Annotated in this window: 52 protein-coding genes, 8 tRNA genes and 1 riboswitch (1 of these 61 running past the window's edge); of the genes, 29 read left to right on the top strand and 31 right to left on the bottom strand. The window is 62.0% G+C overall.

What is annotated here, in order from left to right:
* The 6 genes from glgA to AB5Y59_RS20265 all read left to right on the top strand — a co-directional run.
* A protein-coding gene (glgA, locus tag AB5Y59_RS20290; protein WP_119197279.1) for a glycogen synthase GlgA crosses the window boundary here: on the top strand, nt 1-529 show its final stretch. The gene continues 932 nt to the left of window position 1, outside the view; 529 of the gene's 1,461 nt are visible here — the last part of the coding sequence; its start codon lies beyond the left edge, outside the window; its stop codon occupies nt 527-529.
* Nucleotides 530-645: 116 nt separating this feature from the next.
* A tRNA-Leu gene (locus tag AB5Y59_RS20285) sits at nt 646-731 on the top strand.
* Nucleotides 732-786: 55 nt separating this feature from the next.
* Nucleotides 787-872 (top strand) — tRNA-Leu (locus AB5Y59_RS20280).
* Between the two features lie 45 nt (nt 873-917).
* A tRNA-Leu gene (locus AB5Y59_RS20275) sits at nt 918-1,003 on the top strand.
* Nucleotides 1,004-1,074: 71 nt separating this feature from the next.
* Nucleotides 1,075-1,160, top strand: a tRNA-Leu gene (locus tag AB5Y59_RS20270).
* A 100-nt stretch (nt 1,161-1,260) separates the two neighbouring features.
* Nucleotides 1,261-1,533: a late competence development ComFB family protein gene (locus AB5Y59_RS20265; RefSeq protein WP_029314828.1), complete on the top strand. Its 273-nt coding sequence runs from the start codon at nt 1,261-1,263 to the stop codon at nt 1,531-1,533.
* Here the strand turns inward: AB5Y59_RS20265 and AB5Y59_RS20260 are convergent.
* Complete coding sequence (locus AB5Y59_RS20260; protein WP_043152850.1) at nt 1,530-1,739, bottom strand: hypothetical protein; 210 nt, start codon at nt 1,737-1,739, stop codon at nt 1,530-1,532. The two genes, AB5Y59_RS20265 and AB5Y59_RS20260, sit on opposite strands and share 4 nt — an antisense overlap.
* A gap of 300 nt (nt 1,740-2,039) precedes the next feature.
* Here AB5Y59_RS20260 and nhaC point away from each other — a divergent pair, with 300 nt between their 5' ends.
* From nhaC to AB5Y59_RS20225, 7 genes are all read left to right on the top strand, one after another.
* Nucleotides 2,040-3,449 (top strand): Na+/H+ antiporter NhaC, encoded by a 1,410-nt coding sequence (nhaC, locus tag AB5Y59_RS20255; RefSeq protein WP_368212565.1) that lies wholly within the window; start codon nt 2,040-2,042, stop codon nt 3,447-3,449.
* Nucleotides 3,450-3,554: 105 nt separating this feature from the next.
* On the top strand, nt 3,555-4,478 hold the full coding sequence (locus AB5Y59_RS20250; protein WP_045522096.1) for a LysR family transcriptional regulator: 924 nt from the start codon (nt 3,555-3,557) through the stop codon (nt 4,476-4,478).
* A gap of 196 nt (nt 4,479-4,674) precedes the next feature.
* On the top strand, nt 4,675-5,820 hold the full coding sequence (locus tag AB5Y59_RS20245) for an ABC transporter substrate-binding protein (protein ID WP_368212564.1): 1,146 nt from the start codon (nt 4,675-4,677) through the stop codon (nt 5,818-5,820).
* Nucleotides 5,821-5,885: 65 nt separating this feature from the next.
* Nucleotides 5,886-6,899: an ABC transporter ATP-binding protein gene (locus tag AB5Y59_RS20240; protein WP_368212563.1), complete on the top strand. Its 1,014-nt coding sequence runs from the start codon at nt 5,886-5,888 to the stop codon at nt 6,897-6,899.
* Nucleotides 6,896-7,864, top strand: a complete 969-nt coding sequence (locus AB5Y59_RS20235) for an ABC transporter permease (RefSeq protein ID WP_045522103.1) — start codon at nt 6,896-6,898, stop codon at nt 7,862-7,864. Before AB5Y59_RS20240 ends, AB5Y59_RS20235 begins: the two co-directional genes overlap by 4 nt.
* Before the next feature lie 7 nt (nt 7,865-7,871).
* A complete protein-coding gene (locus AB5Y59_RS20230; RefSeq protein ID WP_045522104.1) occupies nt 7,872-8,687 on the top strand; it encodes an ABC transporter permease in 816 nt (271 codons plus the stop codon).
* Nucleotides 8,688-8,716: 29 nt separating this feature from the next.
* Nucleotides 8,717-10,147 carry a gamma-aminobutyraldehyde dehydrogenase gene (locus AB5Y59_RS20225; RefSeq protein WP_368212562.1) on the top strand — a complete coding sequence of 477 codons (1,431 nt, stop codon included), beginning with the start codon at nt 8,717-8,719 and terminating at the stop codon, nt 10,145-10,147.
* A gap of 122 nt (nt 10,148-10,269) precedes the next feature.
* Here AB5Y59_RS20225 and cyoE read toward each other — a convergent pair whose 3' ends face one another.
* From cyoE to AB5Y59_RS20205, 4 genes are read right to left on the bottom strand one after another with little or no spacing between them, the layout of a single operon-like run.
* Nucleotides 10,270-11,175, bottom strand: a complete 906-nt coding sequence (gene cyoE, locus AB5Y59_RS20220; protein WP_368212561.1) for a heme o synthase — start codon at nt 11,173-11,175, stop codon at nt 10,270-10,272.
* A complete protein-coding gene (locus tag AB5Y59_RS20215) occupies nt 11,172-12,182 on the bottom strand; it encodes a heme A synthase (RefSeq protein WP_368212560.1) in 1,011 nt (336 codons plus the stop codon). Before AB5Y59_RS20215 ends, cyoE begins: the two co-directional genes overlap by 4 nt.
* Before the next feature lie 59 nt (nt 12,183-12,241).
* Entirely contained in the window at nt 12,242-12,724 is a 483-nt protein-coding gene (locus AB5Y59_RS20210) for a hypothetical protein (RefSeq protein WP_104452225.1), read from the bottom strand.
* Entirely contained in the window at nt 12,721-13,383 is a 663-nt protein-coding gene (locus tag AB5Y59_RS20205; protein ID WP_082189151.1) for an SURF1 family protein, read from the bottom strand. The genes AB5Y59_RS20210 and AB5Y59_RS20205 overlap by 4 nt, the downstream gene beginning before the upstream one ends.
* A gap of 81 nt (nt 13,384-13,464) precedes the next feature.
* On the opposite strand from AB5Y59_RS20205, the gene AB5Y59_RS20200 reads away from it, so the two are divergent.
* On the top strand, nt 13,465-13,671 hold the full coding sequence (locus AB5Y59_RS20200; protein ID WP_139736452.1) for a DUF2909 family protein: 207 nt from the start codon (nt 13,465-13,467) through the stop codon (nt 13,669-13,671).
* 8 nt (nt 13,672-13,679) lie between these two features.
* On the opposite strand, the gene AB5Y59_RS20195 is transcribed toward AB5Y59_RS20200, so the two are convergent.
* The 6 genes from AB5Y59_RS20195 to AB5Y59_RS20170 form a co-directional block, all read right to left on the bottom strand.
* Entirely contained in the window at nt 13,680-14,561 is an 882-nt protein-coding gene (locus AB5Y59_RS20195) for a cytochrome c oxidase subunit 3 (RefSeq protein WP_124243755.1), read from the bottom strand.
* A 2-nt stretch (nt 14,562-14,563) separates the two neighbouring features.
* Nucleotides 14,564-15,118, bottom strand: a complete 555-nt coding sequence (locus AB5Y59_RS20190; protein WP_368212559.1) for a cytochrome c oxidase assembly protein — start codon at nt 15,116-15,118, stop codon at nt 14,564-14,566.
* Nucleotides 15,119-15,127: 9 nt separating this feature from the next.
* Nucleotides 15,128-16,726: a cytochrome c oxidase subunit I gene (gene ctaD / locus AB5Y59_RS20185; RefSeq protein ID WP_368212558.1), complete on the bottom strand. Its 1,599-nt coding sequence runs from the start codon at nt 16,724-16,726 to the stop codon at nt 15,128-15,130.
* A gap of 9 nt (nt 16,727-16,735) precedes the next feature.
* Nucleotides 16,736-17,866 (bottom strand): cytochrome c oxidase subunit II, encoded by a 1,131-nt coding sequence (gene coxB, locus AB5Y59_RS20180; protein WP_223917946.1) that lies wholly within the window; start codon nt 17,864-17,866, stop codon nt 16,736-16,738.
* Between the two features lie 368 nt (nt 17,867-18,234).
* Nucleotides 18,235-20,307 carry a tRNA(Met) cytidine acetyltransferase TmcA gene (locus AB5Y59_RS20175; RefSeq protein ID WP_368212557.1) on the bottom strand — a complete coding sequence of 691 codons (2,073 nt, stop codon included), beginning with the start codon at nt 20,305-20,307 and terminating at the stop codon, nt 18,235-18,237.
* Nucleotides 20,304-20,618, bottom strand: coding sequence for an HlyU family transcriptional regulator (locus AB5Y59_RS20170; protein WP_041211748.1), 315 nt, complete (start codon nt 20,616-20,618; stop codon nt 20,304-20,306). The genes AB5Y59_RS20175 and AB5Y59_RS20170 overlap by 4 nt, the downstream gene beginning before the upstream one ends.
* A 138-nt stretch (nt 20,619-20,756) precedes the next feature.
* On the opposite strand from AB5Y59_RS20170, the gene AB5Y59_RS20165 reads away from it, so the two are divergent.
* From AB5Y59_RS20165 to AB5Y59_RS20155, 3 genes are all read left to right on the top strand, one after another.
* Nucleotides 20,757-20,963 (top strand): bacterioferritin-associated ferredoxin, encoded by a 207-nt coding sequence (locus tag AB5Y59_RS20165; RefSeq protein ID WP_268451430.1) that lies wholly within the window; start codon nt 20,757-20,759, stop codon nt 20,961-20,963.
* A 131-nt stretch (nt 20,964-21,094) separates the two neighbouring features.
* Nucleotides 21,095-21,574: a bacterioferritin gene (bfr, locus tag AB5Y59_RS20160; protein ID WP_268451429.1), complete on the top strand. Its 480-nt coding sequence runs from the start codon at nt 21,095-21,097 to the stop codon at nt 21,572-21,574.
* A 250-nt stretch (nt 21,575-21,824) separates the two neighbouring features.
* Nucleotides 21,825-22,283, top strand: coding sequence for a methylglyoxal synthase (locus AB5Y59_RS20155; protein ID WP_041211864.1), 459 nt, complete (start codon nt 21,825-21,827; stop codon nt 22,281-22,283).
* Between the two features lie 67 nt (nt 22,284-22,350).
* Here AB5Y59_RS20155 and AB5Y59_RS20150 read toward each other — a convergent pair whose 3' ends face one another.
* Entirely contained in the window at nt 22,351-22,938 is a 588-nt protein-coding gene (locus AB5Y59_RS20150) for a superinfection exclusion B family protein (protein ID WP_041213974.1), read from the bottom strand.
* Between the two features lie 190 nt (nt 22,939-23,128).
* Nucleotides 23,129-23,235: riboswitch (yybP-ykoY riboswitch) on the top strand.
* Nucleotides 23,236-23,324: 89 nt separating this feature from the next.
* Between AB5Y59_RS20150 and AB5Y59_RS20145 the strand changes: the two genes are divergently transcribed.
* On the top strand, nt 23,325-24,311 hold the full coding sequence (locus tag AB5Y59_RS20145) for a sodium:calcium antiporter (protein WP_069651958.1): 987 nt from the start codon (nt 23,325-23,327) through the stop codon (nt 24,309-24,311).
* 94 nt (nt 24,312-24,405) lie between these two features.
* On the opposite strand, the gene ansB is transcribed toward AB5Y59_RS20145, so the two are convergent.
* The 3 genes from ansB to AB5Y59_RS20130 all read right to left on the bottom strand — a co-directional run bounded on the left by ansB (nt 24,406) and on the right by AB5Y59_RS20130 (nt 26,850).
* On the bottom strand, nt 24,406-25,464 hold the full coding sequence (gene ansB, locus AB5Y59_RS20140; RefSeq protein WP_048208529.1) for an L-asparaginase 2: 1,059 nt from the start codon (nt 25,462-25,464) through the stop codon (nt 24,406-24,408).
* Between the two features lie 129 nt (nt 25,465-25,593).
* Nucleotides 25,594-25,788 carry a heavy-metal-associated domain-containing protein gene (locus tag AB5Y59_RS20135; protein WP_113069029.1) on the bottom strand — a complete coding sequence of 65 codons (195 nt, stop codon included), beginning with the start codon at nt 25,786-25,788 and terminating at the stop codon, nt 25,594-25,596.
* A 111-nt stretch (nt 25,789-25,899) separates the two neighbouring features.
* Nucleotides 25,900-26,850 (bottom strand): AEC family transporter, encoded by a 951-nt coding sequence (locus tag AB5Y59_RS20130; protein WP_201888119.1) that lies wholly within the window; start codon nt 26,848-26,850, stop codon nt 25,900-25,902.
* A 134-nt stretch (nt 26,851-26,984) separates the two neighbouring features.
* On the opposite strand from AB5Y59_RS20130, the gene treR reads away from it, so the two are divergent.
* The 4 genes from treR (at nt 26,985) to AB5Y59_RS20110 (ending at nt 31,923) form a co-directional block, all read left to right on the top strand.
* A complete protein-coding gene (gene treR, locus AB5Y59_RS20125) occupies nt 26,985-27,932 on the top strand; it encodes a trehalose operon repressor TreR (RefSeq protein WP_069651963.1) in 948 nt (315 codons plus the stop codon).
* A gap of 186 nt (nt 27,933-28,118) precedes the next feature.
* A complete protein-coding gene (gene treB, locus AB5Y59_RS20120; protein ID WP_039039721.1) occupies nt 28,119-29,549 on the top strand; it encodes a PTS trehalose transporter subunit IIBC in 1,431 nt (476 codons plus the stop codon).
* 89 nt (nt 29,550-29,638) lie between these two features.
* Nucleotides 29,639-31,303: an alpha,alpha-phosphotrehalase gene (gene treC / locus AB5Y59_RS20115; RefSeq protein ID WP_263308353.1), complete on the top strand. Its 1,665-nt coding sequence runs from the start codon at nt 29,639-29,641 to the stop codon at nt 31,301-31,303.
* A complete protein-coding gene (locus AB5Y59_RS20110) occupies nt 31,303-31,923 on the top strand; it encodes a sugar O-acetyltransferase (protein WP_368212556.1) in 621 nt (206 codons plus the stop codon). Before treC ends, AB5Y59_RS20110 begins: the two co-directional genes overlap by 1 nt.
* Nucleotides 31,924-32,010: 87 nt before the next feature.
* Here AB5Y59_RS20110 and AB5Y59_RS20105 read toward each other — a convergent pair whose 3' ends face one another.
* On the bottom strand, nt 32,011-32,469 hold the full coding sequence (locus AB5Y59_RS20105) for an Lrp/AsnC family transcriptional regulator (protein WP_368212555.1): 459 nt from the start codon (nt 32,467-32,469) through the stop codon (nt 32,011-32,013).
* A 96-nt stretch (nt 32,470-32,565) separates the two neighbouring features.
* Here AB5Y59_RS20105 and AB5Y59_RS20100 point away from each other — a divergent pair, with 96 nt between their 5' ends.
* Nucleotides 32,566-33,441 carry a DMT family transporter gene (locus AB5Y59_RS20100; RefSeq protein ID WP_124814035.1) on the top strand — a complete coding sequence of 292 codons (876 nt, stop codon included), beginning with the start codon at nt 32,566-32,568 and terminating at the stop codon, nt 33,439-33,441.
* A gap of 53 nt (nt 33,442-33,494) precedes the next feature.
* On the opposite strand, the gene AB5Y59_RS20095 is transcribed toward AB5Y59_RS20100, so the two are convergent.
* Nucleotides 33,495-34,988 carry a histidine-type phosphatase gene (locus AB5Y59_RS20095; RefSeq protein ID WP_368212554.1) on the bottom strand — a complete coding sequence of 498 codons (1,494 nt, stop codon included), beginning with the start codon at nt 34,986-34,988 and terminating at the stop codon, nt 33,495-33,497.
* A gap of 383 nt (nt 34,989-35,371) precedes the next feature.
* Here AB5Y59_RS20095 and AB5Y59_RS20090 point away from each other — a divergent pair, with 383 nt between their 5' ends.
* Nucleotides 35,372-35,704 (top strand): hypothetical protein, encoded by a 333-nt coding sequence (locus AB5Y59_RS20090; RefSeq protein WP_039039727.1) that lies wholly within the window; start codon nt 35,372-35,374, stop codon nt 35,702-35,704.
* A 114-nt stretch (nt 35,705-35,818) separates the two neighbouring features.
* Here AB5Y59_RS20090 and AB5Y59_RS20085 read toward each other — a convergent pair whose 3' ends face one another.
* From AB5Y59_RS20085 to plsY, 7 genes are all read right to left on the bottom strand, one after another.
* Nucleotides 35,819-36,418 (bottom strand): Yip1 family protein, encoded by a 600-nt coding sequence (locus AB5Y59_RS20085; RefSeq protein WP_069784295.1) that lies wholly within the window; start codon nt 36,416-36,418, stop codon nt 35,819-35,821.
* A gap of 236 nt (nt 36,419-36,654) precedes the next feature.
* Entirely contained in the window at nt 36,655-37,998 is a 1,344-nt protein-coding gene (locus tag AB5Y59_RS20080) for a potassium channel family protein (RefSeq protein WP_043152903.1), read from the bottom strand.
* A gap of 266 nt (nt 37,999-38,264) precedes the next feature.
* A tRNA-Asn gene (locus AB5Y59_RS20075) sits at nt 38,265-38,340 on the bottom strand.
* 8 nt (nt 38,341-38,348) lie between these two features.
* A tRNA-Phe gene (locus AB5Y59_RS20070) sits at nt 38,349-38,424 on the bottom strand.
* A 3-nt stretch (nt 38,425-38,427) separates the two neighbouring features.
* Nucleotides 38,428-38,503 (bottom strand) — tRNA-Thr (locus AB5Y59_RS20065).
* Between the two features lie 52 nt (nt 38,504-38,555).
* Nucleotides 38,556-38,631 (bottom strand) — tRNA-Phe (locus AB5Y59_RS20060).
* 47 nt (nt 38,632-38,678) lie between these two features.
* A complete protein-coding gene (gene plsY, locus AB5Y59_RS20055; protein WP_029314836.1) occupies nt 38,679-39,341 on the bottom strand; it encodes a glycerol-3-phosphate 1-O-acyltransferase PlsY in 663 nt (220 codons plus the stop codon).
* 171 nt (nt 39,342-39,512) lie between these two features.
* On the opposite strand from plsY, the gene folB reads away from it, so the two are divergent.
* The 3 genes from folB (at nt 39,513) to AB5Y59_RS20040 (ending at nt 40,993) form a co-directional block, all read left to right on the top strand.
* A complete protein-coding gene (folB, locus tag AB5Y59_RS20050; RefSeq protein WP_113069559.1) occupies nt 39,513-39,884 on the top strand; it encodes a dihydroneopterin aldolase in 372 nt (123 codons plus the stop codon).
* Nucleotides 39,884-40,393 carry a 2-amino-4-hydroxy-6-hydroxymethyldihydropteridine diphosphokinase gene (folK, locus tag AB5Y59_RS20045; RefSeq protein ID WP_103858835.1) on the top strand — a complete coding sequence of 170 codons (510 nt, stop codon included), beginning with the start codon at nt 39,884-39,886 and terminating at the stop codon, nt 40,391-40,393. Before folB ends, folK begins: the two co-directional genes overlap by 1 nt.
* A 117-nt stretch (nt 40,394-40,510) precedes the next feature.
* A complete protein-coding gene (locus AB5Y59_RS20040; RefSeq protein ID WP_119197025.1) occupies nt 40,511-40,993 on the top strand; it encodes a YbaK/EbsC family protein in 483 nt (160 codons plus the stop codon).
* Between the two features lie 9 nt (nt 40,994-41,002).
* Here the strand turns inward: AB5Y59_RS20040 and mdtD are convergent, their stop codons facing one another.
* From mdtD to AB5Y59_RS20020, 4 genes are all read right to left on the bottom strand, one after another.
* The gene (mdtD, locus tag AB5Y59_RS20035) at nt 41,003-42,430 is read right to left on the bottom strand and encodes a multidrug transporter subunit MdtD (protein ID WP_223919390.1); all 1,428 of its coding nucleotides are present in this window, start codon (nt 42,428-42,430) and stop codon (nt 41,003-41,005) included.
* Nucleotides 42,431-42,452: 22 nt separating this feature from the next.
* Nucleotides 42,453-43,580 (bottom strand): GTP-binding protein, encoded by a 1,128-nt coding sequence (locus AB5Y59_RS20030; protein ID WP_268451426.1) that lies wholly within the window; start codon nt 43,578-43,580, stop codon nt 42,453-42,455.
* A 71-nt stretch (nt 43,581-43,651) separates the two neighbouring features.
* A complete protein-coding gene (locus AB5Y59_RS20025; RefSeq protein ID WP_048208545.1) occupies nt 43,652-45,058 on the bottom strand; it encodes a D-arabinono-1,4-lactone oxidase in 1,407 nt (468 codons plus the stop codon).
* 115 nt (nt 45,059-45,173) lie between these two features.
* Entirely contained in the window at nt 45,174-45,791 is a 618-nt protein-coding gene (locus tag AB5Y59_RS20020; protein WP_010675804.1) for a LysE family transporter, read from the bottom strand.
* Nucleotides 45,792-45,867: 76 nt separating this feature from the next.
* On the opposite strand from AB5Y59_RS20020, the gene AB5Y59_RS20015 reads away from it, so the two are divergent.
* The gene (locus tag AB5Y59_RS20015; RefSeq protein ID WP_323932472.1) at nt 45,868-46,785 is read left to right on the top strand and encodes a LysR family transcriptional regulator; all 918 of its coding nucleotides are present in this window, start codon (nt 45,868-45,870) and stop codon (nt 46,783-46,785) included.
* On the opposite strand, the gene AB5Y59_RS20010 is transcribed toward AB5Y59_RS20015, so the two are convergent.
* The 3 genes from AB5Y59_RS20010 to AB5Y59_RS20000 form a co-directional block, all read right to left on the bottom strand.
* Nucleotides 46,782-48,353, bottom strand: coding sequence for a cyclic diguanylate phosphodiesterase (locus AB5Y59_RS20010; protein WP_041213989.1), 1,572 nt, complete (start codon nt 48,351-48,353; stop codon nt 46,782-46,784). The genes AB5Y59_RS20015 and AB5Y59_RS20010 overlap by 4 nt on opposite strands.
* 231 nt (nt 48,354-48,584) lie before the next feature.
* The gene (gene acnB, locus AB5Y59_RS20005; RefSeq protein ID WP_139737855.1) at nt 48,585-51,182 is read right to left on the bottom strand and encodes a bifunctional aconitate hydratase 2/2-methylisocitrate dehydratase; all 2,598 of its coding nucleotides are present in this window, start codon (nt 51,180-51,182) and stop codon (nt 48,585-48,587) included.
* Nucleotides 51,183-51,411: 229 nt separating this feature from the next.
* Nucleotides 51,412-53,715 carry a patatin-like phospholipase family protein gene (locus AB5Y59_RS20000; RefSeq protein ID WP_045522144.1) on the bottom strand — a complete coding sequence of 768 codons (2,304 nt, stop codon included), beginning with the start codon at nt 53,713-53,715 and terminating at the stop codon, nt 51,412-51,414.
* Nucleotides 53,716-53,988: 273 nt separating this feature from the next.
* Between AB5Y59_RS20000 and AB5Y59_RS19995 the strand changes: the two genes are divergently transcribed.
* Nucleotides 53,989-55,355 (top strand): methyl-accepting chemotaxis protein (locus tag AB5Y59_RS19995; RefSeq protein WP_368212553.1); only part of this gene is annotated, 1,367 nt, incomplete at its 3' end.

Genomic DNA, 55,355 nt, shown 5'->3' with positions numbered 1-55,355 from the left:
GCAGAAAGGAGTACACCTGCTCATCCCGGCGCTGGACAAGTTCTTGCAGCATCAGGTCCAGGTGGTAATTGTGGGCTCCGGTGATCCCTCTCTCGCCGCCCAGTTGCAAAGCATTGCCCAGCAGCATCCCGACAAGTTTGCCTTCATCAATGCCTATGACGACCGTCTGGCCCACTTGGTGGAGGCTGGCGCCGACTTCTTCCTGATGCCTTCTCTGTTCGAGCCATGCGGGCTCAACCAGATGTACAGTCTGGCCTATGGCACCCTGCCCCTGGTGCGGGCCGTCGGCGGATTGAAAGATACCGTCGTGGACTGGGATGCTGACCCGGCGAATGCGACCGGTTTCTGCTTCAACGATCCCACTGCCAGCACCTTGCTCGATGCCATGCGCCGCAGCCTGCTCCATTATCTGCAGGAGCCGGCACGTTTTGCCCGTGTGCAGCACCACGCCATGAACACCCGCTTCGACTGGGCAGACTCCGTCATCCTGTACGAACAGATGTATCAGGATGCGCTGGCCACCGTCTGACGCCGATTGCTGAAGTTTTGTGCCCTTGGCACGCCTTTATCCGTCAACAGCGAAAAAAGTCCCCTTTGGCTGTTGACGCCCCCCCAAAACTCTATAGAATCCCCCACCGCAGTGATGCGAAGGTGGCGGAATTGGTAGACGCGCTAGCTTCAGGTGTTAGTGTCCCACGGATGTGAGGGTTCGAGTCCCTCTCTTCGCACCATACTGCAACATGCTCTTATCAGACGGCATGTAAATTCAGACTGATAACCCGATGTGCGAAGGTGGCGGAATTGGTAGACGCGCTAGCTTCAGGTGTTAGTGCCCCCCGGGTGTGAGGGTTCGAGTCCCTCTCTTCGCACCATGCTTTTATCAGACAGCATGTAAATCCAGACTGATAACCCGATGTGCGAAGGTGGCGGAATTGGTAGACGCGCTAGCTTCAGGTGTTAGTGCCCCCCGGGTGTGAGGGTTCGAGTCCCTCTCTTCGCACCATGCTTCTGGCATGTAAAACACAGAAAATGCGCTCCAACCGCATTTAAAAACCAGCTGGAGAAAATCAGTGTGCGAAGGTGGCGGAATTGGTAGACGCGCTAGCTTCAGGTGTTAGTGTCCCACGGATGTGAGGGTTCGAGTCCCTCTCTTCGCACCATCATTCTGCAAAGGCCCGTTACGAGAGTAACGGGCCTTTTGTGTTTTCATGCCCCATGGCTATGCTGTTGAAGATGCTACGCCACCACGGGGGTTTTCCCATGATCCTGGATACCGATATTCACAACTTCTATGAGCATCTGGTGCTCAAGGAGATAGAAAAACAGGGGTTGGCTCGAACATTGACCCCCTATCAGCTGGCAGACCTCTGCTGCCTGACACTCAACCAGCTTCCTTCCCACTATATCCGCCACGATGTCGACATGATCTACTTCACGACAGACGCCGAACGCAGCGAGATGGAGAAGAAGGTCATCGCCTCCCTGCGCCAGGCCTACGACAAGATCCAGGCCGTCCCCACTCGCCAGGCTTAATGCCAACCCTGCTGCCAGAGCAGAGTGACGACCCCTGTCATTCCCGCAACCGGCAGCAGGATCAACACCGGTCTCAGCCTGGGTTCCAGCATGACCCAGGCAGCCAGCAAGAACCCCAGGCTCCAGAACCCGTATTCCTTCTCCTGACCCCAGACCAGCACCGCCAGAAGGGCGGCCAAGATCAGAGCGCGTGCTATCCAGTTCATTGGCATTGGTCCGAAAAAACACTAATGATAACTATTATCATCTTTGGTGTTGCCATCTGCAATCGAACTTGCCTATGGATCTCCGGCTATCAAACGGTGTCGATTGAACAGTGAAAAATGCCGATTAGATCAACTATTTTGTGGGATTTTAAAATTTTAAAGCTGTTTTGCCGAATGAGCAGGGATTTTACACCTCCGCTTTATGGTAGATTGCGCCCTCTTTTGGTAAGCCTCTCGGGATCGACGCATCCGCAGGACGAGAGGGGCTGACCTTGGCGAGCAAGAGTTTAGGGAGCGTCTATGCAAAACCAACAACACCACATCCGATTGCCGGGCATGTCGCAAGTATTTGCCTGCCTGGCCATTTTCCTGGCCCTGGCCTTCTCCTTCACCAGCGTGCTGGATCTGCCAATCCAGCTGGCACTGTTCATCGCCTGGTTCGTCATCATGGGACTCGGCATCAAGCTCGGCCATGATTACAAATCCCTGGAACAGGCGGCAGTCGACGGCGTCGCCAAGGGGATGGGGGCCATCCTGATACTGATCTCCGTCGGTGCCCTGGTGGGCACCTGGATTGCCGGCGGCATCGTCCCCAGCATCATCTACTTCGGCCTCAAGGTGATACACCCCTCCATCTTCCTGCTGGCGACCCTGATCATCTGCTCTCTCACCTCGCTGGCCACCGGCACCTCCTGGGGCTCGGCGGCCACCGCCGGCATCGCCATGATGGGTATAGGCCACAGCCTGGGGGTACCCGCGCCGCTGGTAGCCGGTGCCGTGCTCTCCGGCGTCTACTTCGGTGACAAGCTCTCCCCGCTCTCCGACTCCGTGGTGCTGGCCTCGACCATGTCCAACGTCGACGTGATGGAACACATCAAGGGGATGCTGCCCATCAGCCTGTTCTCCTACGTCATCACCGCCGCCCTGTTCACCGTGGTCGGCATGCAGTACTCCGGCAACGTCAGCCTGGAGCAGGTCAATCTGGTGATGGACGCCCTCGACAAGCAGTTCAACATCACCCCCATGGCCATAGTGCCCGTGGTGCTGGTGCTGGGCCTGTTGGCCAACCGCAAGCCCGCCTTCCCGGTGATCAGCTTCGGCGCCTTGCTGGGTCTTGTCTGGGCCATCGTCTTCCAGGACATGGATCCGGTGAAGGCGATGCACTCCGCCTACAGCCCGTTTACCATCACCTCAGGCGTCGATTTCATCGACAACATCCTGGGCCGTGGCGGCATGGAGTCCATGCTGGGTTCCGTGGCCGTCATCATCTTCGGCTTGGGCTTCGGCGGTCTGCTGGAGAAGGTCGGCATCCTCTCCGTCATCGCCAGTGCCTTCGAGAAGCGCATCAACAGCGCCGGCAGCCTGACCAGCCACACCATCGGCACCGCCTTCCTGGCCAACGTGTTCGGTTCCGCTATGTATGTATCGCTGATCCTGACCCCCAAGATCATGGCCAAGAACTACGACAGACTGGGGCTGGAGCGCAAGAACCTCTCCCGCAACGCCGAGTTTGGCGGCACCCTCACCTGCGGCATGGTGCCCTGGAGCGACAACGGCATCTTCATGGCAGGGGTCCTCGGGGTAGCGACCCTCGACTACCTGCCCTACATGTGGCTCAGCTTCACCTGCATCATAGTGACCATCACCCTCGCCTATCTGGGCAAGGGAGTGAACCGTGTACCGGTCACAGAGGCGGTGACAACCCGCTAATTTCCGTAAAAACAACGACAAAGGCGCCATCACGGCGCCTTTTGTCTGGGTGCGATTCGAGGTTAAGCTGGCACTCACCTTGATCGCACGTGGCAGGACGCCCAGATGAACTTCACCTTTCGCCAGATCCGCTATTTCGTGGCGGTGGCCGACAGCTTCTCGGTGAGCCGGGCAGCCGCCGAGCTGCACATCTCCCAGTCGGCGGTCACCAGCGCCATCCGCGAGCTGGAGACCGAGCTCGGCGCCGCCCTGTTCGAGCGCAACCCGCGCGGCGTCAGCCTCACCACCCAAGGTCACCAGTTTCTGCTGCACGCCCGTCGCATCCTAAGCGCCATGACCGAAGCCGGCCAGTCCCTCAAGGCGGTGGCCCAGCAGGATCAGGGGCGGCTTACCATAGGCGTAACCACCCTGGTTGCTGGCTACTACCTGTCGGAAGCGCTCGGCCGCTTTCGCCGCGCCTTCCCGGCGGTACAGATCGAGGTGAAGGAGGATGAGCAGCCCTATCTCGAACACCAGATCGTCAACGGCGAGGTGGATGTGGGGATCCTGATGACCAACCGCACCATCCGCCAGGAGGCGTTCGATACCGAGCTGCTGACCCGCTCGCCGCTGCGGGTCTGGCTCGCCGCCAACCACCCCCTCTGCGCCGAGTCGACCCTCTCCCTCAAGGCGCTCGGCGAGGAGCCCATGATCTCGCTGACCGCCGACCAGCTGGACCAGATCATCGGCGGCGGCCTGCGCCGCTACGGCATCTCGCCGCGCATCGTGCTGCGTACCGCCTCGGTGGAAGCGGTGCGCAGCCTGGTGGCGAGCCAGCTCGGGCTCGCCCTGCTGCCGGACTTTGCCTACCGCCCCTGGTCGCTGGAGCAGGAGCGGGTCGAGGCCCGCGCCATCAAGGAGCCCATTCCCGCCATCGACATTGGCCTGGTGTGGCGGCGTGGCTCCCGGCTGGAGTGGACCGCCCGCGAGTTCATCGACATAGTGCGGGATCAGAGCCGGCTGCGCGCCCGCCAGCACCTCCCCCGCTAGGACTGAGCCTGAACAGCCGTGACTCCGGCAAAAAAATCAGATTCATATGCACTCGATATCGATTTTACAGATACCAAAGCCGCTAAAAATTGAAATTCTCATTGCTCACGGCTTCTCCTACGCTCATGACTGGTTAACAGGATGTTAATTCCTACTGTGGCGCCGCCACGATTGCCAATCATGCAAGGAGAGCAAGATGAAATTGACCCCTCTGACCCTGGCCCTGATCCCGGCGCTGCTGGCAAGCCAGGTCCAGGCAGCCCCCACCACCCTCGGCAAGGGTGAAGGCCAGCTCAACATCGTGGCCTGGGCCGGCTATGTGGAGCGCGGCGAGACCGACAAGAACTACGACTGGGTCACCGGCTTCGAGAAAGAGACCGGCTGCAAGGTCAACGTCAAGACGGCCGCCACCTCGGACGAGATGGTGGCGCTGATGAACGAGGGGGGCTTCGACCTGGTGACCGCCTCCGGCGACGCCAGCCTGCGCCTCATCGCCGGCGGCAAGGTGCAGGTACTCAACCTGGCGCTCATCCCGAGCTACGGCAAGATAGACCTCCGCCTGCAGAATGCCCCCTGGCACACGGTAGACGGCAAGCACTACGGCGTGCCCTACCAGTGGGGCGGCAACATCTTGATGTACAACACCAAGGTGTTCCCCAAGGCGCCCGACTCCTGGAGCGTGGTGTTCGAGGAACAGACCCTGCCGGACGGCAAGTCCAACAAGGGTCGGGTGCAGGCGTTCGACGGCCCCATTCACATCGCCGATGCCGCCCTCTATCTGATGAGCCACCAGCCCGCGCTCGGCATCAAGGATCCCTATGAGCTGAACGAGGATCAGTACAAGGCCGCCCTCGACCTCCTGCGCCAGCAGCGCAAGCTGGTGGGACGCTACTGGCACGATGCCTTCGTCCAGATCGATGACTTCAAGAACGAGGGGGTGGTGGCCTCCGGCTCCTGGCCGTTCCAGGCCAATACCCTGATCGCCGACAAGCAGCCCATCGCCACTACCGTGCCCAAGGAGGGCGTCACCGGCTGGGCCGATACCAGCATGGTGCACAGCGAAGCGAAGAACCTCACCTGTGCCTATCAGTGGCTGGAGCACTCCCTCAACAACAAGCTGCAGGGGGATCTCGCCTCCTGGTTCGGCTCAGTGCCCGTGGTACCGGCCGCCTGCGAGGGCAATGCCCTGCTCGGGAAAGAGGGGTGCAAGACCAACGGCATCGACAACTTCGATCGGGTTCACTTCTGGCGTACTCCTGTCTCCCAGTGCAAGAGCCAGGGAACCTGCGTGCCCTACTACCGCTGGGTTTCGGACTATATCGCCATCCTGGGTGGCCGCTAAGACCGGATAACCAGATGGGGCCGGACAGGAGTCCGGCCCGCTTCTCACACAGACAAGGACGTCCCATGAATGCCGTACAATTTGACCGGGTCAGCCGCCACTATGGCGAGGTGAAGGCGGTCGACGACATCTCCTTCCAGATCCCGGCCGGCGAGTTTTTCACCCTGCTGGGGCCGAGCGGTTCCGGCAAGACTACCTGCCTGCGGATGATAGCGGGCTTCGAATACCCGAGCGAGGGGGAGATCCAGCTGTTTGGCGAGCCCTGCTCCACCGTGCCCCCCTACGATCGCAACCTCAATACCGTGTTTCAGGACTACGCCCTGTTTCCCAACATGGATGTGCGCGACAACATCGGCTACGGCCTGATGCTCAAGGGCGTCGCCAAGGCGGAGCGTTACCGCAAGGTGGACGAGATGCTGGAACTGGTGCGCCTGCCCGGCGTCGGCAACCGCAAGCCGGGCCAGCTCTCCGGCGGCCAGCGCCAGCGCATCGCCATCGCCCGGGCACTGATCAACCAGCCGCGCATCCTGCTGCTGGACGAGCCGCTGGGGGCCCTCGACCTCAAGCTGCGCGAGCAGATGCAGCTCGAACTGAAAGCCTTGCAGCGCCAACTCGGCATCACCTTCATCTTCGTCACCCACGATCAGCAGGAGGCGCTCTCCATGAGCGACCGCATCTGCATCTTCAATCAGGGCAAGATCGAGCAGATTGCCGCGCCGGATACCATCTACGACGCCCCCGCCACCCCCTTTGTCGCCCGCTTCGTCGGCACCGTCAACCTGTTCGAGGGGGAGCAGGCCTGCCGTCTGTGCGGCGATGCTCACCAGATGATGGTGCGCCCGGAGCGGATCCGGCTCGCCGAGGCCGGCACACCGGGATGGTCAGGGGAGGTGCGCGAAGTGGAGTACCTCGGCCCCTTCGTGCGCTACCGGGTCGATCTTGGCGAGCAGCTCGAGCTTATCGTCAACCACCCCAACGAGGGCCAGGCCCGTCTGCCCCGTGGCGCCCGGGTCAGCCTCAGCTGGCCGGAGCAGGCGATCCATCGTCTGCACACCGCCCCTCTGGGAACTCAACCATGAGCGCCCCCCACAGCGCGAGCCTTGCCATGAGCCAACCCACTGCCCCCCTCTCCTATCGGCCGCTGCGGCGCCTCTCCACCCTGCTCTACGGGCGACCAGGTCTGTTGCTGGCCATCCTGCTGGGGCCGCCCCTGCTCTGGCTCGGCATCATCTATGTCGGCTCCCTGCTGATGCTGCTCTCCAACGCCTTCTTCGGGCTGGACGAATTCAGCGGCCAGATCCGCCACGAGCTGGGGCTGCAGAACTTCGTCGCCCTGCTGCGGGCGGAGAACCTGGACGTGATCCTGCGTACCGTCGGCATGTCGCTGCTGGTGACCCTGGCCTGTGCCCTGCTCGGTTTTCCGATCGCCTACTACATGGCGCGCTACACCAGCGGCAAGACCCGGGCCCTGTTCTACGTCGGCATCATGCTGCCGCTCTGGTCCAGCTATCTGGTGCGGGTCTACGCCTGGAAGCTGATCCTGGCCAAGGAGGGGGTCATCAGCTGGCTGGCAGACACCCTGGGGCTGGACTGGCTGCTGGACGCCATCCTCTCGCTGCCGGTGATCGGGGGGCCGTCGTTGTCGTTCTCGCGCATCGGCACCTTCATCGTGTTCGTCTACGTCTGGCTGCCCTTCATGATCCTGCCCATCCAGGCTGCGGTGGAGCGGATCCCGCGCTCCTTGCTGGAGGCGAGCGGCGATCTCGGCGCCACCCCGGCCCAGACCTTTCGCACCCTGATCCTGCCGCTGGCCCTGCCCGGCGTGGTGGCGGGCTCCATCTTCACTTTCTCCCTGACGCTGGGGGACTACATCATCCCCGGCATCATAGGCAACTCCACCATGTACATAGGTCAGGTGGTCTACATGCAGCAGGGCACGGCGGGCAACCTGCCCTTCGCCGCCGCCTTCTCGCTGGTGCCGATCCTCATCATCGCCATCTACCTGACCATCGCGAAACGTCTGGGGGCTTTCGATGCGCTCTAATACCTCCATGAAACGGGACCACGGCAGCCAACCCTCCGGCCTGCTCAAGTACGCGGCCATCGGCGGTCTCCTGTTCCTGCACTTTCCGATCCTGTTCATCTTCCTCTACGCCTTCACCAGCGAGAGCAAGAGCTACCAGTTCCCGCCCCCCGGCCTCACCCTCAAGTGGTTCGAGGTGACCCTCAACCGCCCCGACGTGTGGCGCGCCATCCAGCTGTCGCTGGAGGTAGCGGGACTGGCGACGCTGGCCGCCATGGTGCTCGGCACCCTGGCGGCGGGGGCCATCGCCCGCAGCCGCTTCTTCGGCCAGGAGGTGGTATCGCTGTTGCTGGTGCTGCCCATCGCCCTGCCCGGCATCGTCACCGGCATCGCGCTGCGCTCAGCCTACGGGGTGATGGAGATCCCTTTCAGCTTCTGGACCATCGTCATCGGTCACGCCACCTTCTGCGTGGTGGTGGTCTACAACAATGCGCTGGCGCGCTTTCGCCGCACCAACCAGAGCCTCATCGAGGCGTCGATGGATCTCGGTGCCGACAGCTTCCAGACCCTGCGCTACGTGATCCTGCCCAACCTCGCCACCGCCCTGCTGGCGGGGGGCATGCTGGCGTTTGCCCTGAGCTTTGACGAGGTGATCGTCACCACCTTCACCGCGGGCCAGCAGACCACGCTGCCGATCTGGATGTATCAGGAGCTGATCCGGCCACGGGACAGGCCGGTCACTAACGTGGTGGCGCTCATCATAGTGGCCTTCACCACCATTCCCATTCTGCTTGCCTACTACCTCACCCGCGACGGCCAGGACGTTGCCGGCAGTGGCAAATAACGACTCAACGCGTGCGCAAGGATGCAACCATGAAACTCTCTACCCAACTTTTGATCGACGGTCAGTTCGTCACCGGTGACGGCCAGGCCGAGCCCATCCTCAACCCGGCCACCGGGGAGCTGCTCGCCTCGGTGCCCGAAGCCTCGTTCGAGCAGGTGAACCGGGCGGTGAACGGCGCCCAACGCGCCTTCGCCCAGTGGAGCCGCACCACCCCGGCAAGCCGCAGTATCCTGCTGCTGCGCCTGGCCGATGCCATCGAGCGCCACGCCGAGGAGTTTGCGGCGCTCGAATCCCTCAACTGCGGCAAACCCTATCTGGCGGTGCTCAACGACGAGCTACCGGCGGTGGTGGACTGCTTCCGCTTCTTCGCCGGCGCGGCCCGCTGCCTGCAGGGGCCGCTGGCGGGGGAGTACATCGAGGGGCACACCAGCATGATCCGCCGCGATCCCATAGGGGTGGTGGGCAGTATCGCCCCCTGGAACTATCCGCTGATGATGGCGGCCTGGAAGATGGCCCCGGTGCTCGCCGCCGGCAATACGGTGGTGCTCAAGCCCTCCGAGCAGACCCCGCTCACCGCCCTGCGCCTGGCGGAGCTGGCCAGCGAGCTGTTCCCGCGCGGCGTCATCAACATCGTCTGCGGCCGGGGCGAGAGCGTGGGGGCGCCGCTGGTGGAGCACCCGCTGGTGCGCATGGTGTCGCTCACCGGTGACATCGCCACCGGCCAGAAGATCCTGCAGAGCGCCGCCCGCACCATGAAGCGCACCCACCTGGAGCTGGGGGGCAAGGCACCGGTTATCATCTTTGACGATGCGGATCTGGAGGCCGTGGTGGCGGGCATTCGCACCTTCGGCTTCTACAACGCCGGCCAGGATTGCACCGCCGCTTGCCGCATCTATGCCCAGGGCAAGATCTACGACAAGTTTGTCGCCGCCATGACAGATGCGGTCGCCTCCATCAAGGTGGGCGGTCCGCGCGAGGAGGGGGTGGAGATGGGGCCGCTCATCTCGGACCGGCAGCGCAACCGGGTGGCCAGCTTCGTGGAGCGGGCCCAGAGCAGCGGTCACGTGGAGGTGACGGCGGGGGGCAAGATCCGCCCCGGCAACGGCTTCTTCTTCGAGCCGACCCTGATCGCCCACGCCCGTCAGGAGGATGAAATCGTGCGCCGGGAGGTGTTCGGCCCGGTGGTGTCGGTGACCCGCTTCAGCGACGCCGAGCAGGTGGTGCAGTGGGCCAACGACTCGGACTACGGCCTCGCCAGCTCGGTCTGGACCCGGGATCTCGGCCTTGCCAGCAAGGTGGCCAGCCACCTGCAGTACGGCTGCACCTGGATCAACACCCACTTCATGCTCACCTCCGAGATGCCCCACGGCGGCATGAAGATGTCCGGCTACGGCAAGGATCTCTCCCTCTATGCGCTGGAGGACTACACGGTGCCGCGGCATATCATGGTCAAGCTCTAGGCTCCCGTCCCCCTGAAAACAAGATGGCCCCTTGGGGCCATCTTGTTTTGCATCAGGTCTGTGCATCCCTGCTGTGCACCGACGCAGCGTCACCATTCACCCGACCGCGACCCGCATCAACGTCATGACAACCGCCACAGCCAGTGGTGATCCAGAATCAGCAGACCAAACAGCAGCATCAGGTGATAGATGGAGAAACGGAAGGTGCGCATCGCCTGGCCGGGGCGCTCCTCATATTTCAACAACCAGCCATGCCAGCAGAATCCAAGGTTCAGCCCCAGGCTGCCGACCAGGTAGACAAGCCCCGACATGCCGATCAGATAGGGCAGCAGGCAGACGAGCGTCAGGATCAGCAGATAGAGCAGGATGGCTGTCTTGGTGAAATCGGTGCCGTGGGTGACGGGCAGCATGGGAATGTCGGCCCCGGCATAGTCATCGCGCCGGTGGATGGCCAAAGACCAGAAATGGGGCGGCGTCCAAGTAAAGATGATCATCACCAGCAGCCAGGGCTCGGCCGAAAGCTGCCCCGTGATGCTGGTCCAGCCCAAGAGCGGTGGCATGGCTCCCGCCAATCCGCCGATGACGATATTCTGCGGCGTGGCCCGCTTCAGCAGCAGGGTATAGACGACCGCATAGCCGAACAGGCTGGCCAGGGTTAGCCAGGCAGTCAGGGGATTCACGCCCCAATGGAGCAGAACAAACCCCGACAGTGCCAGACAGATCGCAAAATTCATCGCCTGCCCCGGCGTGATCCGTCCCATGGCGACCGGGCGCCAGCGCGTTCTGCGCATCCGGGCATCGATGCCGCTATCCAGAGAATGGTTCATGGCCGCCGCCCCGGCAGCGAGCAGTCCAATCCCCGCCAGGCCCAGTATCATCTCGTCCAGAGAGGCGCGTGTCGGCTCGGCCAGCAGCATGCCCACCCAGGCGGTCAGGAGCAGCAGGGCGACCACCTTTGGTTTGGTCAACTGACAATAATCGCGCACCCGGCGGAGGGCGAAGCGCTGTACCCGCCCTCTCCCATTCATGTCCGGCTCCTGACCATCCCAGGGGATGGCAAGGGGTTGTGATGAGGCATAGAGAGTCTCCCACGCGCCAGCACACAACAGGCCAGCAGGTGGGCGGCCACCAAGTTGTGTGCAAGGGCGTTGGCCAGCGGCAGGGCCAGATGGACGTTCGCCAATCCCAAGGCAATCTGCACGGTCAGCAGACCCAGCAACAACCAGCCAAACCCTCTCAGGGGGGTCCGCTGGCAGAGCAGCGCGAGGGCGAAAGCCCCCACCAGCAAGGCCGTGGTCAGCGCTCCCAGGCGATGGGCGATGTGAATGGTCTGGCGCGCCTCCTTGCCCAGCACGCCGAACTCATAGCTGGCGTGCCCCAGAGGGAGATGAAAGGCTTGCGCCCAATTCAGCTCTGCCTGCCAGTTGCCCTGGCACAAGGGAAACTCCACACACGCCATGGCCGCATAGTTCGCCGACGTCCAGCCCCCCAACGCGATCTGCAGCAGCAACACGCCACAGGCCATGCTGCCAAGCCAGGAAACGCCCTGGTGTACGGGCGGGGGTGAAGTGAAACCTGCCAATTCGGCCCGATAGAGCCAAAGCAAGGTCAGGATGGCGAAGCCGCCCAGCAGATGAGTGGTCACCACCAGGGGATGCAGGGCCAGGGTCACCGTCCACATACCCAGTGCCGCCTGACCCGCAACCAGCACCAGCAAGATGAGCGAGAGGTGGCGCAGTCGGCCGCCTGTACGCCAGCCCAAGCCGGACAGGAGCACAATCACGCCTCCCAGCACCCCGGCGAAGTAGCGATGCACCATCTCGCTGCGCGCCTTGTGAGGAACAAGCGGGCTGGCCGGATAGCGCTGTGCCGCCAGTTCCGCATGCTCGGCGCGGGGAATGGCCAGAGAACCATAGCAACCTGGCCAATCGGGGCAGGCCAGCCCGGCATCCGTCAACCGGGTATAAGCACCGAGCGCGATGACAAGAACTGCCAGCGCAATGGCCACGGAGGCCAGCCTCTTGTGCATCTTCATATGCCGCCTCGTTGACCGTGCAGTAGCCAGAAGATGCGAGTTCCATGCCGACGGCATCGTCACTGCACCCCACGCTGATATTTGAGCAGTTGCTGCAGATCCGACAGTACCGCCTTGCCAAGCAACGGCCAGGTCGTCGTGCTGCCGGGTACCTCGTAACGCAAGATGGCCAGCCCGCGGTCGTCCACCAGCAGTATATCCCCCTCCCTCATTTCACTGTTTGTCTCGTGAGGTGGCGTCAACTGGACCAGCTCCAGCTTGTCCAGGTTGCGGCCAAGTGCGGCCTGGATGCGCGCCATCAGCACAGGGACCTGCCGGCATTGTCCCTCGCAGCGAGGGGCCACCAGATAGACCAGTCGCCATTGGTGCTGATGGGCAGGAAGCGGTTGCAACAGGTAGATCTCCTGGTGCAGCCAGTGCCCCTTGCTGCGCGTGCCGGGTTCATACCAGCCCTGATGAAGAGTCAGAGCCGCCAGCACCACAGGCAGCAGGATCACCGCAGCAAAGAGCGCTGGCACCCGCCAGCGTCGCCATCCGCTCATGGGGAGCACCTCCTCGTCAGCATAACCCCCCCTGACAGAACCACCAGCGCCAAGCCGAGCCATTGCACCGCATAGGCCCGGTGTTTTTCAGGAGGCATGACATTGTGCTGGTAGTGATAGAGGAATGGGGTTCGTCTTTGATAGAACACGGCGTCTGCAAGCGGGGCTCCGATTGCCTGTCGCAGGGTCTCGACCCTGATGGATTGCAGCCGGTTCGGGTAGGGGCCTGGTTCTATGTTCTGTCCCAACAGGAAGCCGCCGGGAGCCATGCGCAGAACACCTTCAAGGGTCATTGCGGCGGGGATGGCGGGATTGGGTAATTGCGACCTGTCGGATGGCGCGGGCACCCATCCCAGGTTGACCAGCAACAGTGAGGATCCTCCCTCTGCGCGTACCGGGATGAGCACGTCATAGCCAACCTCCCCGTTGACGATCTGGTTGTCCAGCAACCAGACATAAGGGCTGACCCACTCGGCTTTCCCTTGCAGAGGCTGGCCATCCAGTGACTCCGGGTGTTGCCAGTCGATCTGGGCCAATGTCCTTGGCCCGGCCTGCTGCATCTTTGCCATCTGCGCCAGCCAGGCCGTTTTTTCCATTCCGCGCTGCCACTGCCAGAACGCCAGCTTGCACAAACCGGCCGTCACCACCAGAGTGAACAACAAGACAAACCAGCGTCTGTGATGCCATGGTCGTCGCTTGTCTCGTGCAGCCGAATCGCGCATATCGAGGAGGATCCCAAGATGTTGATCAAGGTCGTTCTGGTACTCATGCTGCTGCTCATCATCGGCCAGCTGTTTCACGCCCTCTGGCTGATGCTCAGTGCAGGCAATACGCAAAAGATGTCGATACCTCTGGGCCGGCGCGTTTTCTTCTCCCTGCTGGTGGTCATCATACTGCTGCTCTCTCTCGCGATGGGCTGGCTGGAGCCCAACCCGCGCCCCTACTGAGCACGGCATCAAAGCAGGTAGACAAAGACGAACAGACAGAGCCAGACCACATCGACGAAGTGCCAGTACCAGGCCGCAGCCTGGAAAGCGAAATGACGCTGTGGGGTGAAATGATCCCTCAGCATGATGCGCAGCCAGATGATGGTCAGGAAAAGGGTGCCCAGCAGCACGTGCAGTCCATGGAACCCGGTCAGAATGAAGAAGGTATTGCCATAGATGCCGGAATCCAGCCGCAGCCCGAGATCCCGATAGGCATGCAGATACTCATAGCCTTGAAACCACAGGAATGTCAGCCCGAGCACCACAGTTGCCAGCAACATCCCCTTGAGCCGTATGCGTCTGCCGTTTTCCAGACTCATGTGTGCAAACAGCAGGGTCACGGAGGAGCCGAGCAGGATCAAGGTATTGATGAGGGGGATCCCCTGCCAGGGCATGGCCTGGGTCGTGGCCCCGCCGGGCGTCTTGAGCAGGGGCCAGTGAGCGGTGAAATCCGGCCACAGCAGCTGGCCCGTCATCACCCTGTGGCCCGCACCATCCAGCCAGGGCACCGCAAGCTGGCGGGCATAGAACAGCACTCCGAAAAAAGCCAGAAAGAACATCACTTCGGAGAAGATGAACCAGACCATGCCCTGCCTGAAGGATCTGTCCATCTGGGCGCTGTAGAGCCCGGTCATGGACTCCCGGATGATGTGACGGAACCAACCAAACAACATGAATGCCAGCAGGGCGACACCGGCCATCATCAGATACCGGCCGAAACCAGTCTGCCCACTCGCCACTTCATTGACCAGATGTCCCGCCCCCAACGCCAGGAAAAACAGTGCAATGGCACCAATGATGGGCCAGCGACTCTGGTCCGGGACATAATAGGTCTGGTTCACCTTGGCCATGGTCATTTCCTCTGTGCGAGTGCCGGTACCGGTACGGACGCCGTGATGTCATAGAGCGAGTAGGAAAGCGTGATGGTATTGATGCTGTCCGGTAGTGCCGGATCGATATAGAACTTGAGCGGCATCAGCTTGCTCTGCCCTGCCCTCAGCTCCTGGCGATTGAAACAGAAACACTCCACTTTCTTCAGATAGGCCGCGGCGGGACCGGGAGAGACCGACGGGACCGCCTGACCCACCATGGTCCGCTCCGTGGGATTGAACACCCGAAAGTTGACCATCTTCACCTCCCCCGGCCGCACCGACAGCCGAGCCGTCTCACCGCTGAAGTCCCACGGCATCCGGGTATCCGCATGAGCAAGAAACTCGATCTGGATGCTCCGCTTGCTGTCGATCACCGCCCGCTCCGTACTGGCCGCTTGATCAGACGTCTTGCCATTGAGGCCGGTGATCCGGCAGAAGACGTCATAAAGCGGCACCAGCGCAAAGGCAAAACCAAACATGGCGAGCACGACCAGACCCAGTTTTCTGAGCAAGGGGGCATGACTGACTCGGGTCATATGACCTCCCTAACGCTCTTCCGACCGGATATTCGGCGGAGTCTGGAAACTGTGATAGGGAGGGGGAGAAGAGAGCGTCCATTCTAGCCCCTCGGCCCCCTCCCATACCCGCTCGCTCGCCTTGGCTCCGCCTCTGATGCATTTGATCACACCCCAGACAAACAGCAGTTGGGACAGGCCGAAGGCAAAGCCCCCCAGGCTGATCAGCATGTTGAAGTCGGCAAATTGCAGGGCGTAATCGGGAATGCGGCGAGGCATGCCCGCCAGCCCGACAAAATGCATGGGGAAAAACAGCACATTGACCGAGACGAGCGAACACCAGAAATGCCATTGGCCGAGCCGCTCGTCATACATGTGCCCCGTCCATTTCGGCAACCAGTAGTAGGCCGCAGCCAGGATCGAGAAGACGGCACCGGTCACCAGCACATAGTGGAAATGGGCCACTACGAAATAGGTGTCGTGATACTGAAAATCAGCCGGCGTCATGGCCAGCATCAGCCCGGAGAAACCGCCAATGGTGAACAGAGTGATGAAGGCGATGGCAAACAGCATGGGGGTCTCGAATGTCAGAGAACCACGCCACATGGTGGCAAGCCAGTTGAATACCTTTACCCCTGTCGGCACAGCGATCAGCATGGTGGTGTACATGAAGAACAGCTCCGCCACCACGGGCAATCCGGTGGTGAACATGTGGTGCGCCCAGACCATGAAGGAGAGCAAGGCGATGCTGCTGGTGGCATAGACCATGGAGCGATAACCGAACAGCTTCTTGCGGGAGAAGGTCGGAATGATGCTGGAGACGATGCCGAAAGCCGGCAATATCATGATGTAGACTTCCGGGTGCCCGAAGAACCAGAAAATGTGCTGAAACAGGACAGGATCCCCCCCACCGGCCGCATCGAAGAAACTGGTCCCGAAATACTTGTCCGTCAGCACCATGGTCACCGCAGCCGCCAGCACCGGCATGACAGCGATGAGCAGAAACGCCGTGATGAGCCAGGTCCAGACAAACAGCGGCATCTGCATCCAACCCATGCCCGGCGCCCGCAGGTTGAAGATGGTCACGATGACGTTGATGGCCCCCATGATGGAGGAGATCCCCATGATGTGAATGGCAAAGACGAACAGGGCCGTGCTGTTGCCGCTGTACTGGGTGGACAGGGGGGCATAGAAGGTCCAGCCAGAACTGGGGCCGCCTCCCTCCATAAACAGGCTCGACAGGAGGATGAGGAAAGCAAACGGCAGGATCCAGAAGCTCCAGTTGTTCATGCGGGGCAACGCCATGTCAGGGGCCCCAATCATGATGGGGATCAGCCAGTTGGCGAGGCCGGTGAAGGCGGGCATGACGGCACCAAAGACCATGATAAGGCCGTGTACCGTGGTCATCTGGTTGAAAAACAGGGGTTCCACCAGTTGCAGTCCGGGCTGGAACAGTTCTGCCCGGATCACCATGGCCATGGCGCCACCGGTAAAGAACATGGTGAGAGCAAAGCACAGATACAGGGTACCGATGTCCTTGTGATTGGTGGTGTAGAGCCAGCGCCTCAGACCGGCCGCTGGCTGGTGGACATGTTCGCTGTGCGGGGTATCCGTGATTCCATCACTCATGCCGACGCCTCACTTGTCCTTGTCCGGATTGGCCGGGTTGAGAAGGGACTGCACCTCGGCTGGCTGCACAAGGTCGCCGGTCTTGTTATCCCAGGCATTGCGTTCATAGGTGATGACGGCGGCCAGTTCCTGCGCCGTCAACTGTTTGCCAAAAGGCTGCATCGCCGTGCCGCTCTTGCCATGCAGGACGATGTCCAGATGCTGGGCCCGATGTTCCGCCTGTGTGGTCACCTTGCTGCCATTGAGCGCCGGGAAGATGCCGGGCAATCCGGTACCCGCGGGCTGATGACAGGCCGCGCAGTGCCCCAGATAGACTTTCTCCCCCTGTGCCATGGCTTGTGGCAACGTCATGGTCTCCGCTGCCTGCGCCTGTTGCTGTGCCTTGGCAGTTGCCTGCTCGTCTCCCTTTCTGGCAATCCACTTCTCGAACTCCTCTGCGGATTTGGCCACCACAACCACAGGCATGAAACCGTGATCCTTGCCGCACAGCTCGGCGCACTGCCCACGATAGGTGCCCGGCTTGTCGATCCGGGTCCAGGACTCGTTGATGTAGCCAGGATTGGCGTCTTTTTTCACGGCGAAGGCGGGAACCCACCAGGAGTGAATGACATCGTCCGAGGTCATCAGGAAACGGATCTTCTTGCCGACCGGCAATACCAGAGGGTTATCCACCTCCAGCAGATAATTGCCGCCCTTGGGGGCATCACCGGAGATCTGCTGTTTGCTGGTCGCCAGCAGGGAATAAAACGCCACTGGATATTCGAGGTATTTGTAATGCCATTTCCATTGCGAGCCCGTGACGAGGACGGTGAGATCGGCCTTAGAGGTATCCTCCATCTTCAACAGGGTCGAGGTTGCCGGTGCCGCCATCGCGATCAGTATCAACACGGGGATGGCCGTCCACAGCAACTCGATGCGGGTGCTTTCGTGAAACTGGGCGGCTTTGGCACCGCGCGATTTTCGATGGTGCACGATGGACCAGAACATGATGCCGAAGACGAGCAGACCGATGACGCAACAGATATAGAAAATCGTCATGTGCAGGTCATAGACCTGCTGACTGATGGCGGTGGCCCCGCGCGTCATGTTGAACCGGATCTCATTGGCAAAGGCGCTGCTGCTGATGAACCACATCATCATTCCGGCACCTGCCTGAGCTGCATCGTTTCTCACATTGCACTCCCTGTGCACGTTGGAGAAGATGGCCTGCATTCAATACACCCAACACTAACCATCTGAAAATAATGCATTTATTAAAATTCATTTCACATTCAAGTATTAGTCCATATTCAGAAAAAACCAAAATGCAGACAGCCCTGACTAGGCTCATCAGAGCAGTGGCAATAGGCAAAACACGAGCAGGGAAGAGGGAGAAACGGGTCCCGGGGTGGCCACGTCTTGAACGGGGAGAGCTTTAGCCATGGTGAGTCGAATCGATGTGCAGAACCCGGGAGGGGCCATGGGGTCCTCCCGGGCTCCGTGGTTTTCTGCCGTGCCAGAGGCGGGGGTCAGCCCGCTGGTGCTTGCTGAGCCAGCAGTCTGGCCAGCAGGGAGCGCAGTGCTTTTATCAGGGCGGGTTTGCCCGCGACACCCTGTCGGGCAGCCAGCTCGGACCAGGACGCATATTGCCAGATGGTGGCGATCAGCAACCGTCGTTCATCCTGACTCAACGCATCCAGCATCATCACTTGCCGGAGCAGCCAGCGTTGCAGTGTCGCCTGGCACAATTCGAATGGCTTGTGATGGTGGGCAAAGCAATCGAGTTCCCGATGCTCGAATTCATCCAGATCCGGCACATGAGTGACAGGTCCGCCTCTGAGGGATAGCCAGACCAGTTCGGTATCCAGCCTCTTGAGTTCACCCGCCAGCAGGGCCGGCAACTGGCTCATGAAACGCTGTCGCCATTGCGCCAGCTCGGCGTGATATTCCGATTGCAACGGCATCAGCAGCAAAGCTGCATGACTGCCGCTGGCCGCATCGCGCTGCAGACCAAGACGCAGCACCTTCAATCCCGCCTTGAGCCAGAATGGCAGCAGATCTGGACTGGCGGAGAAGGCAGATCCCAGATAATCGACCCGTAATGCCCGATAATGTGATACCAGCTTGTCCAGCAACCGGGACCCCAGCCCGAGACGATGAAGGGCAGGATGGATGGCGATGCGCATCACCCTGGCATAAGAGCGCTCCCCCGCCGTCACGAAACCGGCGTGGGCCAGCAGCGACTGGGGCAGCAGATGTCCACGAGGGCGCCTTCGTCCGGCCCAGATCGCGTGCGCCAGATCAGGGGGTATATTGCCCTCCCGCGCGACCAGCGCCACCCCGAGCAACTCCTGTCCCTGCTCCATCAGATGAATGTCGAGATCCGGCCCCTCCAGCAAATACCGCAGATCACTGGGGCTGGTCTGGTAGTGAGCCAGCACGAGCAGGCCGAACACCCGATTGAGCAGCGCGTCATCACGGGCCAGCTCATCTTGTCCGACCAGGCGCCAGGTCGGTGATGTCGGGGGATGAGGTGCCGATATGTCGGCATTCAGACCAAGGAGCCGGAAGATCAGAGGCTCCAGCGGATCGCTCAGGCTCCAGCGAATGGGCTCCACCAAGTGCAGCTCCTGCCAATCCGGGGTTTGCTCATCGAGTACCCTCTTGAAGCGCAGATGAAAGCCGCGCCCCGTCCCCTCATAGCCGTGCTCCGTTGTAGCGAAGACAATGCGACTGTGACGGGCCAGCATGGCTTCCAGCAGCGGGGTCGGGATGGCGGCGGCCTCATCCACCAGCAACAGATCCGCCAGCACATCTCCTTGAGCCACCCGATCAGGGGACACATAACTCAGACCGGCCAGCCGCTCAGGCATCTCTGCCAGCGCGCGCTCTGCATGGGCAAAAAGTGTCGCCACTGTAGCGTGGGAAGGGGCAGTCACCGCTATCGTCAAGGCCGGATCCCGACTCAGCAAGTCGGCGCTCGCCAGCCCCAGCACGGCGCTCTTGCCACGACCGCGATCGGCGCTCAACACCAGGGGGCGACGGCGATGGCCGTGCAACACGTTGTGGATGGCGGGCAGCGCACGGGCCTGATCCGCGCTTAGCGGCCGGTCCCCGTCGAGAGGCTGCCAGGTAATATCACAAGAGGCAGGCGTCAGATCTCGCGCCGGATCTTCTTCCAGCAACCGTACCAGACGGGAGATGAACCCCTGCCCGGCACGATCGACCTCCTCTGGCTGGGCGACCAGCCTCTGACGATCAGGGTCTGGGTAGGTCGGCCATGCCTCCCGCGGCGGGGTCAGCAGAAGCAAGAGCCCCCCAGCCCTCAATGTCCCCGCCAAGGCACCGAATGCATCGGGGTGAAAACCACTGAAGGCATTGAATACCAGGGTGTCGCACTCCTGACCGAGCCGTTGAAGCGCCTTGGCGGCAGGCTGCGGAGCATGACGCTCAGGACCCTGCCCCAGCCAGAACACCGCCCCCCACAGCAAGGATTCGGCACGAACGATGCAGTCATCCTGCTCCCCTTCCAGCCAGATCAGACGTCGCTCGCCGGCATGAGCGATAGCGTGGCGCAAGGCGAGCAGCTCGGCTGACATCATGGAGCTGGGCTGGCGTCTGGCTTCACACGGGGTTCAAACATGCGCTCCCCCATCTGGTCGATGAAGGTATGGGCCTTTTGCACCATGAAGCGCTCGGCATCCGCCGGGTTGGCAAAGAGATCGGAGCGGATGAAGCGATGGGTCTGTAATTGCCCGTCTATCTCCCTGGTGATGCGACCTGCCAGCCTGTATTGCCCCCCTTCCGCCATGGGCTCGGGATAGATGAGATAGCCCATGTATTCGATGGGCTCAACCTCGGGGCTCTGGGCGATCTCTCCCTTGAACAGGGCATTGAATAGTTTTTTGAACATGTTCGCATCCTCTCTGATAAAGGCATTCTCCCCAAGGGTGGAATCACTGGCAAGCACGGGATCTTATTACCATTCGTTCTTTGCACTACGAACCATTCTCATTTAGATTTCATCTCATTCCAGCATGAGGTCCAGATTATGTACGTGTGTTTGTGCCGCGGCATCACAGATAACCAGATCCGCAAGGCGGTACAGGCAGGCAAGACTGAGTTTCGACAGTTGAAACAGTCGCTGGAAGTCGGTGCCCAATGTGGTAAATGTGTGCGCATGGCGATGGAGATCATCGCTACCGAAATCGACAAGATGCAGTCAGAGCAGGCACCGCTCTATTACGAAGTGGCGTAAAATCGCCGACTTCTCGTCTTCATCTCTCCTTCTGCCCTCCAGGGGACGACTTTCCCCATCACGTTATGGTCATGTTTCTGGACTAAGCTCTAGTGATCGTTGCCTAGGCTCGAAAACGAGGAGTAATGTCGATGAAAGGAGATCCCAAAATCATTGCCCACCTCAACAAGGTGCTGGCCAATGAGCTGGTTGCCATCAACCAATACTTCCTGCATGCCCGCATCTATGATGACTGGGGCCTCAAGGGGCTGGGGCACAAGGAGTATCACGAATCCATCGATGAGATGAAACATGCCGACGAGCTGGTCAAGCGGGTGCTGTTTCTGGAAGGGCTGCCCAACTTGCAGGATCTGGGCAAGCTGCGCATCGGTGAGACGGTGGAAGAGATGCTGCGCTGTGACTTGTCTCTGGAGATGGACGCCATCCCCGACCTGAAAGTCGCCATCACCTATGCCGAGTCCGTGCAGGACTACGTCAGCCGCGACCTGTTCCAGGAGATCCTGGAAGATGAAGAGGATCATGTGGACTGGCTAGAAACCCAGCTCGATCTCATCGCCCGTATCGGTATGGAAAACTACCAGCAATCCCAGCTCCATGCCGAGTCATCCTGAATCGCGATGACATCAAGAGACAATCCCAACCCGCCCAGGCGGGTTTTTTCATGGCGCCAGCGGCAGAGATCTTGCCGAACGATACGGTGGCCAACCTGGCTGCTGACAAGGCAGGCCAGAGTCTGTCAGGATGGCAGGCGCCAGATTGAACCACCTCCGGGATCACAGTTACGATGCATGGGGCAGCGGCAGGCGCCGCTTTCGATTAGGATACGACCCCATTCCCATCATTTTGCTACGGATGACCTCCATGGAACTGATTGCACGCGAGATGGCGCCCCACAAACGGGTTGCCCTGGTGGCTCACGACAACATGAAAGCCCCTCTGCTGAACTGGGTGCTGCGCCGTAAGGAGGAGCTCAAGCTCCACCATCTCTATGCGACCGGCACCACGGGCACCCTGCTCGGCAAGAAGGCGCAGCTACCCATTACCTGCCTCTTCTCCGGCCCCATGGGAGGGGATCAGCAGCTCGGCGCCCTCATCGCCGAAGGGAAGATAGACGTGATGATCTTCTTCTGGGATCCCCTCAATCCCGCCGCCCACGATCCTGACGTCAAGGCCCTGCTGCGCCTCGCGGCTGTCTGGAACATCCCGGTCGCCACCAACGAGGCGACGGCGGACTTCATCATGGACAGCCCGCACATGCAGCAGGCATTCAGCGTCCAGGTGCCCGACTACGCCGGCTACCTCAAGGCCAGAACCGAATAAGCAACGCCAGACAGCAAAGAGCCGGAACAGATGTCCGGCTCTTTTCTTTTATGGGGATGGGGAAAGGTCAGCGCTGGAGGCTCTTCTGCGCGAACTTGGGTCTGGCGTTCATGATCTGCTCCACCTGCTCGTCGCTCATCTTGCCCCGCGACAGTCCCAGAACCTTGTAGGTCAGCAGAGGGCGAGCCGGCAGGGCGATCATCAGGGCGCGGATCTGGTTCTCGTCTTCCTTCTCTCGCGCCGGCTTGCCGTAGGCGTAGGTGAGCACGCCGGCATCCATCAGGTTTTTGACGGCGGGTTCGGTGATCGGCAGGTTTATGACGCTTTTCCGTTGCAGTACGAACTCCCGCAGCACCGCCTTCTCGTTGAAGTCGAGGAAGCCAATCATCTGGGCCAGTTGATCCTGCTGGCGGCGGGACTGCCACTCGTCACAGGCCCACTCCCAGGCGATCAGGAAGCCCTGACTGCAGAAATAGGAGATGGCGATCAACATGCCGACCCCAAGCCAGGCCGCATGAGCCGTGGCCCACTGGCTCACGGCACCTTTCATCAATCCGGCCGGAAACAGCAGGATGATGCTGCAGCAAAGCAGCAGCCAGACCATCAGCCAGTTGAGGCGATTAAGCTGGTAAAAATGTTGGATCCACCGTTTCATCGTTCACCCTTCCCAAGTCAATGTGGACAGTAGCCAACTCGTAGCAATCGCTGTGCCAGCACAAGGATTCCCGTAAAAAGATCAGGATCCCGGACGGGAGAGTCGAGGGGTTGTCACATCCTTTTACAACTTGTCGCGCGGATCATCCCCTGTTGGCCTTGCGCCTCACCGAGCCACTTGGTAAAAAGCCCGCACTGTCACTGGGGAGTAGCAACCCGCCCGAAATCCGGGCAGGGCCCATGTCAACACTCTTGGATCCACAGATCCATGGCATGGGCGGCGATAGCACCTATCGTCCTGCAAGACCTTTGGCCTCGATATGCACGCCAGCCGGGCGAGCCGTATCGGGTCCATCGGTTGTTCTGCTCGCCTGGCGGTTACTCATCATGCTGATCACCCTGCTGTTATTTCTGATCTCTGCCGTCACCATCTATCTGGCCTGCGAATACTTCGTCAACGGCATCGAATGGACCGGCCATCATTTCAAACTGTCCCAAAGCGCCACCGGTTCTCTGCTGGCTGCCCTCGGCACGGCCCTGCCCGAATGCATCGTCACCCTGACCGCGCTGCTGATGGGGGATGCCCCCGCCCAGCAGCAGATAGGCATAGGTGCGGCCCTCGGCGGTCCCCTGGTGCTCTCCACCCTTGGCTATGCCGCCGTTGGCGTGACCCTGCTGCTGTGCCTGGACCATGGGCACAGGGTCATTCATGGTGAGGTGCAGCGCGAAATAGGCCGCGATCAGGTCTGGTTTGCCGGTATCTTCCTGCTGGCCGTGCTGCTTGGCATGGTGGCCTTCACCGGTAAAACCTGGCTGGCCCCCCTGTTCGTGCTGATGTACCTCCTCTATGTGCGACGTGAGCTGAAACAGACCGACAGCCACGATGCGGAATTGCCCTCCCCCCTCATGCTGGATCCGCACGCCAGGATCCCGGCGCTCGGCAAGGTGCTGCTGCAAACCCTGGTGGCGCTCGGTGTGGTGGCGCTGGCGGCCCAGCTGTTCGTTCACCAGCTGGAGAACATGGGCGAGCTGTCCGGTCTCTCTCCGGTGCTGGCGGCCCTGCTGCTGAGCCCGGTGGCCACCGAAATGCCCGAGCTGATGAACGTGCTTATCTGGGTGCGGCAGGGCAAACACCGGCTGGCGCTGGCCAATATCTCCGGCGCCATGATGATCCAGGGCACCATTCCCAAGGCGTTCTGCCTGCTGTTCACTCCCTGGCTGCTGGACAGCACCATGATGGCCTCCTCCCTGGTGACGCTGCTGGCGGTCACGCTGCTGTGGTGGGGGTTCAGTCGGGAGCGGATGACGGTGGGCAGGCTCGCCCTGGTGGGACTGGTTTACCTGGGTTTCTGCGGCTGGCTGATGATGAGCTGAGGGCCGGTATCCGCCCCCGGCCCAACAAGAAAGGGCAGGATCCCATCCTGCCCTTCATCTCACGGGGTAGTGTCAATCAGACCGATCCGAGGTCTTAGAACTGCTGGAACCAGCGCTGGATCTGGGCCGGATCCTTGCTCTGGGTCAAGGCGAGCATCAGCAGCACCCGCGCCTTCTGCGGATTGAGGGTCTCGGCGGCGACGAAGCCGTACTTGGCGTCATCGATCTCGGCATCCAGGGTGGTGGAGCCGGTCGGCACGCGGGCGGAACGCACCACGCGAATGCCGTCCTTGCTCGCCTTGGCCAGGGTGTCGAACAGGGTGTGGTAGAGGTTGCCGTTGCCCACCCCGGCGCTGACGATGCCGTCAAACTTGGCATCCACCAGGGCCTTGGCCGGCAGGTCCGAGGCGTTGGCGTAGCTGTAGACGATGCCGACCTGGGGCAGCTTGTCGAGCTTGCTCACGTCGAACGGGGTCTTGCTGGTGTGCTGGCGGGCCGGGCTGCGCTGGTAGTCGATCTTGCCGTTGTGGATGTAGCCGAGCGGGCCGAAGTTGGGGGAGGCGAAGGTCTGCACTCCTGTGGTGTTGGTCTTGGTGACGTCGCGGGCATCCAGCACGGTGTCGTTCATCGCCACCATGACGCCACGTCCCTTTGAGGCGGGGTCGGAGGCAGTCACCACGGCGTTGTAGAGGTTCATGGGGCCGTCGGCGCTCATGGCGGTGGAGGGGCGCATGGCGCCCACCAGCACCACCGGCTTGTCGCTCTTGACGGTCAGATTGAGGAAGTAGGCGGTCTCCTCCATGGTGTCGGTGCCATGGGTGATGACGATGCCGTCCACGTCATCCCTGGCCAGCAGAGCGTTGACGCGCTTGGCGAGCGTGAGCCACACCTCGTCGTTCATGTCCTGGGAGCCGATCTTGACCACCTGCTCACCCTGCACGTCGGCCACGTTTTTCATCTCGGGCACGGCGGCGATCAGCGTCTCGATGGCCACCTTGCCGGCCTCGTAGTTGGACTGGGTGGCGGACTGGCCCGCCCCGGCGATGGTGCCGCCGGTGGCCAGAATGTGCACGCTGGGCAGCGCCATGGCCATGGGGGAGAGGGTCAGGCCGAGTACGGCGGCGATCAGGGTCTTGCGAATGGGAAGGGTCATGCTGCAATCCTTTTGGATGAGGGAATTGCAGCATTTTTATTCTTTTTAAACGGGATTTAAGTGATCATTCTCACCAATAAAAAGAAGTAAACAGAATATTAGTCTGATTTATACCAATTAAGTGATAATTCACTCTACCTGAAAGCCTCTCGCCTCGATCAGGGCGATCAACTCGGCTTTGCTCAGCTCGCTCTCGATGGCTGCCTTGCGGCTGGCAAAGTCGACCGTGGCGGTGCGGACTGCTGGCTGGGCCAGCAGGGCCTTTTGCAGGCTGGCAGCGCAACCGCCGCAGGACATGCCGGTAACGGTGAGTTCGATGGTCATGGGCTCTCTCCTCTGTCGATGTGACATCAGCCTAAAGCTGCCGCCTCCGGCAAGGTCAAGGGCGAATGTCGATCCCGTCAACCCCGGGTCGTGCATCATGGCGGCGCCCCATCACCCCATCAGTCCCAGGTAGTTCATCAGGGCGGCCCCCAGGCTGGTGGTGACGAGCGAGCCCAGGGTGGTGGTGGCGATGATGTTGGCCGCCAGGGCGCTGTCCCCCCCCATGGCGCGGGTCATCACATAGCTGGCTGCGGCGGTGGGGGTAGAGCTGATGAGAAACAGGATGCCGAGGGCCTGAGGGCTGAAACCGAGCGCCCAGGCCCCCAGCACCAGCAGCACGGGGATGCAGCACAACCGGTTGACCGTGGCCCAGCCGGTCAGCATGGCGCCGCCGCGCAGGGCCTTGAGGTTGAGGCTGGCGCCGGTGCAGAGCAGGGCCAGCGGCAGGGTCATGTTGGCGAAATAGTTGCCCGTGCTGATGACCAGCTGGGGCAGTTCAATGCCGAGCAGACCGAAGGGCAGGGCCGCCAGAATGGCGATGATGAGGGGGTTTTTGACGATCCCCTTGAGTATGGGGGCGAGCCCCTTTCCGCCCCCCAGGCTGCGGGTCAGGGTGATCACCGCAAGGATGTTGTAGAGCACTGTGATGGAGCCCACCAGCAGGGCGGCGGCCCCTATCCCTTCCGGGCCGTAGGCGTTTTGCACATAGGCCAGCCCCATGATCCCCATGTTGCCGCGAAAGCTGCCCTGCACGAAGATGCCCCGCAATTTCTGCTCGCTGATGAAACGGGCCGCCAGCACCTCCAGCACCAGGAAACCGGCGAGGGTGCCGAGCAGGCCGTAGAGGATGAGCCAGGGGCTCGGCATGGTGGAAAAATCGGTGCGCACCATGCTCAGGAACAAGAGAGCTGGCAGGGTGACCTGGAACACCAGACGGGAGGCGGACTCGACGAAGCTGTCGGGCAAGAGACCCAGCCGCTTGAGCCAGATGCCGAGTACCAGCACCAGACAGATGGGGCCCGTGATGGAGAGAGAGAAGTGCAGACTTGCCAACAGATCCATGATGCGCGTCCTGTGCAACGGCGAAGAAAGTCGCCTGGGAAAGGGCATTCTAACGCCATGGGCTTGTATTCACAGGAGTTAATCACAACAATGTCTGCATCCCGGTTGTCGCCCTCCCCTGTCACGGATCCCCCATGGAAAAGAAACTGACCATCCTCGATATCGCTCGCCTCAGCGGGGTCGGCAAGTCGACCGTCTCCCGGGTGCTCAATCAGGATCCCAAGGTCAATGCCCAGACCAGGGCCAGGGTCGAATCGGTGATCGCCCAGCACGGTTTCGTCCCGAGCAAATCGGCGCGGGCCATGCGCAGCCAGAGCCAGCAGGTGGTCGGCATCGTGGTGTCGCGCCTCGACTCCAGCTCCGAGAACCAGGCGGTGCGCGGCATGCTGGAGACCCTCTACCAGCGTGGCTACGACGCCGTGCTGATGGAGAGCAAGTTCTCCCCCGCCAAGGTGAGCGAGCACCTGGCGGTGCTGGAGCGGCGCGGGGTGGACGGCATCATCCTGTTTGCCTTCAACGATCTGGACTATGCCGCCATGGCGCCGCTCAGGGAGAAACTGGTGCTGATGGCCCGCGAGCGCCCAGGCTTCTCGTCGGTCTGCTTCGACGATGACGGGGCGGTGCGCGCCGTGCTCGCCCACCTCGGGGAGCGTGGCCTGACCGAGGTCGCCTATCTCGGGGTGGAACGCAGCGATCTCACCACGGGGCTGCGTCGGCATCAGGCTTACCTCGACTACTGTCAGGAACAGGGGCGCACACCCCGCAGCGCCCTCGGGGATCTCGGTCTGCAAAGCGGCTATCGGCTCGCGGCCGAGCTGCTCACCCCCACCACCCAGGCCATGGTCTGCGCCAGCGACACCCTGGCCATCGGCGCCGCCAAATACCTGCAGGAGCAGGGTCGCACCGACATCCTGGTGAGCGGCCTTGGCAGCAATCCCATGCTGACTTTCCTCTTTGCCAACACCCTCAGCCTGGATTTCGGCTACAAGGACGCCGGCATCCTGGCCGCCAGACAGCTGCTCGACCAGATTGAAGAGGGGCAGCCCCCCAGAGCAACCATCGCCCCCTGTCAGCCCCTGTAGTCTATCTTTTCCTCCATTCCCGGCGTTTTGCGCTTTTTGTGACCAGAGCCACGAATTGGGAACGTTCCCATTGCCGATACCAGCCACTGGCTTCATGCTGATTGGGAACGATACCAATAAACGGGCGGTCCTTGGCCAGCCGGTAAAGACACGACCATTATTCATGGAGTCACAGAGGGAAGGCTCATGTCAAAAGTCAACACACAGCATCTGGCGCAGCTGATCGAGCGGATCGGCGGCAAAGAGAACATCACCACTGTCAGCCACTGCCTGACCCGGCTCAGGTTCGTGCTGGCCGATCCGGCCAAGGCCGACCCCAAGGCCATCGAGACCATCCCTTCGGTGAAGGGAAGCTTCACCCAGGGCGGCCAGTTCCAGGTGGTGATCGGCAACGAGGTGGATCAGTGGTACAAGGCGCTCACCCAGGAGATCGGCGTGAGCGGTGGCAGCAAGGAGGCCGCCAAGCAGGCCGCCCGCCACAACATGAACCCGTTGGAGCGCGGCATCTCCCACCTGGCCGAGATCTTCGTCCCCCTGCTGCCCGCCATCATCACCGGTGGTTTGATCCTGGGCTTTCGCAACGTCATCGGCGACATCAAGATGTTCGACGACGGCACCCACACCCTCACCGAAATCAGCCAGTTCTGGGCCCAGGTGCACGCCTTCCTCTGGCTGCTGGGTGAAGCCATCTTCCACTTCCTGCCGGTGGGTGTCTGCTGGTCTGCGGTGAAGAAGATGGGCGGCTCCGAGATCCTCGGCATCGTGCTGGGTATCACGCTGGTGTCGCCGCAACTGATGAACGCCTATGGCATCGGCCAGCAGACCCCGGAAGTGTGGGACTTCGGCCTCTTCGTCATCCAGAAGGTGGGGTATCAGGCCCAGGTCATTCCGGCCCTGCTGGCGGGTGTCTTCCTCGCCTGGGTGGAGACCAGCCTCAAGCGCATCATCCCGGCCTATCTCTACCTGGTGATTGTGCCCTTCATCTCCCTGCTGCTGGCGGTGATCGTGGCCCACGCCCTGATCGGTCCGTTCGGCCGCTGGATTGGTGACGGCGTCGGCTTTGCCGCCAAGGCGGCCATGACGGGTTCGTTTGCCCCCATCGGCGCAGCCCTGTTCGGCTTCCTCTATGCGCCCCTGGTCATCACCGGCATCCACCACACCACCAACGCGGTGGACCTGCAACTGATGCAGAGCATGGGCGGCACCCCCATCTGGCCGCTGATCGCCCTCTCCAACATCGCCCAGGCGTCTGCGGTCGTCGGCATCATCCTGATCAGCCGCAAGGAGAACGAGCGGGAGATCTCGGTCCCGGCCGCCATCTCCGCCTATCTCGGGGTGACCGAGCCGGCCATGTACGGCATCAACCTCAAGTACAAGTTCCCCATGTTGTGCGCCATGGTGGGCTCAAGCTGTGCGGCTCTCATCTGCGGCTTCGCCGGGGTGATGGCCAACGGCATCGGGGTGGGCGGCCTGCCAGGCATCCTCTCCATCCAGCCGCAATACTGGGGCATCTACGCCATCGCCATGCTGGTGGCCATCGTGGTCCCCGCCCTGCTGACCCTGCTGGTCTACAAGCGCCAGCAGGCTGCCGGCAAGCTGGATCTGGCCACGGCCTGATCCACACAACCTCGGCGGAGCCCTGGCTCCGCCTTTATATCGTTGCCCTGTTCCAACTAATCCGGTTTCAACCAATGAGCGAACCAACCATGACACAGACACCCTGGTGGCAAAGCGCCGTGATTTACCAGATCTACCCCAAAAGCTTTCAGGATTCCGGCGCCCGTGGCACCGGTGATCTCAAGGGGATCATGGCCCGCCTCGACTATCTCAAGACGCTGGGGGTCGATGCCCTCTGGCTGACCCCGGTCTACGTCTCCCCCCAGGTGGACAACGGCTACGACATCGCCGATTACCTCAACATAGATCCCGCCTACGGCACCATGACCGACTTCGAGGCCCTGCTGGCCGCCGCCCATGCGCGCGGCATCCGCATCGTGATGGATATCGTGGTCAACCACACCTCCACCGAGCACGCCTGGTTCAAGTCGGCGCTGGGGGACAAGAACAGCCCCTATCGCGACTACTACATCTGGAAAGATCCGGTGGACGGCGGCGTGCCCAACAACTGGCAATCCAAGTTTGGCGGCAGCGCCTGGGAGCTGGACCCGGCCACCGGCCAGTACTACCTGCACCTCTTTGCCCGCGAGCAGGCGGATCTCAACTGGGAAAACCCGGCCGTGCGCGCCGAGGTGAAGAAGATCATCCATTTCTGGGCGAAGAAAGGGGTCGATGGTTTCCGCCTCGACGTCATCAATCTCATCTCCAAGGATCAGGCATTCCCTGACGACGAGGTGGGGGATGGCCGCCGCTTCTACACCGACGGGCCGCGCATCCACGAATTTTTGCAGGATGTGAGCCGCGACGTCTTCGCCCCCGTGGGGGCCATGACGGTGGGCGAGATGTCTTCCACCAGCCTGGAACACTGCCAGCGCTATGGCGCGCTGGATGGTTCCGAGCTCTCCATGGTGTTCAACTTCCATCACCTCAAGGTGGATTACCCGGGCGGCGACAAGTGGACCAAGGCCCCGTTCGATTTCCTCGAACTCAAGCGCATCTTCAACCACTGGCAGAGCGGTATGCATGGCAAGGGGTGGTCGGCGCTCTTCTGGTGCAACCACGATCAGCCGCGCATCGTCTCCCGTTTCGGCGATGAGGACGAGCATAGGGTGGTCGCCGCCAAAATGCTGGCCAGCACGCTGCACGGCCTGCAAGGCACCCCCTACATCTATCAGGGGGAGGAGATCGGCATGACCAACCCCGGCTATCAGCACATCGACGACTATCAGGATGTGGAGAGCCGCAACATCTTCGCCATCAAGCAGGCGGAAGGGATGAGCGAGGCCGAGATCCTCGCCATTCTCGGCGCCAAGTCCCGGGACAACTCGCGCACCCCGATGCAGTGGAGTGCCGCCGCCAACGCCGGTTTCACCAGCGGGACGCCCTGGCTCAAGCCAGCCGCCAACTACCCCGAGATCAACGCCGAGGCGGCGCTCGCCGACCAGCACTCGGTGTTCTGGCACTATCGGGATCTCATCGCCCTTCGCAAGGCGCACCCCATCTTCACTCAGGGGGATTATCAGGAGCTGCTGACCGGGCACCCGCAGATCTGGGCCTATGCCCGCCGCGCCGACGATCAGACCCTGCTGGTGGTGAGCAACTTCTACGGCGAGCCAGTGGAGTTTGCCTTGCCTGCCGAGCTGCAAAGCGGGGAGGGGCGACTGCTGCTTGGCAACTACCCGGATAGCCCGGCCCGCCCGCAATCCTGCAAGCTGCGCCCTTACGAATCCCTGATCTGGCTGATGGAGCAATGATGACTGACGCAACAACAGTGCAGCGGCCCGCCGTGCGTGGCCCCGAGTGGCAGAAGATGGTGGCGGGAGCGCCCTATGATGCAGGGGACCCCGAACTGCGGGCTGCGCGGGAGCAGTGCCGCGCCCTGCTGGGAGAACTGAACCGGGAGCGAACCGATGCCCCTGACTGGGATGAGCGCCTCACCCGCCTGCTGGGTGGCCGCGCAGAACGCTGTTTCATCACGCCCCCCTTCTTCTGCGACTATGGCGCCAACATCTTTGTCGGCGAGAATTTCTACGCCAATTTCAACTGCACCATCCTGGATGTGTGCGAGGTACACATAGGCGACAACGTGCTGCTGGCCCCCGGAGTGCAGATCTACACCGCTACCCACCCGGTGGCGGTAGTGCCGCGCATCAAGGGGGTGGAGTTCGGCAAGCCGGTGCGTATCGGCAACAACGTCTGGATTGGGGGCAGCGTCGTCATCTGCCCGGGCGTCACCATAGGGGACAACAGCGTCATCGGGGCGGGGTCCGTTGTCACCAGAGACATTCCGGCAGGCGTGGTGGCGGTCGGCAATCCCTGCCGGGTCTTGCGCCCCATGACGGCAGAGGAGCTGGCGCCCGGAGAACCTGGCTGACACAGAAGGGGCAGGCCGTACCTGCCCCTGTTCGTTTCCCTGACGGCGCTCCCGCAATGCCGGCAAGGCTTCGGCGCAACCCCCTCTTTACCCGGGCAGCAAGGCGCCGCAACGCTTGTGCTGTCCCATGACCACCAGAGTCTTGAAACTGCGCACCTGGTCCCTGGCATGGAGCACCCGACGGGTGAACTGCTCGTAACTTTGCATGTCCCTGGCGGCCACTTGCAGCACGAAGTCCTGCTCCCCCGTCACATACCAGAGATCCATCACCTCGGGTTCCCGCTGCAGGCTGGCGATCATCTCATCGACGATGTGGCCATGATCCCGCTCCAGGGTCACCAGCACCAGCATGGTGATGGGCCAGCCCATGGTGGACGGTGCCACCAGCGCCACTTCCCGCTCGATGAGACCGGACTCCCGCAAGGCGCGGACGCGGCGGTAGCAAGCTGGGGCGGAAAGACCGACCCTGTGGGCCAGCTCCGGCGTGGGCAGACGGGCATCCTGTTGCAGCTCGGCGAGGATGAGCAGATCAAATTTGTCGGTCATGGGGTTCATTAGATAAAAATTATCGCACAAGGCCAGTATTAGACCGGTTTTACCCAAGTCTCCAGATATATTTTACTGCCCATCGTCCTGCTCGGTATGAACACCATGCAACCCAATCCCAATGCCCTCTCCTCTCTTCTGGCCGTCCTGCTCGCCATGTTGTCGATCACCCTCGGCGCCTCCCTGGCCAAATCCCTGTTTCCCCTGCTGGGAGCCGCAGGTACGACCCTGTTCCGGCTGGGGTGCGCCGCCCTCCTTCTCTCCCTGGTGTTTCGCATCTGGCGTGTCCCCCTCGACCGACGCACCCTGCTGGGCGCCATCCCCTACGGCCTGTCGCTTGGGGCCATGAACCTGCTCTTCTATCTGGCCATCGCACGCATTCCCCTCGGCGTAGCCCTGGCCATCGAGTTCATCGGCCCCCTGACGGTGGCCCTGCTCTCCTCACGCCACCGGGCAGACTTCATCTGGCTGATACTGGCCATCGCCGGGCTGCTGCTGCTCTTGCCCCTGCGGGCAACACAGCAGGCCATCGATCCCCTGGGTGCAGCACTGGCTCTCGGGGCTGGCCTCTTCTGGGGGCTCTATATGCTCACCGGAAAGCGGGCAGGAGCCTTGCTGGGCGCACAGGCTCCGGCGCTGGGCATGTGGGTGGGCACCCTGCTGGTATTGCCCTTCGGGCTGGAGGGTGCGATCGAGGCTTCATTCACCGTCCCCGTGATCCTCACCATCATCGGGGTGGGGCTGCTCTCGAGCGCCATCCCCTACTCTCTCGAGATGTTTGCCCTGCGCCGCCTTCCCCTCAAGAGCTACGGCATTCTCACCAGCGGTGAACCCGCCATGGGAGCCTTGATGGGACTGGTATGGCTGGGCGAACAATTGCCCCCGTCCCAATGGCTCGGGATAGCCGCCATCATCGCCGCCTCCATGGGCACCACCTGGCAGGCGGGTCGTCGACAAGCCGGCTCCGCCTGAACCAAAAAAAATCGGGGCCGGCGATGACCGGCCCCGGGGATGGCACGAGCGCGTCAGGACGAGTAGTCGTAACAGCGTTTGAGCTCGCCGAAGTCATAGAAGAAGCTGCCCACCGCAATGGGGGCGCAACCTGCCTTGAAAGCGAGCTCCTTCTCGTTGTAAAGCATCTTCACCAGCACCCGGCCGGCCTCGTTGCGGTAGACATCCCACTGGATGTTGGCCGCATAGGGAGAGACCCAGCCGCCACGCCATTCGTTGTTTTCCTGGCTCATCAGCACGCCGGGCTGGGCGCTCTGGCGACTCCCTTCCAGCTCCATCAGGGCCGCCAGCGGGATCAGGGTCTCCGCATGGGCGAAGCGCAGCTTGGCGACATGCTCGCCTGCCTCTTCCACCACCTGGGTCTGTACCTCGTTGAAGAGGCCGTCAAGCAGGGGCTGGGCCACGGCGTAGGTGGCGCTCTGGCTGGCAAGACTCGGCCCCTTCTCGTAGAAGTCCTCGGCATCGGAAAGGTAGGAGAACCAGGCAGACTCCTCTGGAGTGATGAACTGCTCGAGATCCCAGGACCCGCCTTGTGCCTGCGCCTCCCGGATCATCCCCGGGCCGATGATGAAGAGGTTGTAGAGCATGAGGGCGGCGTCCACCTCGTCGCGCACATGGGTCTTGCCGCCGTCTTCCGGGTTCACCGCCACATAATCCACCCCGGCGGCCAGCTCGTCGACGAAGGCCTTGCTGTAGAGACGCTCGAGCATCTCGCGGGCCATCACCCGGGTCCTGGGCAGGGCCTTGAGCGCATCGAGGGCCTCGGTCAGCTCGGGAGCGGGAGCCACCCCGTTGTCTTCGTCCCCGACAAAGGCCTGATAGGCCTGGAAGGTGGGCAGATACCAGGTGTACTCCCCCTGCGGCTCGGTCTTGTGGAAGTAGAGCTCGAACTTGTTGCGCAGCCCCTTGTCGATCTCGGAAGGGTTCTCCTGGCTTACGTAACAGTCGGGGCTGTCTGTCACCAGAGAGACCCGTTTGGCCAGGCTCTGCATGAAGAAGTAGGCGCTTTCGTTGGCGCGATCCTTGCCCGATGTCTCGACCTTTAGGCAGAGGGGAGTCGATTCAGTGGCCAGCAGGGTGGGCAGCCGTTCGGCGAGCCGGGTCGCCAGGTTGGCGTGCTCCTCCTTGCCGAGCGCACTCAGCAGGCCATAGCCGAGGGTCTGGTTGGCGGCCGTGACGGCGTCCACCTTGGCGCCGAGCCGTTGGCCCAGCTCGGTCAAGGCCCCCTGCCTCGCGGCATCCTCCCACACCAGCTTGGTCAGCACATCATATTTGGGGCTGGACAGCGAGCGGGAGCCATGGCGTGCCACCAGTTCGGTGAAGACGGGACTAAAGCCTTCAGGGGCAACCTCATAGCTGTTCATTGCCTGACGGGCGGCATAGACCGCCTTGGTGCTGTATTGATAGTCGCCGACGGCGGGCGAGGAGGAGTCGTTGCCCGAATTGCAGCCGCTCAGCAGGGTGGCCGCCACGCAGGCGGCAAGGGAAGAGACGCGAAACATAGCCATCCTTGAAGCAGTTTTAAAATGAAACCGCACAGTACGCACCGGATGTGACAATCCGGTGTCAGGTCTGGGACATGCACCTCTCTCCGGAAGGGTGACTCCCCTCCAACCCGTCTATGTCCCCCCCACAAAACATCATTCATATTTTTTGAACGTGTAGGCCAGTTTATCTCGCTAACAATGACCGGGTGAGGCGCTTAATATTCATGCATCGCTTAGGCAGGAGCGCCAAGCCGCAAAACAACTGGTCGTTCATGGCAGTCCCCCATACATATGGGCGACAAACATCCGTGACAAAACAACACACCATTTGAATGACCTCTTGCAAGGATGCATTGATGCAGGCCTGTCAGGCCTTGCCAATGACATAAAAACCAAGAGAGTGAATGAACATGAAAAACGTGATCAAGATGCTGGCCGTTGCAGGCCTGATGAGTGCCGGTGTTGCCCAGGCTTCCGTCCCCGCCGACTTCAACGCCACCCCGGGTGTGCTGTTCGTGAACTGGCATGCCAGCGCCGCCATGGCCGGCAAGGCCAACCCCATGCTGGAGGTGCGCGATGAATCCGGTGATCTGGTAGCCTCCGTCCACGCCAACCTGATGGGTACCCAACAGGTACAGATCCCGAGCCGCGCCCAGGGCAACCTGACCGTCAGCCTCGGCGATCAGAGCAGCGATTACCGCATCCCGTTCGGCATCGGCAGCGGCAATCCCCGCTGATCAACGCAGACGACTTCCCTCCCGGGTCTGGCAAAGACACGCCGACCAGGCGAGAGATCAACGACAAGGGCGCCATCGAGGCGCCCTTGTCGTCGTTGCCGTCGGCACGCACGGCTACTGGGTGAAGACGGGACCCAGCCCGGATCCCCACAGGATGGCCGTGGCAGCCAGCACGCAGACCAGCAACACCAGGCCGACCGTCACCACTGAACTGGCGTAGATGAATCCCTGCTCCTTGGTGATGTGCATCAGGATGGGCACGCCGATATAGAGCAGGTAGACGGAATAGGTCAGCCCGACCAAACCGATGAGCATCACGAACCAGAGATGCGGGAAGAAAGCGGAGAAGCCCACCATGAAGAGTGGCGTAGAGGTGTAGGCCGCCAGCTCCAGCGAGGTCGTGTAGCTGGGATCCGAGCCGAAGGTATGACCCATCCAGTGCACCAGATAGGAGAGTGCCAGCACGCCGATGATGAGGGTCACGTACATGGCGACCGACAGCTTGAATGCGCTGTTGGCGGTCAGGGTGATGGGATCGCCGACCCCGATGCTCCAGCCGATGTGAACGGCGGAATAGTAAGCGCAGATGGGAGGGATAAGGGCCACGAGCAGGATGTGGGTCAGACTGTTTCTGAAGCTGTCGTGCCGCTCGTCTATGGTATGCCATTCGGTGTGGGGATGGGCATACAATCCCCATAAGTGATTCAATATCATAGCGTTATTCCTTCTCTACATCGGTGGTTGGCGGATCGATACCGGGCTTTCTCCTCTGATTGCGTCTTGTCCGGGCGCTGGCGGCGCCATCGCTTGCCATGGCATGCGATGACTTTAAATAAAGTCGCTCCACCGCCGCTGCGTCAAGCAAGGTCGCCGGGACAGCCGGGAGGGATGGGAAGACAGCAGGAGGACACCGGAGGCGGGCACTGATGGCACCCGCGTCGGCGCTCCCGTCAATACTGCTTGGTTTTCGAGGCAAAACCCGCGAGGAAGAGACCTGTCAGGAACATGCCGCAGAAGGCTTCGATGGCCGACAGCAGTTGCAGCGGCGAGGAGGTCTGGGAGATGTCCCCATAACCCAGGGTCACGAAGGTGACGATGCTGAAATAGAGGGAGCGCCCCAGATGGCCGTGGGTTGCAGACTCCGGTGCCAGGAAATAGGTCAGGGTCGCCAGCAGGATCACCCCCATCGACATCAGCAGGCTTCTGATGGGACGCTCCCCAAACCCCCAGGTGATGAAGCTGATGAACTTGCCCGCGCACTTGAGATAGCACAGCAGGGAGAGCCAGCACTTCGTCATCGGACCGCTGCGCAACCAGCGCTCCCGGAACAGCTCCCGCGGGCTCGCCAGGGACTTCATCTCGTGCAGCTTCTCCTTGTAGTAGCACTCGCCGGCGTCGACGGTGTCACCCACGCTGGAGAAGAGACGCTTGGCATTGCGATAGAGTTTGCTCGCCTCGTTGTGGTCGATCCGCCCATTGTCGTTGTAGACCACCTCCACCTTGTCCAGGTTGGTGTGCTCCATGGTGGCATCGAAGTTCTTGGCGCTGACGCTGAAGTTTTTCAGCACCGCCCGGGAGGAGTGGAAGCGGATCTCCTCGCACTCTATGGTGAAGTCCTGAAAGACCCCGTCCTCCAGCGCCAGCTCCCGCTTCTTGGCCCAGGCCCTGTGGTCCCACAGCAGAGAGTCGAACAGATCGAGCCCGATCACCCCGCCATTGACCCTGACCCCCTTGGCCGAGCAGTGCCACAGATAAACCTTGGAGTTGTTGACGGCCCCATCGAGAGAGAGCTCGTCGAGACAGGTAAAATCGAGCAACCGGCCGGAGATGATGGGGCTTTTGAGGGTAACACCGCCGATGTTGAGCAGACGATGCTTGCCCAGCACCTGGGCCTCCCCCTTGTTGTTCTCCGAGACCGAAAGCAGGCTTTGCACCCGTTTCACCTCGTCATTGCCATGTTTTCCCGCCAGCCACATGCTGTAAGGCTCGAAACGGGTCTCCGAGCGGATGAGGCCGCTCTTGCGCAGGGATTCCAGTGCACTCGAGGCGCTCTCATACAAGCGGACCTTGTCGTCGCTCATGTAGACACAAAGGCTCAGCACGCAGCGGGAGCTGATGAAGCGGGCGATGCCGATCTGGAAGATCACGCTTTTTTCTATCTTCTGCTCCGCCATCCAGTCGTCGAAATGGGGCAGCGACGCCACCAGCAGCGCCCAGATACGGGGATAATCGTTCTCACGCCGCCACTCGTTGAATTGCTCGGGGGAAAGCTGCCAAAGCTCTGTTGCATTCATGCATGACCTCACTCAAGAAACCGATCCCGTTTTGCCGGGCCGGGGTGACGGCAGGCGTCGATCACGACAGGGTGATCTGGCGGGCGCAGCATAGGGACTCACCACGCCATCATACTCGGCAGACGGGCCAAGTCACTGGGAGGAAAGATTCAAGAGGGGCGCTGCGACAGCTTTGTCACCGGACAGGACGCTTTTCGAACAGCGGGAAGCGGGACATCGAAAAACGGGAAAAGAAAAAGCCCAGCATTTCTGCTGGGCTTTTTATTTGGCTCCTCCTGCTGGGCTCGAACCAGCGACCTGCGGATTAACAGTCCGTCGCTCTACCGACTGAGCTAAGGAGGAATTATTAGTGGTGCCCAGAGACGGAATCGAACCGCCGACACGGGGATTTTCAATCCCCTGCTCTACCGACTGAGCTATCTGGGCAAATGGTGCCGGCTACCGGAATCGAACTGGTGACCTACTGATTACAAGTCAGTTGCTCTACCTACTGAGCTAAGCCGGCACACTTCAAACCATTGTGCATGAACACGTTTTTATTTCATGGCACCAAAATATGGTGCCCAGAGACGGAATCGAACCGCCGACACGGGGATTTTCAATCCCCTGCTCTACCGACTGAGCTATCTGGGCGTGGGCGCTATTAAACGGATTTTAGGGCAGGTGGTCAACGGGAAATTTCACTTTTCGTCTCGTTCGTCTCTTTTTTGCGCAGCATCATCCATTTTCATCACTTCTGCTGGTGGGACCGCTCCCCGGCGCCCCCAGAGGCGGGACTCCTCCCCCTTGAGCAGGCGGGTAATATTCTCGTGATGACGGATCAGGATGAGACAGGAGAGCAGGGAGACCGGCAACGTGTATTCCGGTTTGAGCAGATAGGTAAAGAGCGGGGTCAGCAACACGGTCACGATGGACGCCAGTGACGAATAGCCGCTCACCAGCAGCACCAGCAGCCAGGTGGTGATGACGGCGCCCCCCATGGCAAACCCAATGGGCAACATGGTGCCGAGGGCGGTGGCGACGCCCTTGCCACCACGGAAGTGGAAGAAGAGGGGGTACATGTGGCCCAGACAGGCGGCCACCCCGATAAAGCCGAGGTAGACGGGCTTGATCTGCAGATACCAGGCGAGGTAGACGGGGGCCATCCCCTTGAGCACGTCGAGAAGCAGTACGATCAGCGCCGCCATCCGGCCGCCGAGGCGCAACACATTGGTCGCCCCCGGGTTGTGGGAACCATGGTCACGGGGATCCGGCAGACCCGTGATGCGGGAAACCAGCACGGCACTGGACAGCGAGCCGCCCAGATAGGCCAGAATAATCATCAAAATCGTCAGGGCCGTCATCTTGGTCGTTTTTACCACGATATGAATGGGGTATGATGCGGGCCACATTCCCAGGCCCGGGCTTGCCCGAAAGCGTGTCGCCCAAACCGGCCGCCAGCGGCAATCTGCTTGCCGGGCCTGCATCCCTGCGCTGTTTTCACAGCCCATCAAGAGTAAAGAAGAAGTACTGTCATGGACAAGGTGTTTATTCGCGGACTCGAGGTTTTGACCACCATAGGGGTATATGAGTGGGAGAAGGGCATTCGCCAGAAGCTCTGTTTCGACCTCGAGATGGGGTTTGACAATCGCCCAGCCGCCGCAACCGACGATATCAATCTGGCGCTGGATTACGCCACCCTCTCTCGCAAGATCTGTGATCACGCCCAGGGCAAGATAGTGGAGCTGGTCGAGACCATGGCCGAGCAGGTCGCCGCTCTGGTGCTGGAAGACGAGCGGGTACAGTGGGTCAAGGTGACCCTGACCAAACCGGGCGCCGTCCCCAATGCGGCAGGTGTCGGGGTCGAGATCCTGCGCCACCGCACGCCGGCTGCGAGCGCCAGCTGATGACCCGCATCTATATCAGTCTGGGATCCAACATCGCTCGGGAACGCCATATCCGCGCCGGCCTCGATGCCCTGCACGCCGAATTCGGCGAGTTGCAGGTCTCCCGGGTATTCGAGAGCGAGGCGGTGGGCTTCAACGGCCGCCCCTTCTACAACCTGGTGGTGGGTGCCGATACCGAGCTGCCCCTGGCGACCCTGTGCCAGCGGCTGCGCGCCATGGAGTTCGCTCACGGCCGCGAGCCGGATGCCAAGAAGTTCGCCCCCCGCACCCTGGATCTCGATCTGCTGCTCTACGGCGAGCTGGTCTGCGAGACGCCGCTGGTGCTGCCGCGCGGCGAGATCCTCACCAACGCCTTCGTGCTCTGGCCGCTGGCGGAGCTGGCTCCCACATTCCGCCACCCCATTGATGGTCGCACCATCGGTGAGCTGTGGGCAGGTTACGACAAAGCCTCCCAGCGCCTTGACCCCATTCCCTTCCACTGGAAAGCGGGCGAATTGCAGCATCACTGAACGACAAAGGCACCCTCGGGTGCCCTTGTTGATGACTCCGCTGATGACGGATAAGAAACGGTGATTGGGCCTGCGCCGGTGCAAGTGGCAGGATGACCGCCATCACAGGAGAACCCCATGCCACTCGATGCCATTCACGACTTCAACCGTCAGTTGCTCACCGACCTGCCCCACCAGCGCTTCGAGCACGAACCCATCCTCGATTACGCCACCGACGAGCGGGTCAAGGCTCGCCTCGGCTGGCAGGCCGAGTTCAGCAAGACCCTTTTCCTCAAATTCAAGGATGGTCGCTTCGCCCTGCTGCTGACCCACAGGGACGGCCGGCTCGACAGCAAGGCGGTCAAGGCGGCGCTCGGTGCCAAACCCTCCATCTGTACCGCCGACGAGATGCAGACCGAGATTGGCTGCCTGCCGGGAGCCGTCTGCCCCTTCCTGCCCCGCGCCGACATCCCCCTGCTGGTGGATCCCGTGCTCATGAATCACCACGCCTTTACCTGGACGCCGGGCCACCCCGAGCAGACTTTCCTGCTGGAGACCACCCACCTGGCCGGACTGCTGGCCCGATTGCCCTGCGACGTGAGCTACCTGCCCTCCCCCTGAGCCTGGGACTCAGCGCTTTTCCCGCGCCAGCTGGGCGAAGATCAGCGCCGCCAGCATGGACATCAGGCCGATGCACAGATAGGTGAGGTGGAACCCCTCCAGCCAGCGGCCACTCTCCTCGGGCTGGCCGATGGAGAAGAGCCCCAGCAGGCTGGCGGCGATGGCCACCCCCAGGCTCATGGAGAGCTGCATCACCACCGACAGCAGACCGTTGCCGCTGCTGGCGTGCTCGCTGCTGAGATCCTGCAGGGTCAGGGTGTTCATGGCGGAAAATTGCAGGGAGTTGATGGCGCCAAAGACCGCCAGCCACACCAGCAGTACGCCGTGGGGCACCTGGTTGTCGATGAAATAGAAGCTCGCGATCATGGCCCCGAGCGCCAGGGTGTTGCCGATGAGGATGCGGCGATAACCGATGCGCGGAATGAGCTTGTTCACCAGCGTCTTGGTCAGCATGGCGCCGATCACCGTGGGGATCATGGTCATCCCCGCCTTGCTCGGGGAGAAGCCGAGCCCCAGTTGCAGGAAGAGCGGGGTGAGAAACGGCATGGCGCCGCTGCCGAGGCGGGCAAACAGATTGCCCCAGATACCGATGGCGAAGGTGGACGTCTTGAACAGCGCCAGACTGAACAGGGGCTGCTCCGCCGTGGCGGCATAGAGCCAGTAGCTCGCCATGGCGGCCAGACCGAACAATACCGCAAACAGGGCCCAGCCGGTTGAGATGCTGTGCTCCCCCAGGCCTTGCAGACCGACGGATACCAGCACCATGCCGACACTGAACAGCACAAACCCCTGCCAGTCAAACCTGGCGGTGTGCTGGCGAAGGTCGGGCATGAAGTGCCAGCTCGCCACGAAGCCGAGCAGGCCCACCGGCAGGTTGATGAGGAAGACCCAGTGCCAGCTCGCCACCTCCACCAGCCAGCCCCCCAGGGCCGGGCCGATGAGGGGGCCGAGCAGACCGGGGATGGTGACGAACGACATCACCCTCAGCAGCTCATGCTTGCTGTAGACCCGCAGCACCGCCAGACGCCCGATGGGCATCAGCAAGGCCCCCCCGACCCCTTGCAACACCCGGGCGATCACCAGCATGGGCAGGGTGTTGGCGATGGCACAGGCCAGGGAACCCAGGGTAAACAGCAGGATGGCGACCAGATAGACCCGGCGGGTGCCGAATCTGTCCGCCAGCCAGCCGGAGGCGGGAATGAGCAGGGCCACCGTCAGCATGTAGGCGATGATGACGGACTGCATCTGCAGCGGACTCTCGCCCAGGGCCTCGGCCATGCTGGGCAGGGCGGTGTTGAGGATGGTGCCATCCAGTGTCTGCATGAAAAAACCGACCGCCGTCAGCCAGGGCAGCCATTTGCGCTGGGCGGGCGTCACCATCGGGGAGCTGTCAGGCATGGTTCTGTCTCTCCTCATCACATAAGAAAAGACCCGCACGAGCGCGGGTCATATCAGCATATCAGGCATCCGGCTGGCCGAGCATGGCCTTGAGGTGCTCTTCCAGGCTGGGTTCGGGGGCCTTGAGGGTTGAGAGGAACAACTGCTCTATGCCTACCCTGTCCTGGCTCTTCACGATGAACACCAGCCGGGACTGGGCCTTGCCTTCGGGCCACTCCCCCAGCGCCTGCAACGGATAGAGCTGGCCGTGCACGCCGTGGATCACCACTGGCTGGCTCTCCCCTTCCAGTTGCAATATCCCCTTGAGACGCAGCAGAGCATCGCCGTATTGCGCCTGCACCGCATCGATGGCGGCCAGCAGGCGGGAGGGCTTGAGCGGCTCGCCGATGCGCAGGGAGAAACTTTCGATATTGCCGTGCTCGAAGCGGGTGGGCACGGCCGTCCCCACCTTGGCGGCAAACGGCGTCATCTTCGGCTGCATGGGCGAAGCCAGCCCCTGTTTCGGGGATTCGGTACGCAGCCAGGCCAGTAACTGGCGCACGTCGCGCCCCGCCGCCTCGTTGTAGGCGCCGAGTTTCTCCAGCACCGCAGGTGAGAGCACGCCATTGCTGACCCGCTGGATGGGGGCTGCCGGATTGAGGGCCGCCAGTTGGGCTTCCACCCGAGCAAGGGTCTCTTCATCCACCAGATCGCCCTTGCTCACCACCAGCAGATCCGCCAGCGCCACCTGTTTGACCGCCTCATATTGAGCCGCAAGCTGCTGCTCGATATGGCCGGCATCCACTACGGTGACGGTACCATCGAAGCGGTAGCGCTGGGCGATAAAGCCCTCTTCCCTCAACGTGAACAGCACGGGGGCCGGATCGGCCAGACCCGTGGTCTCGATAATCAGCCGTTTGAAGGGTTTGATTTTCCGTTGGATGGCCTTCATGAAAAGCCCCTGCAGCGCCTCCACCAGGGAGCCCTGCACCGAGCAGCAGATGCAGCCGGAATCGAGCAGCACCACCTGCTCGTCCACCTGCTGTACCAGATGGTGATCCAGCCCCACGGAGCCGAACTCGTTGATGAGCACGGCGCACTCCCCAAGCTCGGGCTGCTTGACCCAGTGGTTGAGCAAGGTGGTCTTGCCGCTGCCGAGAAAACCGGTCAGCAGGGTCACGGGGATGCGGGTGTCTTGCATGTCTGTCATCGGGTTGCCCCCCCTCTGATCGGCAGGAGGATGAGTAAGCGAGTGTCTTGCATATCGGTCATGTCAGATCCTTACCGGTTGGCGAACAGGTCGCCGAGCCAACGGTTTTCGAAACGGCCATGGGGGTCAAGCTCCCGCTTCAGGGCCAGGAAGTCGTGCCAGCGCGGCAACAGGGCCGGGAAGTCGTAGAGGTCCATCGCCAGGTGCTTGCCGAAATGGGGAATGCCGCCGAGCGGCACCAGCAGTTGCTGCAACTCGCGCATCTGCTCCATGGAGCCCCCGACGAAGGTCCCGTCCGCCGCCAGATAGACCAGAAAACCTATCCAGCACACCGACTTGTCATGGGCGGCACTGAGCCAGGCCACGGAGGGACCGGTGCAGCGCAGGATGAAGGGGTAGTGCAGCACGCCGGGGTTCGCCTCCTGCCATGCCTGCAGGATTTCAAGGGCCTCCCCCATGCGTTCGAGGGGCACGGCCACCTCGCAGTTGATCTGGGGCGCCGGGATCCCCTTGCAGAGGATCTGGTAGACGTTGCCCACCAGATCCGAGGCGTCCTTGAAGCGGCGCACCGTCTCGAAGTGCTCGCCTGCCCTGGCCTCGTCCTTGGTGTCTCTGGCCATCTTCTGCAGGGTCGCGTCTATGGTGGCATTGAGCGCCAGGTTCATGCGCTCGTCCATGTCTCCCTCCAGCACCAGCGGCTCGCTGCCCCCGGCCCGGTAGCGGGCCACCTCGTCATCGGAGGCGGGATCCACCAGCCAGATGTGGCTCTCGCCGGTCCAGGCGAACCACCAGCTCTTCACGAAGGCGTGCTCCCGGTTGAGGCGCTCGTTGTGTTCCAGCAGGAAGGGGTAGTCGGTGGTGAACTTGGTGCAGCGCATGATGCGGTTGGGCACAGTGTTGAGGGTCACATCCAGCAGGATGCCGAGCATCCCCATGCCCATCACGAAGGCGCCGAAGCGCGGATCGGTGCGATCCACACGGATGATGTCGCCGCTCGCCAGCATCACGGTCAGGGCAGCCACCGCATCGCACAGGGCGGACTGGTGCAATCCCTGCCCATGGGTGCCGGTGCTGAGCGCACCGCCCAGGGTCTGGATGCCGATGACGCCGGGGGATGCCGGCAGCATGCGATCCATGGCGATGAGGTCGGCATAGACGGTATCAAGCGGCGTCCCCGCCAGGTAGGTCACCGTATCGGCAGTCTTGTCCAGCTGGCCGCGCAGGTGGTGCAGGTCCACCAGCAGCGCCTGGCTGCCTTCCGCGTAGACGCTGTGGATGGGTTCGAAAGAGAGGCCGGAGCCGATGAGCCGCAGCTTGCGCTCGGGGTATTCCCGCAGCAATTGCTGCAGCTCGTCACGGGTCGTCGGGCGCCACACCTGATCAAGGGCGCCGAGGGGGTTGGTTCTGGACCAGTTGAACAGCACCTCCCGATTGCCAATCGCCTTGATGCTGTGAAATGCCTGGAACCTGACCGTCATACCGCGCCTCATCTGACTTCAAAATGAGCGCCAATTCTACCGAAAAGTGGCTGCCAAGGCATGAAAAACAAGACCCTACAGTCGGGGGTGGATAGGGGGAGCGCCCCTCCCCGCCTCAGCGCGTCTGCTGGGTCAATGCCAGCAACATGCCGAATCCCACCAGCAGGCCCCCGAACACCCGATCGATCCAGTGGCGTACCGCCAGCAGTCGGTCCCGCACCGCAGGGGTGGAGAAGAAGAGCGCCACCGCACCAAACCAGAGGGCGTGCGCCAGCGCGATGAAGGCGCCATAGCCGATCTGGACCGCCAGCGGCGTCTGCGGCTGCACCACCTGCATGAAGAGGCTGACGATGAAGATGGTGGTCTTGGGATTGAGCACATTGGTCAGAAATCCGGTGCGCAGCGCACCCAGACTGGAGAGGGCAGGCTGACAGATGCTCTCTTCATCGGCAGCCGGTTTGGCCCGCAGCATCTTGATGCCGAGGAAGATGAGATAGGCGGCCCCTGCCAGCTTGATGAGGTTGAACAGCCAGAGGGATTGCTGGATCAGCAGGCCCACCCCCAGCAGGGTGTAGGCCACGTGCACGCAGACCCCGGCCGCGATGCCGATCGCCGTCAGCACGCCGGTGCGGCGCGAGAGCAGCAGGCTGTTACGCGACACCATGGCAAAGTCGGGCCCGGGGCTGATGACGGCAAAGAGAGTAATGGCGACAACGGCTAACAGTTCGGTCATGAAAATAGTCCTGATTAGAGGGGATATCGGCTATTTTATTTGCCAATAACACCAATAACGAACGATGATTTCTGACATGAATGGTGAAAAAAACTCACAAAAAGCCCTCTCGCTTCCCTCCCTTACCGCCCTGCGCTGTTTTGAGGTGGCGGCCCGCACCGAGCATTTCGGCCGCGCCGCCGACGAACTGCATCTCACCCATGGCGCCATCAGCCGGGCGGTACGACTGCTCGAGGAGGATCTGGGGGTCATGCTGTTCGAGCGGCGCCAGCGCCGGGTCTTTCTGACCGACGCGGGTGAACGGTTCTATCAGGCGGTCAGAGAGGGGCTGGGCAGCATCCGCCAGACGGCGCAAGCCCTGCGCCAGCAGAGCCGTCCCCAGTCGCTGGTGCTCTCCTGCGAACCCACCCTCCTGATGCGCTGGCTGATCCCGCGCTGGCCCGCCTTTCAGGCCCTGCACCCCGAGCTGGACGTTCACCTGATGGCGGGGGGCGGCGCCCTCAGCTTTGGCAGCGGCATCGATCTCGCCATTCGGCGCAACGACTTTCACTGGCCTGCCGAGCTCTACAGCCAGCTGCTGTTCGAGGAGCGGACCGGACCTGTCTGTCAGCCGGGCAAGGTGGCGCAGTTTTTTGAACCCAGGGGGGATGTGCAGGCCCTCAGACCAACGGCCCCCCGCCTGCACACCAAGACCCGTCCGGGCGCCTGGTTGGAGTGGCAGCAGCACGCAGGCATGCCCGCCGACGAGGAGGTGCCGGGTCAGACCTTCGAGCACTTCTATTTCAGCCTGCAGGCGGCAGTCGCCGGGCTGGGAGTCGCCATCGGCCCCTACCGACAGGTGTGCGACGATATCGAGGCCGGTCTGCTGGTGGCACCGCTCGGCTTCGTCCCCGACGGCACCGGCTATCACCTGCTCGCCCCCGCCCCTCCCGAACCCGGCAGCCCCCACGACATCCTGGTGAACTGGCTGCACAGCCTGGTGGGCGCGGCCTAGCCCTGGGCGGTGCGCCCGGCGGCGACCTGTATCTCTCCCGCCGTCAGCTCCCGGCAGAACTGGCGTATCGGCATGGGGCGGGCAAACAGGTATCCCTGCAGATACTGGACCCCCTTGCCTCTCAGATAGGCGGCCTGCTGCTCCGTCTCCACCCCTTCGGCCACCAGGGACAACCCCAGCCGTCCCCCGAGGTCGATGACGTTGTCCACGATGTGCTCGGAGAGGGACTCCGTCCCGATACGGCCGATGAAGGAGCGGTCGATCTTGAGATAGTCCACGTGGAATTGCTGCAGATAGATGAGGCTGGAGTGGCCGGTGCCAAAGTCATCGATGGCGAGCTGCACCCCCATCTCGTCGAGCTGGCGAAACAGGGAGAGGGTCTGCGGGCTGGTCACCAGCAGCTCCCGCTCCGTGAGCTCCAGCACCAGCACCACCCGTCCCGGCACGAAATGGCCGAGGAAGTCGCGGCACTCCGCCACCAGGGAGAGGTCCCGGCAGTGGATGGCACTGATGTTGAAGCTGATGTGAAATGCCTCGGGCAGCTGCTCCTGCACCGGGTGGAGTGTCTTGGCCACCGTCTTCATCAGGTTGACCGTCATGGGCACGATCAGGCCAGACTCTTCCGCCTGGGGGATGAAGAGATCGGGGCGGATCAGCCCCTCGGTGGCATGTTGCCAGCGCATCAGTACCTCGGCTCCCACCATCTTGCCGCCCTTGCTGGCGATCAGCGGTTGCAGATAGGGGACAAATTCCCTGGCTCGCAGCCCGCGTCTCAGCTCGTCCGTCAGGGCCCCCGGCCGCCCAAGCAGCCACCACACCAGCAGTGAGAGCACCAGCGAACTGGCTCCCAGCCAGATCAGTTGCAGATGGCGAGCCTCCCACAGGGCACGCCAGTAGATCGGCATGGCATAACCGGCGTGGATGGTGAAGGGGTAACGCTGGGAGGCGAGTATCAGGGCAAACTTGCTGTGCAGTTTCGGCGGATCGCTTTGGAAGTGGCCGGACTCATCGAGCCAGGCGGACCCCACCTGCAAGAACAGCTCGCTGGGATCGCTGCTCAGGGTGAGCATGAAACTGAGCTGGCTGCTGTCAATGGCACTCAGTGCCGCATCACGCCCCCGCTCCTGACGCACCACCAGCAAGGGGTGATTCTTGCGCACCAGGTTGCCGCTCATCAGCAGCAACTTGCGATCCGTGTAGCGGGAGCCGTCATCCACTTCCCTGGCAGGCCCGAACAGCGAGGTGCAGTTGATGATCCCCTGTCGCACCAGATTGATGGAGCGCAGGAAAGGCTCCAGCGCCACCCGCTTGCGCAGCAGCAACAGGTTGTCGCTGCAAGGTCGACCGGCCAGCGGCAATACCTCGAGGTTGGCCCGCTCGGCCTGATCCAGCATGCGCTCCAGCAAGGTTCTGGCCTTGCTGGCTGACGCGCTGGCATCGTTCTTCAGCTCCTGCTCGTAGCTGTCGTGCACCATCCACCCTCCCACCACCAGGGGCAGGGCCAACACCAGCAGGGCACAACCAAGGCGCCACTTCATGCGGGCCAGATCAATCCGGAACAGAAACATAGCAACCACGCCGCAATGCGCGGGCCCGCTTCGCAGGTACCGCGGTATAAAAGTGCCCACCAGGAAACGGTGGGGCCATCATGGCCAGACAACGAAAGCGCAACGCGCGTACCAGGCAAATCGACGACGCCGTTGCTGGGCATGGCGGGTCATTATCGCGCAGCCCCCTGAAATGGAAAATGCCGCGTCGAGACGCGGCATTGTTATTTTCAGTGGTCAGACCGGCGAGTCTCAGACCGCTTGCTGCAGGATCACCGCATCGGCCTTCTTGGTGTAGGAGGCGATCTCGTTGAAGTTCAGGTAGCGGTAGGTGTCGGCCGCAGTGGCGTCCAGGGTCTTGGCATACTGCAGGTACTCGGCCACGGTCGGGATCTTGCCGATGATAGCGGCAACTGCAGCCAGCTCGGCAGAGGCCAGATAGACGTTGGCACCCTTGCCCAGGCGGTTCGGGAAGTTGCGGGTGGAGGTGGATACCACGGAGGCCCCTTCCGCTACCCGCGCCTGGTTGCCCATGCAGAGGGAACAGCCCGGGATCTCGATGCGGGCACCGACCCGACCAAAGATGCCGTAGTAGCCCTCTTCGGTCAGCTGATCCTTGTCCATCTTGGTGGGCGGCGCGATCCACATGCGGGTCGGCAGCTCGCCCTGGTACTTCTCGAGCAGTTTGCCGGCGGCGCGGAAGTGGCCGATGTTGGTCATGCAGGAACCGATGAACACCTCGTCGATCTTGTCGCCTGCCACGTCGCTCAGCAGACGGGCATCGTCCGGATCGTTCGGCGCGCACAGGATCGGCTCCTTGATGGTGGCCAGATCGATCTCGATGATTTCGGCGTACTCGGCGTCCTTGTCCGCCTCCATCAGCACCGGGTTGGCCAGCCACTCTTCCATCCCCTTGATGCGGCGGGTGATGGTGCGCACGTCGCCGTAGCCTTCGGACAGCATCCACTTCAGCATCACGATGTTGGACTTCAGATACTCGATGATCGGCTCTTTATCCAGCTTGATGGTGCAACCGGCAGCGGAACGCTCGGCGCTGGCGTCCGCCAGCTCGAACGCCTGCTCTACCTTCAGGGTCGGCAGACCTTCGATCTCGAGGATGCGGCCGGAGAAGATGTTCTTCTTGCCCGCTTTCTCGACGGTCAGCAGCCCTTTCTGGATGGCGGCGTAGGGGATGGCATGGACCAGATCACGCAGGGTGATGCCCGGCTGCAGCTCGCCCTTGAAGCGCACCAGCACGGATTCCGGCATGTCCAGCGGCATCACGCCGGTGGCGGCGGCGAAGGCCACGAGGCCAGAGCCCGCCGGGAAGGAGATGCCGATGGGGAAACGGGTGTGGGAGTCACCACCGGTACCCACGGTATCCGGCAGCAGCATGCGGTTCAGCCAGGAGTGGATGACGCCGTCACCCGGACGCAAGCTCACACCGCCGCGGTTCATGATGAAGTCCGGCAGAGTGTGGTGGGTCTGTACGTCGATGGGCTTGGGATAGGCCGCGGTGTGGCAGAAGGACTGCATGGTCAGATCGGCAGAGAAGCCGAGGCAGGCGAGGTCTTTCAGCTCGTCGCGGGTCATGGGGCCCGTGGTGTCCTGGGAGCCGACCGTGGTCATCTTGGGTTCGCAGTAGGTGCCCGGGCGGATGCCCTCCACGCCACATGCCTTGCCCACCATCTTCTGGGCCAGGGTGAAGCCCTTGCCGGTGTCGGCCACCGGCTGCGGACGACGGAACACGGTGGAGAACGGCAGACCCAGCGCTTCGCGGGCCTTGTCGGTCAGGCCGCGGCCGATGATCAGCGGAATGCGGCCACCGGCGCGCACTTCATCGATCAGCACCTCGGTCTTCAGTTCGAACCGGGCCAGCACCTCGTCGGTGCCGTGGCGGGTGATCTTGCCCTCATAGGGGAAGATGTCGATGACATCGCCCATTTCCAGCTTGGAGACGTCCACTTCGATGGGCAGGGCGCCGGCATCTTCCATGGTGTTGAAGAAGATGGGGGCAATCTTGCCACCGAGGCAGACGCCGCCGGCACGCTTGTTCGGCACGAACGGAATGTCGTCGCCCATGAACCAGAGCACGGAGTTGGTGGCGGATTTACGGGAAGAGCCGGTACCGACCACGTCACCCACGTAAGCCAGCGGGAAGCCCTGCTCTTTCAGGGAATCAATGGTCTTGATGGGGCCGATGACGCCATCCTTGTCCGGGGTGATGCCGGGACGGGCGTTCTTCAGCATCGCCAGGGCGTGCAGCGGAATGTCCGGGCGGGACCAGGCGTCCGGCGCCGGCGACAGATCATCGGTGTTGGTTTCGCCGGTCACCTTGAACACGGTGACGGTGATCTTCTCGGCCAGGGCCGGGCGGTTCAGGAACCACTCGGCGTCGGCCCAGGATTGCAGCACCTGCTTGGCGTGGACATTGCCCGCCTTGGCCTTCTCTTCCACGTCGTGGAAGGAGTCGAACATCAGCAGGGTGTGGGAGAGGCCCTTGGCAGCAAGAGGAGCCAGGGTCGCATCGTCCAGCAGGTCGATCAGCGGCTGAATGTTGTAACCACCCTGCATGGTACCGAGCAGCTCGACGGCTTCGGCGGCAGTCAGGATGGGGGAATGGGCCTCGCCCTTGGCGACGGCGGTGAGGAAGCCGGCTTTCACATAGGCCGCTTCATCAACACCCGGGGGAATGCGGGAGGACAACAGTTCTTTCAGAAAGTCCTGTTCGCCGGCGGGCGGATTCTTGATCAGCTCAACCAGGGCGGCGACCTGCTCTGCGTCCAGAGGTTTGGCAACCACGCCTTCGGCGGCACGTTCTGCGACGTGTTTACGGTATGTTTCAAGCACGACTAATTCCTCTTTGGTCTTTTTTTTGGGGTTCGCCCAAGCTCGCGGCGATCGTCCTTGCGGGACACCCGTAGGGTGCCCCCCACTATATAAGTTTTAACGACTAATTAAAATCCAAACCCTGTGCAGTTATTCATCAAACCAGCATAACCATATAAACCTATTAGGTTTTTTTAGAGTGACAAGCCGCCCACCCAAGGTGAGTTAACAAAAAGGCAGCATTTCCCCCTTATTGGAACGTAGTGCCCAATTGCAGATAGAACATGTCGTGTCCCCCCTCCGCCACGCCATAGCCGAGGAAGATGGGACCGAGGAAACTCTCCACCCCCATATAGAGGGAACCCGAGGTATAGGAGGATTCGATGCTGATGTCCTCTCCCTTGTCCCAGACCCCCCCTTGCTCGAGGGAGCCCCCGAGGAACAGGGGCGCCTTGAAGGCACCGAAGTCGTTGTCCGCCACCCGGTAGATGTAGCGCAATCCGCCAAACAGGCTGTAGCGACCGCTCAACTGGTAATGCTGGAAGCCGGACATGCGGAACAGCCCGCCCAGATCCTGCACGAACAGCGGTACCGTCTCCTGGGAGCTTGAGCCGCCCCCTTCCAGCATCAGGTTGAGGCTGTGCCTGTCCCAGGACCAGGGCTTGATCATCACCAGCCGGTAATTCACCCCCTCGGCCTGCTCGGAGGGCGCGTCCGCGGGGTCGAGATCGACGTAGGAGTAGCCCCCCTTGATGTCCCAGTAGACCCCCTGATAGGGGAAGTAGCGGCTGTCGAGGGTGTCGTGCTCGAAGCGGATGTAGGGGCCCCAGGCGGAGGCATCGGCATCCGCGTTGGTGAGGTTCTGGATCTCCACGCTGCCGATCTTGCCCTCCAGCCCAAGGGAGAAGCGGCTCCAGGGCTGGCGATTCCAGCCGACGGCGAGATCCACGCTGGTGAAGCTGTACTCGGAGTCCAGATAGCTAACCCCGGACGAGGACCTGCTCTCTTCCGGGAAGAAGACCCGTCGCTGGGTCTTGTCGTAGGCCAGGCTCGTCTCGCCGAAGTAGGTCTGGGAGGGCTCCAGCGGGGTGTAGAAGTCGGTCTTGAGGTGCTTGGCGGTCCCGAGGGACGCCTCGGTCAGCCACTCGCCTCCCCAGTCGTTGACGTTGGTCAGGGTGTAGGACATGCCGACGTTGTAGTTGGAGCTGCTCTCGAAGTCATCGGAGAAACCGAGCTGGAAGTTGAGATAACCCGGCCCCCAGTTCTTCTCGCTGGCGTCCACCACCAGCACGTTCTCCCCGTCCCGCTCCTCCACCTCGTAGGTGATGCGATCGAACGACTCCAGGGCGTAGAGGCGACGGATCCCCGCCTCCAGGCTCTCGTAGGTCTGCACCTTGTCCGGACGCACGTTCAGCATGGCCCGCACCGTGTCGTCGGAGAGGCGCGACTTGTTGATGATCTCCACCTTGTCGATGTAGTAGGCGGGCTGGCCACTGCGCTCGGCGCGCCGGCTCAGCTTGCCGTTGCGATAGTCGGCGTAGGCGGCGGGCGAGAGAGAGAGCGCATCGAGCCGGGCCGCTGCACTGTTGGCGACCGCCTCCCCAATCTTGATCCCCTCCGGCATCAGGGCGAAGTCGGCGATCCCCATGTTGCCGAACTCGGGGGTCAGCAGGATGTCCCTGGGGCCCAGCAGCGCCTTCTGCTTTTCGGTCCCCACCTGGGTCATGTAGGTGGTGAGCTGATCGATCATGGCCAATCCCGACTTGAGGGACTCCCGGGTACGCAGCTTGGCGCTGATGTCCACCGCGATCACCACGTCGGCCCCCATGGCCTTGGCCACGTCTACCGGCATGTTGTTGACCGTGCCACCATCGGCCAGGATGCGGCCGTCCCAGTCCACCGGCTTGAGGGCACCGGGAATGGACATGGAGGCCTGCATCGCCTTGGCGAGGCTGCCGTGATCCAGCACGAAGGGGGTCACCGTCTCCATGTCGGTCGCCACCGCGCGATAGGGGATAGGCAGGTTGTCGAAGCTCTTTTGCGCCGGCAGGTTGGAGGTGGCGTGGCGCAGCAGGCTGGCCATGGACTGTCCCTGGAAGAAGCCGTCCGGCAGCTGGGTCTGGTCACCGTTGACCCCGATGTCGGTGCGCAGCTGGTACTTCTCGGTCTGCTGCTTCTTGCGCAGGGAGAGCTCGTCGCGCCCCACCTTGTCCTGATAGCCCTTGTTCCAGTCTATGGCCAGCGTCGTGCGCTCCACCTCCTCGGCGCTGAGCCCCATGGCATACATGCCCGCCACATAGGAGCCCATGCTGGTCCCGACGATGATGTCCACCGGGATGTGCTTTGCCTCCAGCACCTTGAGCACCCCGATATGGGCCGACCCCTTGGCACCGCCGCCGCTCAGTACCAGGGCGATCCTCGGACGCTCCATCTTGGTTGCCCCCGAGTTTCTGGCCGAAGGCGCGGGATCATTGGCTCCGGCCGCCGCCATGAACGGCAGGGTCGCCAGCAGGAGCACGAGCAGGTGGGTCCATCCCCGATGAAAGATGCGCATATGAGAGTCCATAAATCCGGTGCGAGTCGAGCGGGCAGGCCGCCAGTCAGGTGCAGCCTACTATAAGTGCAAGCACTTTAACCGCAAGCCGGGGTGCTGGCGAGGGGTCGCCCCGCTTGCGACGATGTCTCGGCAAAATCGGGCGCCAATCCAGCCCAATCCGGGTGTGAGCGCAAACGTTAATCGACAATAAAGGCCCCCACCGCCTCAAGAGCGCGCCAAATCAGCCGCTATTATGAGTTCAACCCTGGTTCACACTTCCGAGTCACCCTTATGTTCGCAAGCCTGACACTGAAACAGAAAATTCTGGCCACCGTCATCCTCGCGGTGGCCCTCTCCTGCCTGCTGGTGGGCTATTTCAGCCAGCGTTCTGCCCAGCAGCTGATCGAGGACCGCATGTTCGAGCAGGAGCTGCCCAACCTGACCCAGCGCATCGGCAAGGAGATCGAAAAGGATCTCACCTCGGTCGCCAATGCCGCCAGACAGCTTGCCAACGACCGCTTCGTGCTGGACTGGGTCGAGCGCGGCATGCCCAAGGAGCAGGAGTCCATCCTCATCAACCAGCTCAAGGACATGACGAGCCAGTATGGTCTGGTCACCGCCTCCTTCGCCGATCGTCAGAGTGCCGCCTACTACAACCAGGACGGTTTTCTGCGCATCCTGAACCACGAGCAGGACAACTGGTTCTATGACTACACCAAGAGCCGCCAGGATCTGATGCTCAGCATCTTTCGGGAGAGCAACGGCGAGGTGAAACTGTTCGTCAACTTCCAGCAACTCGACGGACGCGGCCTCGCTGGCCTCGCCAAATCCCTCGACAGCATGGTCAGCATGCTCGCCAACTTCCGCATCGGCGACAGCGGCTTCGTCTTCATGACAGACGGCAGCGGCAAGGTGAAGCTGCACCCCGACGCCGCCCGCATCGATCGGGACAACCTGACCCAGCTGGCCAGCGGCAGTAGCACCAACCTGCTCAACAAGCAGCCCTTTGCCGCCACCCATGCCGAGGTCGACGGCCAGCCCGTGATCCTGGCCAGCAGCTACATCCCCCTGCTCGACTGGTATCTGGTGGCCCAGGTGCCGGAGGCCGAGATTTATGCCGAACTGGACAGAGCGCGCCTGCACATGGTGCTGGTCAGCCTGGCCATCGCCGTCGGCATGGGGCTGCTCGGCGTTCTCCTGGCGGGCTCCGTGAGCCGCCCCCTCAACGAACTGGCCCGCCTGTTCCGCGAACTCGGCAGCGGTGATGGCGACCTCACCCATCGCCTCAAGGTCGATGGCCGTGACGAACTGGCCCAGGTGGCGACCGGCTTCAACAACTTTGTCGCCAAGATCCACGGCTCCATCGAACAGGTGGCGAGCAACTCCCGCCAGCTCGCCGCCACCGCCAACGAGGTGGCCGCCAAGGCCCAGCTCACCCAGCACAACTGCACCGCCCAGCGGGATCGCACCGTCCAGGTCGCCACCGCCATCCACGAGATGGGAGCCACCGTCACCGAGATCGCCGGCAATGCATCCCTGGCAGCCGACGTCGCCAAGCAGGCTAACGAGCAGGCCGATGCGGGGGCCCAGGTCGTCGCCCAGGCCCGTCACGGCATCGTCGGCCTCTCCGGTGAAATCGAACAGGTCGCCGGGGTCAT

Source organism: Aeromonas sp. s10 (assembly GCF_040907975.1).
Lineage (GTDB): Bacteria > Pseudomonadota > Gammaproteobacteria > Enterobacterales > Aeromonadaceae > Aeromonas > Aeromonas caviae.
This window is presented reverse-complemented; position numbering and strand designations above follow the sequence as displayed.

Bases quoted from the DNA above. Each gene is read 5' to 3' on its own strand.
- AB5Y59_RS20265 (WP_029314828.1), top strand. From the start codon at position 1,261: ATGATCCTGGATACCGATATTCACAACTTCTATGAGCATCTGGTGCTC.
- AB5Y59_RS20260 (WP_043152850.1), bottom strand. From the start codon at position 1,739: ATGAACTGGATAGCACGCGCTCTGATCTTGGCCGCCCTTCTGGCGGTG.
- nhaC (WP_368212565.1), top strand. From the start codon at position 2,040: ATGCAAAACCAACAACACCACATCCGATTGCCGGGCATGTCGCAAGTA.
- AB5Y59_RS20250 (WP_045522096.1), top strand. From the start codon at position 3,555: ATGAACTTCACCTTTCGCCAGATCCGCTATTTCGTGGCGGTGGCCGAC.
- AB5Y59_RS20245 (WP_368212564.1), top strand. From the start codon at position 4,675: ATGAAATTGACCCCTCTGACCCTGGCCCTGATCCCGGCGCTGCTGGCA.
- AB5Y59_RS20240 (WP_368212563.1), top strand. From the start codon at position 5,886: ATGAATGCCGTACAATTTGACCGGGTCAGCCGCCACTATGGCGAGGTG.
- AB5Y59_RS20235 (WP_045522103.1), top strand. From the start codon at position 6,896: ATGAGCGCCCCCCACAGCGCGAGCCTTGCCATGAGCCAACCCACTGCC.
- AB5Y59_RS20230 (WP_045522104.1), top strand. From the start codon at position 7,872: ATGAAACGGGACCACGGCAGCCAACCCTCCGGCCTGCTCAAGTACGCG.
- AB5Y59_RS20225 (WP_368212562.1), top strand. From the start codon at position 8,717: ATGAAACTCTCTACCCAACTTTTGATCGACGGTCAGTTCGTCACCGGT.
- cyoE (WP_368212561.1), bottom strand. From the start codon at position 11,175: ATGAATGGGAGAGGGCGGGTACAGCGCTTCGCCCTCCGCCGGGTGCGC.
- AB5Y59_RS20215 (WP_368212560.1), bottom strand. From the start codon at position 12,182: ATGAAGATGCACAAGAGGCTGGCCTCCGTGGCCATTGCGCTGGCAGTT.
- AB5Y59_RS20210 (WP_104452225.1), bottom strand. From the start codon at position 12,724: ATGAGCGGATGGCGACGCTGGCGGGTGCCAGCGCTCTTTGCTGCGGTG.
- AB5Y59_RS20200 (WP_139736452.1), top strand. From the start codon at position 13,465: ATGTTGATCAAGGTCGTTCTGGTACTCATGCTGCTGCTCATCATCGGC.
- AB5Y59_RS20195 (WP_124243755.1), bottom strand. From the start codon at position 14,561: ATGGCCAAGGTGAACCAGACCTATTATGTCCCGGACCAGAGTCGCTGG.
- AB5Y59_RS20190 (WP_368212559.1), bottom strand. From the start codon at position 15,118: ATGACCCGAGTCAGTCATGCCCCCTTGCTCAGAAAACTGGGTCTGGTC.
- ctaD (WP_368212558.1), bottom strand. From the start codon at position 16,726: ATGAGTGATGGAATCACGGATACCCCGCACAGCGAACATGTCCACCAG.
- coxB (WP_223917946.1), bottom strand. From the start codon at position 17,866: ATGATGATGTGGTTCATCAGCAGCAGCGCCTTTGCCAATGAGATCCGG.
- AB5Y59_RS20175 (WP_368212557.1), bottom strand. From the start codon at position 20,307: ATGATGTCAGCCGAGCTGCTCGCCTTGCGCCACGCTATCGCTCATGCC.
- AB5Y59_RS20170 (WP_041211748.1), bottom strand. From the start codon at position 20,618: ATGTTCAAAAAACTATTCAATGCCCTGTTCAAGGGAGAGATCGCCCAG.
- AB5Y59_RS20165 (WP_268451430.1), top strand. From the start codon at position 20,757: ATGTACGTGTGTTTGTGCCGCGGCATCACAGATAACCAGATCCGCAAG.
- bfr (WP_268451429.1), top strand. From the start codon at position 21,095: ATGAAAGGAGATCCCAAAATCATTGCCCACCTCAACAAGGTGCTGGCC.
- AB5Y59_RS20155 (WP_041211864.1), top strand. From the start codon at position 21,825: ATGGAACTGATTGCACGCGAGATGGCGCCCCACAAACGGGTTGCCCTG.
- AB5Y59_RS20150 (WP_041213974.1), bottom strand. From the start codon at position 22,938: ATGAAACGGTGGATCCAACATTTTTACCAGCTTAATCGCCTCAACTGG.
- AB5Y59_RS20145 (WP_069651958.1), top strand. From the start codon at position 23,325: ATGCTGATCACCCTGCTGTTATTTCTGATCTCTGCCGTCACCATCTAT.
- ansB (WP_048208529.1), bottom strand. From the start codon at position 25,464: ATGACCCTTCCCATTCGCAAGACCCTGATCGCCGCCGTACTCGGCCTG.
- AB5Y59_RS20135 (WP_113069029.1), bottom strand. From the start codon at position 25,788: ATGACCATCGAACTCACCGTTACCGGCATGTCCTGCGGCGGTTGCGCT.
- AB5Y59_RS20130 (WP_201888119.1), bottom strand. From the start codon at position 26,850: ATGGATCTGTTGGCAAGTCTGCACTTCTCTCTCTCCATCACGGGCCCC.
- treR (WP_069651963.1), top strand. From the start codon at position 26,985: ATGGAAAAGAAACTGACCATCCTCGATATCGCTCGCCTCAGCGGGGTC.
- treB (WP_039039721.1), top strand. From the start codon at position 28,119: ATGTCAAAAGTCAACACACAGCATCTGGCGCAGCTGATCGAGCGGATC.
- treC (WP_263308353.1), top strand. From the start codon at position 29,639: ATGACACAGACACCCTGGTGGCAAAGCGCCGTGATTTACCAGATCTAC.
- AB5Y59_RS20110 (WP_368212556.1), top strand. From the start codon at position 31,303: ATGACTGACGCAACAACAGTGCAGCGGCCCGCCGTGCGTGGCCCCGAG.
- AB5Y59_RS20105 (WP_368212555.1), bottom strand. From the start codon at position 32,469: ATGACCGACAAATTTGATCTGCTCATCCTCGCCGAGCTGCAACAGGAT.
- AB5Y59_RS20100 (WP_124814035.1), top strand. From the start codon at position 32,566: ATGAACACCATGCAACCCAATCCCAATGCCCTCTCCTCTCTTCTGGCC.
- AB5Y59_RS20095 (WP_368212554.1), bottom strand. From the start codon at position 34,988: ATGGCTATGTTTCGCGTCTCTTCCCTTGCCGCCTGCGTGGCGGCCACC.
- AB5Y59_RS20090 (WP_039039727.1), top strand. From the start codon at position 35,372: ATGAACATGAAAAACGTGATCAAGATGCTGGCCGTTGCAGGCCTGATG.
- AB5Y59_RS20085 (WP_069784295.1), bottom strand. From the start codon at position 36,418: ATGATATTGAATCACTTATGGGGATTGTATGCCCATCCCCACACCGAA.
- AB5Y59_RS20080 (WP_043152903.1), bottom strand. From the start codon at position 37,998: ATGAATGCAACAGAGCTTTGGCAGCTTTCCCCCGAGCAATTCAACGAG.
- plsY (WP_029314836.1), bottom strand. From the start codon at position 39,341: ATGACGGCCCTGACGATTTTGATGATTATTCTGGCCTATCTGGGCGGC.
- folB (WP_113069559.1), top strand. From the start codon at position 39,513: ATGGACAAGGTGTTTATTCGCGGACTCGAGGTTTTGACCACCATAGGG.
- folK (WP_103858835.1), top strand. From the start codon at position 39,884: ATGACCCGCATCTATATCAGTCTGGGATCCAACATCGCTCGGGAACGC.
- AB5Y59_RS20040 (WP_119197025.1), top strand. From the start codon at position 40,511: ATGCCACTCGATGCCATTCACGACTTCAACCGTCAGTTGCTCACCGAC.
- AB5Y59_RS20030 (WP_268451426.1), bottom strand. From the start codon at position 43,580: ATGACAGACATGCAAGACACCCGCATCCCCGTGACCCTGCTGACCGGT.
- AB5Y59_RS20025 (WP_048208545.1), bottom strand. From the start codon at position 45,058: ATGACGGTCAGGTTCCAGGCATTTCACAGCATCAAGGCGATTGGCAAT.
- AB5Y59_RS20020 (WP_010675804.1), bottom strand. From the start codon at position 45,791: ATGACCGAACTGTTAGCCGTTGTCGCCATTACTCTCTTTGCCGTCATC.
- AB5Y59_RS20015 (WP_323932472.1), top strand. From the start codon at position 45,868: ATGAATGGTGAAAAAAACTCACAAAAAGCCCTCTCGCTTCCCTCCCTT.
- AB5Y59_RS20010 (WP_041213989.1), bottom strand. From the start codon at position 48,353: ATGTTTCTGTTCCGGATTGATCTGGCCCGCATGAAGTGGCGCCTTGGT.
- AB5Y59_RS20000 (WP_045522144.1), bottom strand. From the start codon at position 53,715: ATGCGCATCTTTCATCGGGGATGGACCCACCTGCTCGTGCTCCTGCTG.